Source organism: Rubripirellula lacrimiformis, from assembly GCF_007741535.1.
In the GTDB taxonomy this organism is placed as follows: Bacteria; Planctomycetota; Planctomycetia; order Pirellulales; family Pirellulaceae; genus Rubripirellula; species Rubripirellula lacrimiformis.
Map to the genome: position 1 here is coordinate 5,305,766 of NZ_CP036525.1, position 57,671 is coordinate 5,363,436.

The 57,671-nt window shown below is 57.2% G+C and carries 41 protein-coding genes (2 of these 41 running past the window's edge); 21 read left to right on the forward strand and 20 right to left on the reverse strand.

Going from position 1 to position 57,671, the window contains the following annotated elements; translation table 11 throughout:
• Nucleotides 1-776, forward strand: partial view of a DUF1559 domain-containing protein gene (locus tag K227x_RS18675; RefSeq protein ID WP_145171866.1) — the 3' portion only. 421 nt of this gene lie to the left of the window's left edge; only the last 776 of its 1,197 coding nucleotides appear in the window; the start codon falls outside the window, past its left edge; the stop codon is at nucleotides 774-776.
• 96 nt (nucleotides 777-872) lie between these two features.
• On the opposite strand, the gene K227x_RS30685 is transcribed toward K227x_RS18675, so the two are convergent.
• Complete coding sequence (locus tag K227x_RS30685) at nucleotides 873-1,046, reverse strand: hypothetical protein (protein ID WP_218933360.1); 174 nt, start codon at nucleotides 1,044-1,046, stop codon at nucleotides 873-875.
• 590 nt (nucleotides 1,047-1,636) lie between these two features.
• On the opposite strand from K227x_RS30685, the gene K227x_RS18680 reads away from it, so the two are divergent.
• Nucleotides 1,637-3,196: a sulfatase-like hydrolase/transferase gene (locus tag K227x_RS18680; protein ID WP_145171868.1), complete on the forward strand. Its 1,560-nt coding sequence runs from the start codon at nucleotides 1,637-1,639 to the stop codon at nucleotides 3,194-3,196.
• 4 nt (nucleotides 3,197-3,200) lie between these two features.
• Here the strand turns inward: K227x_RS18680 and K227x_RS18685 are convergent, their stop codons facing one another.
• Nucleotides 3,201-3,902, reverse strand: coding sequence for a GntR family transcriptional regulator (locus tag K227x_RS18685; RefSeq protein ID WP_145171870.1), 702 nt, complete (start codon nucleotides 3,900-3,902; stop codon nucleotides 3,201-3,203).
• Between the two features lie 117 nt (nucleotides 3,903-4,019).
• Here K227x_RS18685 and K227x_RS18690 point away from each other — a divergent pair, with 117 nt between their 5' ends.
• Genes K227x_RS18690 through K227x_RS18705 form a run of 4 tightly spaced genes read left to right on the forward strand, consistent with a single transcriptional unit; the run spans nucleotide 4,020 to nucleotide 9,927 of the window.
• Nucleotides 4,020-5,189, forward strand: a complete 1,170-nt coding sequence (locus K227x_RS18690) for a sialidase family protein (protein WP_145171872.1) — start codon at nucleotides 4,020-4,022, stop codon at nucleotides 5,187-5,189.
• The gene (locus K227x_RS18695; RefSeq protein WP_145171874.1) at nucleotides 5,173-6,117 is read left to right on the forward strand and encodes a dihydrodipicolinate synthase family protein; all 945 of its coding nucleotides are present in this window, start codon (nucleotides 5,173-5,175) and stop codon (nucleotides 6,115-6,117) included. Before K227x_RS18690 ends, K227x_RS18695 begins: the two co-directional genes overlap by 17 nt.
• Nucleotides 6,084-8,747, forward strand: a complete 2,664-nt coding sequence (locus tag K227x_RS18700; protein WP_145171876.1) for a sodium:solute symporter family transporter — start codon at nucleotides 6,084-6,086, stop codon at nucleotides 8,745-8,747. Before K227x_RS18695 ends, K227x_RS18700 begins: the two co-directional genes overlap by 34 nt.
• 4 nt (nucleotides 8,748-8,751) lie before the next feature.
• Nucleotides 8,752-9,927 (forward strand): AGE family epimerase/isomerase, encoded by a 1,176-nt coding sequence (locus tag K227x_RS18705; protein ID WP_145178105.1) that lies wholly within the window; start codon nucleotides 8,752-8,754, stop codon nucleotides 9,925-9,927.
• A gap of 21 nt (nucleotides 9,928-9,948) precedes the next feature.
• Here K227x_RS18705 and K227x_RS18710 read toward each other — a convergent pair whose 3' ends face one another.
• Nucleotides 9,949-10,818, reverse strand: a complete 870-nt coding sequence (locus K227x_RS18710; protein WP_145171878.1) for an AraC family transcriptional regulator — start codon at nucleotides 10,816-10,818, stop codon at nucleotides 9,949-9,951.
• 229 nt (nucleotides 10,819-11,047) lie between these two features.
• On the opposite strand from K227x_RS18710, the gene K227x_RS18715 reads away from it, so the two are divergent.
• The 3 genes from K227x_RS18715 to K227x_RS18725 are packed head-to-tail and all read left to right on the forward strand — an operon-like array spanning nucleotide 11,048 to nucleotide 14,106.
• On the forward strand, nucleotides 11,048-11,857 hold the full coding sequence (locus K227x_RS18715; RefSeq protein WP_246145919.1) for a PIG-L deacetylase family protein: 810 nt from the start codon (nucleotides 11,048-11,050) through the stop codon (nucleotides 11,855-11,857).
• Nucleotides 11,857-12,717, forward strand: a complete 861-nt coding sequence (gene nagB / locus K227x_RS18720; protein ID WP_145171880.1) for a glucosamine-6-phosphate deaminase — start codon at nucleotides 11,857-11,859, stop codon at nucleotides 12,715-12,717. The genes K227x_RS18715 and nagB overlap by 1 nt, the downstream gene beginning before the upstream one ends.
• Before the next feature lie 54 nt (nucleotides 12,718-12,771).
• Entirely contained in the window at nucleotides 12,772-14,106 is a 1,335-nt protein-coding gene (locus K227x_RS18725; RefSeq protein WP_145171882.1) for a Gfo/Idh/MocA family protein, read from the forward strand.
• A 62-nt stretch (nucleotides 14,107-14,168) separates the two neighbouring features.
• Here the strand turns inward: K227x_RS18725 and K227x_RS30690 are convergent, their stop codons facing one another.
• The 3 genes from K227x_RS30690 to K227x_RS30700 all read right to left on the reverse strand — a co-directional run bounded on the left by K227x_RS30690 (nucleotide 14,169) and on the right by K227x_RS30700 (nucleotide 15,407).
• Entirely contained in the window at nucleotides 14,169-14,540 is a 372-nt protein-coding gene (locus tag K227x_RS30690) for a hypothetical protein (RefSeq protein ID WP_218933361.1), read from the reverse strand.
• 72 nt (nucleotides 14,541-14,612) lie between these two features.
• Nucleotides 14,613-14,942, reverse strand: a complete 330-nt coding sequence (locus K227x_RS30695) for a prolyl oligopeptidase family serine peptidase (RefSeq protein ID WP_315854359.1) — start codon at nucleotides 14,940-14,942, stop codon at nucleotides 14,613-14,615.
• A gap of 36 nt (nucleotides 14,943-14,978) precedes the next feature.
• Entirely contained in the window at nucleotides 14,979-15,407 is a 429-nt protein-coding gene (locus K227x_RS30700) for a hypothetical protein (RefSeq protein WP_218933363.1), read from the reverse strand.
• Nucleotides 15,408-15,757: 350 nt separating this feature from the next.
• Between K227x_RS30700 and K227x_RS18735 the strand changes: the two genes are divergently transcribed.
• From K227x_RS18735 to K227x_RS18760, 6 genes are all read left to right on the forward strand, one after another.
• Nucleotides 15,758-16,840, forward strand: a complete 1,083-nt coding sequence (locus K227x_RS18735) for an NADH:flavin oxidoreductase/NADH oxidase (protein ID WP_145171884.1) — start codon at nucleotides 15,758-15,760, stop codon at nucleotides 16,838-16,840.
• Nucleotides 16,841-16,920: 80 nt separating this feature from the next.
• Nucleotides 16,921-17,913, forward strand: a complete 993-nt coding sequence (locus K227x_RS18740) for an MDR family oxidoreductase (protein ID WP_145171885.1) — start codon at nucleotides 16,921-16,923, stop codon at nucleotides 17,911-17,913.
• A 170-nt stretch (nucleotides 17,914-18,083) separates the two neighbouring features.
• Nucleotides 18,084-20,450 (forward strand): PSD1 and planctomycete cytochrome C domain-containing protein, encoded by a 2,367-nt coding sequence (locus K227x_RS18745; protein ID WP_145171887.1) that lies wholly within the window; start codon nucleotides 18,084-18,086, stop codon nucleotides 20,448-20,450.
• A 9-nt stretch (nucleotides 20,451-20,459) separates the two neighbouring features.
• The gene (locus K227x_RS18750) at nucleotides 20,460-21,854 is read left to right on the forward strand and encodes a DUF1501 domain-containing protein (RefSeq protein ID WP_246145920.1); all 1,395 of its coding nucleotides are present in this window, start codon (nucleotides 20,460-20,462) and stop codon (nucleotides 21,852-21,854) included.
• An 84-nt stretch (nucleotides 21,855-21,938) separates the two neighbouring features.
• Nucleotides 21,939-23,198 carry a sialidase family protein gene (locus tag K227x_RS18755; protein ID WP_218933364.1) on the forward strand — a complete coding sequence of 420 codons (1,260 nt, stop codon included), beginning with the start codon at nucleotides 21,939-21,941 and terminating at the stop codon, nucleotides 23,196-23,198.
• Between the two features lie 225 nt (nucleotides 23,199-23,423).
• The gene (locus K227x_RS18760; RefSeq protein ID WP_145171889.1) at nucleotides 23,424-25,586 is read left to right on the forward strand and encodes an SGNH/GDSL hydrolase family protein; all 2,163 of its coding nucleotides are present in this window, start codon (nucleotides 23,424-23,426) and stop codon (nucleotides 25,584-25,586) included.
• Nucleotides 25,587-25,624: 38 nt separating this feature from the next.
• Here K227x_RS18760 and K227x_RS18765 read toward each other — a convergent pair whose 3' ends face one another.
• From K227x_RS18765 to K227x_RS18780, 4 genes are all read right to left on the reverse strand, one after another.
• Nucleotides 25,625-27,013, reverse strand: coding sequence for a neutral/alkaline non-lysosomal ceramidase N-terminal domain-containing protein (locus K227x_RS18765; protein WP_145171891.1), 1,389 nt, complete (start codon nucleotides 27,011-27,013; stop codon nucleotides 25,625-25,627).
• Between the two features lie 52 nt (nucleotides 27,014-27,065).
• Entirely contained in the window at nucleotides 27,066-28,232 is a 1,167-nt protein-coding gene (locus tag K227x_RS18770) for an alpha/beta hydrolase (RefSeq protein WP_145171893.1), read from the reverse strand.
• A 57-nt stretch (nucleotides 28,233-28,289) separates the two neighbouring features.
• Complete coding sequence (locus tag K227x_RS18775) at nucleotides 28,290-29,408, reverse strand: prenyltransferase/squalene oxidase repeat-containing protein (protein WP_246145921.1); 1,119 nt, start codon at nucleotides 29,406-29,408, stop codon at nucleotides 28,290-28,292.
• A gap of 114 nt (nucleotides 29,409-29,522) precedes the next feature.
• The gene (locus K227x_RS18780) at nucleotides 29,523-30,818 is read right to left on the reverse strand and encodes a sialidase family protein (RefSeq protein ID WP_145171895.1); all 1,296 of its coding nucleotides are present in this window, start codon (nucleotides 30,816-30,818) and stop codon (nucleotides 29,523-29,525) included.
• Between the two features lie 803 nt (nucleotides 30,819-31,621).
• Here K227x_RS18780 and K227x_RS18785 point away from each other — a divergent pair.
• The gene (locus K227x_RS18785) at nucleotides 31,622-32,914 is read left to right on the forward strand and encodes an outer membrane protein assembly factor BamB family protein (RefSeq protein WP_145178114.1); all 1,293 of its coding nucleotides are present in this window, start codon (nucleotides 31,622-31,624) and stop codon (nucleotides 32,912-32,914) included.
• A 24-nt stretch (nucleotides 32,915-32,938) separates the two neighbouring features.
• Here K227x_RS18785 and K227x_RS18790 read toward each other — a convergent pair whose 3' ends face one another.
• On the reverse strand, nucleotides 32,939-34,660 hold the full coding sequence (locus tag K227x_RS18790; protein ID WP_145171897.1) for a DUF5060 domain-containing protein: 1,722 nt from the start codon (nucleotides 34,658-34,660) through the stop codon (nucleotides 32,939-32,941).
• 360 nt (nucleotides 34,661-35,020) lie between these two features.
• The gene (locus tag K227x_RS18795) at nucleotides 35,021-36,532 is read right to left on the reverse strand and encodes a polysaccharide lyase (protein WP_246145923.1); all 1,512 of its coding nucleotides are present in this window, start codon (nucleotides 36,530-36,532) and stop codon (nucleotides 35,021-35,023) included.
• A 231-nt stretch (nucleotides 36,533-36,763) separates the two neighbouring features.
• Here K227x_RS18795 and K227x_RS18800 point away from each other — a divergent pair, with 231 nt between their 5' ends.
• The 3 genes from K227x_RS18800 to K227x_RS18810 all read left to right on the forward strand — a co-directional run bounded on the left by K227x_RS18800 (nucleotide 36,764) and on the right by K227x_RS18810 (nucleotide 43,075).
• Entirely contained in the window at nucleotides 36,764-39,772 is a 3,009-nt protein-coding gene (locus K227x_RS18800) for a DUF7133 domain-containing protein (RefSeq protein WP_218933365.1), read from the forward strand.
• Between the two features lie 941 nt (nucleotides 39,773-40,713).
• A complete protein-coding gene (locus tag K227x_RS18805) occupies nucleotides 40,714-41,364 on the forward strand; it encodes an ECF-type sigma factor (protein WP_145171900.1) in 651 nt (216 codons plus the stop codon).
• A complete protein-coding gene (locus K227x_RS18810) occupies nucleotides 41,312-43,075 on the forward strand; it encodes a serine/threonine-protein kinase (protein WP_246145924.1) in 1,764 nt (587 codons plus the stop codon). The genes K227x_RS18805 and K227x_RS18810 overlap by 53 nt, the downstream gene beginning before the upstream one ends.
• 93 nt (nucleotides 43,076-43,168) lie before the next feature.
• On the opposite strand, the gene K227x_RS18815 is transcribed toward K227x_RS18810, so the two are convergent.
• The 7 genes from K227x_RS18815 to K227x_RS18845 form a co-directional block, all read right to left on the reverse strand.
• Nucleotides 43,169-43,726: a PH domain-containing protein gene (locus K227x_RS18815; protein WP_145171902.1), complete on the reverse strand. Its 558-nt coding sequence runs from the start codon at nucleotides 43,724-43,726 to the stop codon at nucleotides 43,169-43,171.
• A 241-nt stretch (nucleotides 43,727-43,967) separates the two neighbouring features.
• Nucleotides 43,968-45,404 carry a sodium:solute symporter family protein gene (locus K227x_RS18820; RefSeq protein WP_145171904.1) on the reverse strand — a complete coding sequence of 479 codons (1,437 nt, stop codon included), beginning with the start codon at nucleotides 45,402-45,404 and terminating at the stop codon, nucleotides 43,968-43,970.
• A complete protein-coding gene (locus K227x_RS18825) occupies nucleotides 45,401-46,468 on the reverse strand; it encodes a dipeptidase (protein ID WP_145171906.1) in 1,068 nt (355 codons plus the stop codon). The genes K227x_RS18820 and K227x_RS18825 overlap by 4 nt, the downstream gene beginning before the upstream one ends.
• Nucleotides 46,469-46,601: 133 nt before the next feature.
• Nucleotides 46,602-47,486 (reverse strand): hypothetical protein, encoded by an 885-nt coding sequence (locus tag K227x_RS18830; protein WP_145171908.1) that lies wholly within the window; start codon nucleotides 47,484-47,486, stop codon nucleotides 46,602-46,604.
• 128 nt (nucleotides 47,487-47,614) lie between these two features.
• On the reverse strand, nucleotides 47,615-48,958 hold the full coding sequence (locus tag K227x_RS18835; RefSeq protein ID WP_246145925.1) for a DUF1501 domain-containing protein: 1,344 nt from the start codon (nucleotides 48,956-48,958) through the stop codon (nucleotides 47,615-47,617).
• A 9-nt stretch (nucleotides 48,959-48,967) separates the two neighbouring features.
• The gene (locus tag K227x_RS18840; RefSeq protein WP_145171910.1) at nucleotides 48,968-51,904 is read right to left on the reverse strand and encodes a DUF1553 domain-containing protein; all 2,937 of its coding nucleotides are present in this window, start codon (nucleotides 51,902-51,904) and stop codon (nucleotides 48,968-48,970) included.
• A 359-nt stretch (nucleotides 51,905-52,263) separates the two neighbouring features.
• Nucleotides 52,264-52,680 carry a CBS domain-containing protein gene (locus tag K227x_RS18845; protein ID WP_218933366.1) on the reverse strand — a complete coding sequence of 139 codons (417 nt, stop codon included), beginning with the start codon at nucleotides 52,678-52,680 and terminating at the stop codon, nucleotides 52,264-52,266.
• A gap of 556 nt (nucleotides 52,681-53,236) precedes the next feature.
• On the opposite strand from K227x_RS18845, the gene K227x_RS18850 reads away from it, so the two are divergent.
• Nucleotides 53,237-55,156 carry an OPT family oligopeptide transporter gene (locus K227x_RS18850; RefSeq protein WP_145171914.1) on the forward strand — a complete coding sequence of 640 codons (1,920 nt, stop codon included), beginning with the start codon at nucleotides 53,237-53,239 and terminating at the stop codon, nucleotides 55,154-55,156.
• A 347-nt stretch (nucleotides 55,157-55,503) separates the two neighbouring features.
• Here the strand turns inward: K227x_RS18850 and K227x_RS18855 are convergent, their stop codons facing one another.
• On the reverse strand, nucleotides 55,504-55,992 hold the full coding sequence (locus K227x_RS18855; protein WP_145171916.1) for a hypothetical protein: 489 nt from the start codon (nucleotides 55,990-55,992) through the stop codon (nucleotides 55,504-55,506).
• 391 nt (nucleotides 55,993-56,383) lie between these two features.
• Between K227x_RS18855 and K227x_RS18860 the strand changes: the two genes are divergently transcribed.
• Nucleotides 56,384-57,671: the 5' portion of a CRTAC1 family protein gene (locus tag K227x_RS18860; RefSeq protein ID WP_145171918.1), read on the forward strand. Its footprint extends 974 nt past the window's final position; 1,288 of the gene's 2,262 nt are visible here — the first part of the coding sequence; its start codon is at nucleotides 56,384-56,386; the stop codon falls past the right edge of the window.

Genomic DNA, 57,671 nt, shown 5'->3' on the forward strand with positions numbered 1-57,671 from the left:
CACCGTGGACGACGACCTATTCGCCATGGATGACGGACCTGCCCATGCTCCGCTGCCCAAGTGACCCCGGGGTCGGCGGTGGAACGTTGGGACGGACCAACTATGGTGTTTGCCTTGGCGATGCGACCCACCGCGTGGACACGGGGATCATCAACTTCACCAACAATCAGTGGTCCAACGGCATCGAAGCCGATGCCATGGGATCCAACCGCGGCATGTTCATCAATCGCCGATATACGGGTTTTCGTGATGTTTTGGATGGTTTGTCCAACACCATCATGGCTGCGGAAATGACCACCGACCTGGGCGATCGAGACACCCGCACCGCACCGCGGAACTCTGCCGACTGGACCGCGATGCATGGCGGGACACTGCCTTGCACCAGTTCGATCGACCCGGAACGACCACAGTTCTGGTTGTCAGCAGCGACAAACGTTTTGGCGGGCAACCAAACCCGTGGCGCACGTTGGGCTGACGGTGCCCCCATCTACACGAGCTTCGTAACGATCCTGGCACCCAATTCACCGGTCTGCTTGGGCGGTGCCGATTCTAGTTCAGGTGAGATCAGTGCTTCCAGCCGCCACCAGGGTGGCGTTCACGTCATCATGGGCGACGGTGCTGTGAAATTTGTGACTGACAGTATTGAAGCTGGCGACAAAAATTCGCCCAAGGTTCGATATGGTACTGGATACCCCCAACCAGGATCCGCTAGCCCATTCGGCTTGTGGGGTGCACTGGGAACTCGCGCTGCAAAAGAAACAGTAGGCGAGTTCTAGGTTTTCCCCCTGAATCCACCGCACGGTGGATGTGGATGTCCATAAAAAAACAACCTCGAACCGGTCAACGGCTCGAGGTTGTTTCGTTAGTAAACATTACTTGGCTTCTTCGTAGTTACCCATGGCTGCCTCGTCGGCGGCAACTTGTGCGTCATAGGCGTCGATTGCAGCCTGGTCAGCACTTTCCATGATATTGGTAGAATCCGACGACCCGCATCCAACAACAGCAAGCATCAACAACAAAGATGCAAGGCAAAACAAACGACTCATAAAGAAACCTTTCGTTTCAAAAACAGTGATCAGCTAGCCAATCATTTGGCTCTCATGTGAATCTAGACAATGAACCCCTATTTGGCGACCTCGGCTGATCGTTTTTGCTTATATATTTGTTCGCGAGTCACCCGACCGGCAGCACGCGGCAACCAGGATGGCAGGTTTCCTTCAATGCCAGTGGGAAATGTCAACCGCGAACCCTGATTCACCAAGAATCGCCATCAAGCTTTTTGGTCGTTGATCGACCGAGTTTGATCGACGAAGCAACGAGCGATCAATAAATGTCGTTTCTTCCTTCCCCCGCTCTCTAATCTCTCTCCCCCGCAAACCGCTGCGCCGCGGGGGCGAGATGACTTTCATCGCGAAACGGATGGATCGCTCGTTGCTAAACGCATCGACGTCTGGCATCGAGGCAAGGCGACGTTGGGGACCACGGATCGGCTACAATTTAGTCCCCCGAATCGCTCACGCGGGCACTCCAGCGGCGGTCATGCTGCGACCGGGGGGGAAGCCTCTGGACGCATGGACGCAGTCGATCGATTGCTGCCGCCGTCCACCCCATCGCCCTTTCCTCGATTGGATCGAACATGGTTCAGATCACGTCCCTTTTTCCTGTGGCCAAACACCGTGCAAAATGGGTTCGCCGGATTGCCGGGCGAAAGCTTCACCAAGCGGCATCGATCGCAATTCTGGCCATCGTCTGGTTGCAACTGTGCGTTCCGATCCGAACCACCACAGCCGCGCAGCCCAACGTGGTTGTCATCGTCGCCGACGACTTGGGCTGGAACGCGGTGGGCTACCACAACGCAGATGTCCAAACACCCCACTTGGATCAACTTTGCCGTGAAGGCATCGAACTAGACAATTTCTATGTATCGCCAATGTGTAGCCCCACACGTGCGGGGCTGCTGACCGGTCGGTATCCGATCCGATTCGGAATGGCACGCGCAGTGGTTCCACCATGGCGAGACTTTGGGCTGCCGACCGACGAAGCCACATTGGCCGATGCCCTGGGGCAAGCTGGCTACCAGCGCCGCGGCGCGTTCGGCAAATGGCACTTGGGCCATGCACGAAAAAAGTGGCTTCCACTGCAACGTGGTTTCACCCACTTCACCGGATGCTTCAACGGAGCGATTGACTATTTCACGCTTCAGCGTGACGGCGAATTGGACTGGCACCACGGCAACGATTCAGCTCCCGCTGGGACCGTTACCGACCAAACCTATGCCACCACGCAGATCGGTGACGCCGCCACCCAATTCATTCGCGAATCGGCGGAACTGGAATCGCCCTTCTTTTGCTACGTCCCCTTCAACGCGCCGCACTCGCCATTCCAGGCACCGGACGACGCGGTCGATCAATATCGCCACATCAAGAACCAGAATAAACGCGTCTACTATGCCATGATCACGCAGATGGACAAACAGATCGGTCGCATTCTGAAAACCATTGACGATGTCGGGGTGCGCAACAACACCATGGTTTGGTTCCTAAGCGACAATGGTGGCGTCGGATCGATCCCGGGCAACAACCGGCCGCTGCACGGATCGAAGCTGACCACGTTTGAAGGCGGAGTTCGAGCGGTTGCGTGCGTGCGTTTCCCCGCACGCTATCCCGGTGGGCGAAAGATATCGCAGCGAACGGCTTTCATCGATGTGATGCCCACAGTGATCGCGGCAGCAGACCCGATCGCCCCAAGCACGATCGCAGCAGATCGGTTCAACGACAAAACGCTGGACGGGATTGACCTGAATCCCATCTTCGCAGGCACTGCCAAACATCTGCCGGCACGCGACCTGTATTTCTATCACGGCCAATCGGGTGAAGACAAAGAGCCGATCGCAGCGATCTCCCCACCATGGAAACTTGTCGTCGTCGGCCCCAACATCGCTGGCACCAATATCGCTGGCACCGCCGCCGACGCGATCGCCTCTTCATCCGAACACCAGATCTCGCTTTTCCATATCGACGACGATCCCAACGAAACCGTCAACGTTGCTGACCAGAACCCCGCAGTCGTGCGATCGATCCTGAACCGGATGGTGACATTCCGTGGTCTACAGCCGACTCATTCAATCCCTCGCTACTCGGACGACAAACAGGGATTCACGCCGCCGGATCGGTGGAGTGTGTTTCGCGAAGACTGAAATTTCAGGATCCCGGTCGGCGCTTGCGCGCCAGATAGCCGAGTACCGTTTTGCGTCCCTGTTGAATCTGATCGCTCATCAACTGTCTGGCCCGCGCCGATGCACGCTCCCGCAGCGCATCGACCAACTGCATCTTGGATTTGCAGGTGCGTGCCGCCAAATCGGCGGTCAGCAGTCTGGGGTCATTGCGTTGACATTCAAACACGGCACTGATCGCTCGATTCTCCCGCACAACTTTAGCCAACAACGGATTGCGTGACGCATCGATCAGCAGTTCATGAAAATGCTGCTCGTTGTCCATCCATTCGTTCAGCTGGCGTTTGTTGCTATACCCGTTTCGGCTGCCGGCGATCGCATCGGCCGTCTGACGAATCTGTTGCAGGATGTAATCGAACTCTTGCAGTTCATCTTCGGTGACATGCCGGGCCGCCTCTGCCGCGGCGCAGCTTTCCAGCGCATCCCGCAAGACATACAGGTTGTCCAAATCTTGCCGACTGATGTCGCGTGCAAAGGCACCCGATCCGGGCACATGATCCACCAATCCTTCGCTTGCCAATCGGTTGATCGCCTCGCGCACGGGAATCACACTGACGCCGATCTCGGCCGCCAAGGTGCGATTGACCAGCCGCTTGCCGGGCGGAAGTTGACCGCTGGCCAGCATCTGGCGAATGTGATCGTAAGATTTTTCGGCGAGACTCTGGGTCACGTGATTTTTCTCGGCTGAATTGCGATGCACTGACTAGCAGATCGACAGTGCGTCAGGTTATACCATGTTATAACACGGTTCAAGATTCGTTCCTCACCGCCCGAAAGCAGCGTTGAAATGCAACTTCGCTTGATCATTGGTTTTTCCTTTGCCGTCGCCGCATGCCAGTCACCTTGGGGGATGGCCCGTTGCCAGGTGCAAGCCGCCCAGCCGTCGCCCGCAGCCGAGCTGGTCGACGTCTTTGTCCCGGTCCAGGATGGTTACCCGGCCATTCGAATTCCCGCCTTGGTGACCGCTAAGGACGGCACGCTGTTGGCGTTTGCCGAAGGCCGCCAAGGTGGCGACCATTCCGAAAATGACATCGTCCTGAAACGTTCGACCGACGGCGGAGCCACCTGGGGCAAGTTGCAGATCGTCCATGAACAAGGAACGCTGGCCCTGAACAACCCTCAGGCGGTGGTGTTGGATTCGGGACGGATCATCTTGATGTACCAACGCAGTAAACTGGGGGAACGCAATGCCGCTACTGGCTTCGGCCCGGACGCCTATTTTACGTTCACGCAAACCAGCGACGACCACGGCCTGACCTGGTCGGAACCAGTCGACGTATCGGTCCAGGTTAAACGCGGCAAAGTTGTCACCAGTGTGTCGTCCGGCCCCGGCATCGGCATCGTGCTGCAACAGGGCAAACATCGCGGCCGCATCGTCATGCCTTTTAACCAGGGTCCTTATGGCGATTGGCGAGTCTACGCGGTGTACAGCGACGACGATGGAATCACATGGCAAATGGGCGACGTTGCCGATGGCGACGGGAAGGGACACGGCAACGAGGTCCAAATGGTCGAACTGGCCGATGGTCGTTTGATGTTGAACGCGCGTACCCAGGGTGCCGGCGGAACGAAACATCGCAAGATCGCGCATAGCGAAGATGGCGGTCAAACTTGGTCGCCGCTAAAAACCGATTCGACCTTGATCGGACCGGTCTGTCAGGCATCGATCCTTCGCTATTCCTGGCCCGATTCGGGAACCAGCGTGATCCTGTTTGCAAATCCAGCCTCGCACACAGGACGCGAAAATGGCCTGCTTCGCGTTAGCAAAGACGAAGGACAAACATGGTCCGACGTGCAAACCATTTACCCGGGCGCGTTCGCCTATTGCTGTCTGACCAAAATGACGGACGGCCGCGTGGGCGTGTTGTTCGAACGTGATGGTTACCGCACCATCAGCTTTACTGCCATTCGTCTACCGAATCAAAACCCGAGTACCCAACATGACCCAGCAGAATAGCGTCCATCGGCTACAAGGCCTGATCGCAGCGACCTACACACCGATGAACCGTGACGGGAGCCTGAATTTGGCGGTCGTTCCGGAAATGGTCCAGCACCTGATCCGCGATGGCGTATCGGGGATCTACGTTTGCGGCAGCACCGGCGAGGGGATGTCGCTGACAAGCGATGAACGTCGCCAAGTCGCACAGTCGTACGTGACTGCTGTCGATGGTCGACTGCCGGTGATCGTGCAGGTCGGGCACAACAGTCTTGCCGAAGCGAAACAACTGGCTGCCCACGCAAGCGAGATTGGTGCGGACATTGTCTCGGCGACTTGCCCCTCGTACTTCAAAGTTTCCGACGTTCCCACGTTGGTCGATTGCATGGCGGACTTGGCTTCGGCTGCTGCCGACCTGCCGTTCTATTACTACCACATCCCGATCCTGACCGGATCGACGATCCAAATGGCCGACTTTTTGGAACACGCGGCCGACCGGATCCCCAACCTAGCGGGACTGAAATACACCGATACGAAGCTGTTCGAATTCCAACACTGTCTGGAACTCGCCGACCGCAAGTTCGACGTCGTTTGGGGCTGTGACGAGATGCTGTTGGGCGCGATCGCCACGGGTGCCGAAGCGGCGATTGGCAGCACCTACAACATCGCGGCACCGGTTTACCAACACGTGATCGATGCGGTTGCGGCGGGTGATCTGCCGAGGGCCCGCCGATGGCAAGCGAGATCGATCGACATGATTCGCACCATGGGACGGTACCCTTTCCATTCGGCGATGAAGGCGGTCTTGGCGATACGTGGACTTGATTTTGGTGGCTGCCGATTGCCTCAGGGCCGCCTGTCGCAATCGGAGACCGAAACGCTGCAACGCGAACTCGACGCGATCGGATTCTTCGAATGGTCCAGCCCCCAATCGTCGGCGGATTCATGATCGCTCGGATCCTTGGTTCCCTCTGCATTGTCCTGTTGTTTGCAGGATCGCCGACATTCGCCACCGACCAGACGTTGTTGTCGTGGAACGCACTGCCCGACCTACCGGACGACCTAGGCGTGGCCGGCCCGTTTGCAGGAGTCCACAACGATGGGTTGATCGTTGCGGGCGGAGCAAACTTTCCCAGGCCTGTTTGGGAAAGCGACAAAGTTTGGCGCGACCGCATCCATGTGCTGACCCGAACCGGTGGCGACTACGTTTGGAAAGACGGTGGCACGCTGCACCGGCCCATCGCCTACGGTGCCGCCGTGTCGGTACCCGATGGACTGAACGTTCCCGCCGGTGTCGTCTGCATGGGCGGAAACGATTCGTCCCGTACGTTTGACGACGTGTTCCGGCTGACCTGGAATCCTGAAACCGGATCGATCGACCAAGAATCGCTGCCATCCCTGCCGCAGCCCTGCGCGTTCGGCGCGGCCACATTGATCGGAACGACGATCTATCTGGCGGGCGGCCAGAGCGGCCCGTCGCTTGAATCAGCAATGTCAAACTTCTGGTCGTTGGACCTGTCGCGGCAAGCCACCCCCGAACAATTTCAGTGGGAAGCACTGCCCCCTTGGCCGGGACCTCCACGTGCACTGAACCTGACGGTTCACCAGCACAACGGCTATGACGAATGCGTGTACGTGATCGGCGGCCGAAATCAGCAAGGTGACGACGTCCAGTTTCTGAGCGACACCTGGGAATTCAATCCCAGTTCAAACACTTGGCGAACGCGCCGCGACGCACCACGTTGCATCATGGCGGGAACCGCAATCGGAGTCGGGCAAAGCCACGTTTTTGTGCTCGGCGGTGCGGACGGGTCACTGTTCCACCAGACCGACCGACTGCGAGACAAGCATCCTGGATTCCCTCACAAAACGTTGGCGTACCATACGATCACCGACACCTGGACCGAAGCTGGGCCCAGTCCGGCCAATCACGTCACCACCATCGCAGTTCCCTGGGGCGATTCCATCATCGTGCCATCGGGGGAAATTCGTCCGCGAGTTCGATCGCCGAAAGTCTTTCGCGTCACCGTGAACCGGGCGGTCCCGAGCTTTGGGATGATCAACTACATCGTGCTGTTTTCCTATCTGCTGTCGATGGTCGGCGTTGGAGTCTACTTTGCCAAAAAGAACAAGAGCACCGACGACTATTTCCGCGGCGGCAGCCGGATCCCATGGTGGGCAGCCGGATGCAGCATCTTTGCCACCATGCTTAGCTCGCTGACGTTCACGGGCATCCCGTCGAAGTCTTACGCGCAAGACTGGGTGTACGTGGTCGGCAACTTCACGATCCCTTTGGTTGCGATCGTCGCCGTCTATGTCGCGCTTCCGTTCTTTCGACGAATCGACGCAACCAGTGCCTACGAGTACCTGGAAAAACGGTTCAACCGATCCGTCCGACGCTTCGGCAGCGCCAGCTTCACGCTGTTCCATGTCTTCCGGATGGCGGTGGTGATGTCGTTGACCGGGCTTGCGATGGCCATCGCAACGCCACTGACGCCCACTCAATCGGTACTGTTGATGGGCGTCCTTAGCATTGCGTATTGCACGTTGGGCGGCGTCGAAGCAGTGATCTGGACCGATACGATTCAGACGATCGTGCTGTTTGGGGGCGGCATCTTGGCGTTGATTCTGTTGGTGGCCGGGACCGATGGTGGTTTCACTGGATTCCTATCCGCCGCCCATGCGTCCGATAAGTTTGACATGGCCAACCTACACCTCAGTCCGACCAACGCACAGATTGGATTGTGGGTCATCATTGTAGGTGCGATTGGCCAAAACCTATCCTCCTATACCGCCGACCAAGCGGTTGTGCAGCGATACATGACCACGGCCAACCAACGACTGGCCGCCCGATCGATATGGACAAACGCGGTGCTTTCGGTGCCCGCGAGTTTACTATTCTTTGCTATCGGCACGGCTCTGTTTGCGTTCTACCAATCGCATCCTGAGAAACTGGATGCGACGATCACGACGGACCAAGTGTTCCCGTTGTTCATCGCTCGGGAGATGCCAATCGGGGTCGCAGGTCTGATTGTTGCAGGCGTCTTTGCCGCGGCTCAATCGACGGTTTCGACCAGCATGAATTCCACCGCTACCGCGATCGTGACGGACTTTTTGCGACCATGGAATGTGTGCCGATCCGACCAGGGCTATCTGCGGTACGCGCGTGGATTGACGCTGTTGATGGGAGTCCTAGGGACGCTATTGGGGCTGGTATTCGTCGACCCCAGCATCAAATCGTTGTTCGACACATTCTTAGTCGTCATCGGTTTATTCATGGGCGTCTTGGGCGGCCTGTTCATCTTGGGCGGAACCACGACGCGTGCCAACGCGGCCGGTGCCATGACCGGGGCGATGGTCGGCGCCGCGACCATGTTCGGACTTTGGAAGTTCACCGCCGTCAACGGATACCTTTACACATCGTGCGGAATCACCACCTGTTTTGTGGTGGGATATCTGGCCAGCCTGGCTTTCGCACCACCCGCTGGAGACCTCGCCGGATTGACCATTCATACGTTGCCGAAGGTCGGACAGGATGACACACCATCGCGTAAAGCGAGCCTGGAAATACAAAGCTGAAATCATGGACGAACTTCGCCGCAACCAGCTCATCGCGACCTACCGCGATGGTTTGCTGAACGACACGCTGCCGTTCTGGATCACGCACAGCGTTGACCGCCAGCATGGCGGCTTCATGACCAGCCTGAACCGCGACGGCACCGTGATCGACACCGACAAGTCCGTTTGGCAGCAGGGCAGATTCACCTGGCTGCTAGGCGAACTTTACAACAACGTCGAACAACGCGACGAGTGGTTGGAACTGGCCAAGCACGGCGCCGAATTCTTGGACCAACACTGCTTCGATCCTAGCGACGGGCGGATGTGGTTCCATCTAGCCCGCGATGGAAGTCCCATTCGAAAGCGGCGGTACGCTTTCTCGGAAAGCTTCGCCGCGATTGCTTACGGTGAACTTGCCAAAGCGACCGGAGAGGACCGATACGCCGAAAGAGCGCAGCAGACGTTTCAACGATTCATCGACCACAACCTGAATCCGCAGGGCACGCAGTCCAAATACACCGCCACGCGGCCTACACGCGACATGGGTTTCCCGATGATCACCATCGTCACCGCTCAGCAGCTGCGCGGTTCCATTGAACTGGCTAACGCCGATGAATGGATCGATCGCAGCATCGACGACATTCGCCAGCATCACATCAAACCAGACATCCAGTGCGTGATGGAGACAGTGCAAGCCGACGGCGGGTTGCTAGACCATTTCGACGGGCGAACGCTGAACCCGGGCCACGCTATCGAATGCGCTTGGTTCATCATGCAAGAAGGAAAAATCCGCGGCGATCAAGGGTTGATCCAAACCGGATGCCAGATGCTGGATTGGATGTGGCAGCGTGGTTGGGACCAAGAACACGGCGGTCTGCTGTACTTCGTCGATGTCAACGGATTGCCGGTCCAAGAGTACTGGCACGATATGAAATTTTGGTGGCCCCAGTGCGAAGCGATCATCGCCACCCTGCTTGCTTTCCAATTGACCGGCGATCCCAAGTACGCGGACTGGCATCGCCAAATCCACGAATGGGCACATGACCATTTCCCCGATCCACAGCATGGTGAATGGTTCGGCTATCTGCACCGTGACGGCAGCGTCAGTTCCCAACTGAAGGGCAATCGATGGAAGGGCCCCTTCCATATGCCCCGGATGCAAATGACGTGTTGGCAGATGCTATCCGAGCAATCGCCATAGACGGTCGCCGGGCCCCCAACTTCAGACCGCGATTCGAATTCGTTGACGGTAGTCGCGGGGCGTCATGGTCCGGTGCTGGCGAAAGCGACGGTTGAAATTGGATAGGTTCACGTATCCGGATTGCTGGCTGATCGACAAAATCGAATCGTCGGTATCGATTAGCAAGCGACAGGCGAATCCGATTCGCAGTTCGTTGATGTAGGCAGATAACGTTCGGCCGGTCGATTGCTTGAAGAACCGACTGAACGCCGACGGGTTCATGCCCGCCAACGCCGCAAGATCACCGTGCGACAATTCGGGATCTGTCAAACGTTCGGCAATGCGGTCGCAGATCACCTGGATCCGTGTCTCGACTTCTTCGCTTTCCGTGGCACGATAGTACGGCGTGGCCAACGACACAGCGTCTTGGCACTGCGACAACTGGTGCAGGATCGTTAGCAGTTCGATCATCCGCACCGCGCCGACCTGGTCGACCAAACCGTGCATGCGAGCACCAATCGACTTTGCCATCTGGGCCGGAAACCAAAGACCGCGACCGGCGCGCTGCAAAAGTGTCGACACATCCGACATCTCGCCGGTGCGAAAGAAATCGGGGCCCAAAAATTCAGGATGAAACTGCAATACGATGGCCGAGTGCAGATCGTATGTCTGCCCGCGAAATTCGTCCGATGCCCAGGTGTGGGGAAGCTGTGAACCGAGCAGCACCAAGTCGAAATCGGCATAGCTGCCAATGTGATCCCCCACCACTCGCGAACCCGCCCCGGACGGTATGTAGGTCAGCTCGATTTCCGGGTGCCGGTGCCATTTCACAGGCGAACGCAGCGTGGATCGATCGAAACACCGAAAGGACTCTCCCGCAGACAGCAGCAACTTTTCATATGACGCCTTCATCGCTGTACCTACCACCCATTGGACTTAGACAGGTCGACATGTCCGCCCCGAAAAAGGGTCCCCGGGGGGGAACCGATGGGCCGTTATCAACCACCCCCCAGACTAAAACACACCCTTTGCGCACACAAAGTACCACAAATGGCAACCAGTGATGGGGACATCCATCTGAAATGCAATCAGAATCTGGCCATGCAGGCGGACGTCTACCCCTTTCCACCGGGAACCAACCATGACCACATCCAAGCCCACTAGCGACCGCAAGGTGGCACTCGCGTTCATGGCCCACCCCGACGATGCCGAGATCACCTGCGCGGGCACACTGATCCGACTGGCTCGATTAGGCTGGACGGTGCACATCGCCACCACCACAGGCGGTGACTGCGGTGCACTCTCAGGCAAGCCGGAAGACGTCGCACGCATGCGGTTCGACGAGGGTACAGCTGCGGCAAAGTTGATGGGTGCCACCTTTCATTGCCTGAATGAACCGGACGGACGATTGGTTTACGATCGCACATCGCTGCAGAAGTCGATCGATCTGTTCCGCCAAATCGCACCCACGTTGGTGATCACGATGCCAATGTCGGACTACCACGCCGACCACGAAGTCACCGGCCAGCTCGGCCGTGCGGCAAGCTTTGTGTACGCGGCACCAAACGCATCGAAGTTGGATTTGGTCGACGGGTCTCAGGTACCGCACCTTTACTACTGCGACGGGCACGGCGGCGAAGACCGATTGGGCAACCCGATTTCGCCCACCACCTACGTCGAAGTCACTGAGCAAATGGACCTAAAAACAGAAATGTTGGCCTGCCATGCCAGTCAACGCGAGTGGTTACGTTCTCACAACGGCATCGACAATTACCTGTCGGCGATGCGTGACTACAACCTACGGCGCGGCAGCGACATCGGCGTGACAGCCGCAGAGTCATTCGTGCAACACCGTGGTCATGGCCATCCACACCACGACCTGCTATCCGAATTGTTCCCAACGGCCCAATCACAACCGGCCACACCGAAATCACTATCGGAGACTCTCTGATGAACAAGCGTGTTTCCGCCCCTAGCACTGATCACAACCAGTCCGTTACCGATCAAAAATCTGTCGTGTCGCCCACGAGTGGAAATGGAATTGCAATCCAGATTTTCCCCGATTCAGATCTGGCCAGTCGAGCGGCCGCGGACGAAATCGCCGCATTGATCCGCAGTCGCGCCAGCGAACAGCGATGTTGCGTGTTGGGTTTGGCGACGGGATCCACACCGGTACGCGTCTACCAGGAACTCGTGCGGCAACACCAAGACGAAGGGCTATCGCTAGAAAACGTCATCACGTTCAATTTGGACGAATACCTTCCCATGGCCCCCGACGCACAGCAAAGCTATGTGCGTTTCATGCAGCAGAACCTGTTCAACCACGTGGACATCCCCGCACAGAACATCCACATCCCTGATGGCACGATTGCGACGGAGGACGTTCCGAACTACTGCCGCGATTATGAAGACAGAATCATTCGTGCCGGTGGAATCGACCTGCAACTATTGGGCATTGGCCGAACCGGTCACATTGGATTCAACGAACCGGGATCGACGGCCGATTCCATCACACGGATGGTCACCCTGGATCCCGTGACACGCGCCGATGCAGCCAACGACTTTGGCGGTATCGAAAAGGTTCCATCGCATGCGATCACGATGGGAGTCCGAACGATCTTGCAGTCTCGCCGCATCCGATTGCTGGCCTTTGGCGATCACAAAGCGTCGATCGTTCAGCGGACCATCGAAGGCGAGGTATCCACCGACATCCCAGCCACCTATTTGCAATCGCACTCCGATGTCCAATTCTTGCTGGATCCGGATGCCGCTGCGTTGACCAGCCCCACCGCTTTTGCCAACGAACTTTAATCAGATCAACACGATCCTAGCCGCCTGTTTTCCCAACCGAGAAGTGAGATCAAGATGAAAGACAAGTCACGCGACCAACACGGTTCCAACAGCGTCACTAGCCGGCGAGACGTATTGCGCCACGGTGCATCACTGACGGCTGCTGTCGCGGTCGGCGCCCATGGCAGCCGAATGGTCCACGCAGAAACGCCCAGTGCTGACCCGAATCGCACCATCAACATTGGCATCGTCGGTGCAGGCGGCCGCGGCACCGGCGCCGTCAACGATTCGCTGACGATCAATGAAAACGTCCGACTGGTCGCGATCGCGGATTTGGATCAAGCCAACGCCGAGCGGCTTCGCAAGGGAATGCAGACCCGGCACGGCGAAAAGGTCGACGTCAAAGACGATCGGATTCACACCGGACTGGACGGATACAAAGCCATCTTGGATGCGCCAGACATTGATGTCGTCTACCTGACCACGTCCCCCGGATTTCGCCCATCGCATATCGCCGAAGCGGTCAGCGCGGGCAAACACGTCTTTGCTGAAAAACCATCCTGTGTCGATCCAGCCGGCTATCGCGTCTGCACCGCGGCTCATGACCAAGCCGTCAAAAATGGAACGGCGATCGTCACCGGGACTCAGTACCGACGTCAGATCAACTATGTCGAAGCGGTGCGCAACATCCACGACGGAATGATCGGCGACATCATCGGTGCGACCACACGATACTGTTCCGGCGGCATCTGGTACAAAAACCGAGCCGAAGGCGTCAGCGATACTCAGTATCAACTGAACAACTGGATGCACTTCATTTGGTTGTCCGGTGACCAGATCACCGAACAAGCGGTTCACAACATCGACCTGATGAATTGGGTGATGGGCGCACCGCCCGAATCCGCCTATGGATCCGGTGGACGCTTCACACGTCCGGAAGACAGCGAGATGTGGGACAGCATGTCGATTGACTACATGTACCCCGGCGATCGTCCGGTATCGTTCATGTGCCGCCAAATCCCGGGATCCAAGGGCGACAACGGCAGCACGATCCGTGGCACCAAGGGGACCGCGATCATTGGATCGGGCAGCAGTGGGTCCCAAATCCTGGATCGCGATGGAAAAGAAATCTGGAAACTCGGCGGCAGCATCGCGGATGCCTACCGCCAAGAACACAAGGACCTGATGGATTCGATTCGTGCCGGCAAACCCATCGTCGAACTGCGGGAAACAGCGAACAGTTCCTTGACCGCCGTGTTAGGACGAATGGCAGCCTACACCGGCCAGAAAGTCACCTGGGATTTCGCGACCAAGGAATCCACCTTGGACCTGTTCCCCGAATCGATTGATTGGGACGGCGAACGCCCAGCCCCAGCCTACGCAATCCCAGGCAAGACCAAACTCGCCTAGCACTGGGTTCCTGCCAAGTTCAGGTTCCTAGTCTGGGAGCCTAGGCTACGTTATCGCGGCCCTCAGCGGACCGCTTCATATTCGCAGCTGGCGGTTAGCCCATCACTGTGCACGTTGACGAACCACGCTGTGGTTCCCGGCGGCAACGGTACGGCGACATGCCAACTATCTCCCTGACGCGTCAGCATCGCTGGCGTCTGAGTCCATTGGCGGCTTCCGGTGATTCCCGAATCCGTCGTCGAAACCAAGACTGCGTCACGGAGCATTTTCGACGACGAAAACGACACAACGACATCGTCGCCCGTCCGGATCGCCTTGGTGGGGCGACACCACGGACCACCGTCACGCACCACACTTTCGGCGAACGCGTAGCTGTCCGGCGGGTTCCAACCGGCCCCATGGCCGTGACGCATTCCGGGGATCAGCGACACCATCGCAACACCCGAAACCGCGCGGTAACAATCGGCCTGTTTGTCCAGCGGAAAATGCTGGTCGCCCGGCCATGATTACCACAGCGATGGCATACTGGCCTTGTCCATGCGAACCATCGGGTCCCAAACCTGTTGATAGATTGGATTGTCCCCCAACGCGCGGCCATACTGGTTACCAGCGTCCGACAGACTTCCGCAACCATAGGTCGGGATTGCAAATGCGAATCGATTGTCGATTCCCATGACCGTGCTGGTGATGATCCCGCCCCAGGAGATGCCCATCACGCCCACCCGATCGGCATCGACTTCGGGAAGCGAACGCAACAACGAATTGGCCAGCACGGTATCGGCAACGGCATGGTACATCCACTGATCAGCGATTGGCTGGTCGCTATCGGCATAGATTCCGTTTCGCCGAGGTCCCGGCCATGCATGGCGTTTTCACTGCTTGGTGCTGCTATCGCGCTGGTCCGTCTGTCCTTCGACCGCGATGCTGATGGCGGCAAATCCATTCTCGTTCCACTTCTGGACCCATTCCTTGAATGCGGATCCTCCACCGCCGTGAACCAGCACGACGCCCGGAACCTTTCCTTCACTTCCCGTGGCCTGCTCGGCTCCCTTTCCGTGCCCCGCTTCCTTGATCTGCCCCGCTTCCTTGATCTGCTCGGGCGTTGGCATTCCGATCCAAGCGAACACGCGAGTCGTTTTTCCCTGATAGGGCAACGCATCGTAGTAGATGGCACGCAACGGCGGACTCTGTTCGAATCCTTCGGCGACACGATATTGGGGTGCGTCGACGAGTTGCCCCAGCAATTCAACCTGATCACGAAGCGACTCGAAATCCTCAGCAAGCAAAGTTTGATGGTGCACGACCATCGAAACTGCTATCCACGCCCCAATGATCAAACCACGAATCATTCCACACACTCGTTCTGCTTGCAAAAATGGATGTGACTTGGTCCCTGGCCAGCGGATCGACGACCGCACCAGGGTTGACCGAAGTGTAAAACTACCAACACTGGACCGTCACCGCTTTGGCACGCGATTCGCTGCCGGGTGGGCAACGGACGATCCCCCTTTGCAGATCCGCCGTTTCCCAGTCGGATCGCGACTGGGCCCGACTTGGGCCCGACTGACCGTCAAGCAGTGTACGCTGTCGGCAGATCGCAAAGACGGCCATCGATGCTGTCCCGCTATTTTCAACAAGAACACGAAACGATATGAAACCAAACCTTTTCCAATCGTACACGCTGAAAGACATCACTCTGCGAAATCGGATCGCGGTGTCACCGATGTGTCAGTATTCATCCGATGATGGATTCCCCAACGATTGGCACCTCGTGCACCTGGGGTCGCGTGCGGTCGGCGGCGCAGGTTTGGTGGTTGTGGAAGCGACGGCGGTTTCCCCCGAAGGTCGGATCAGCCCACAGGACAGTGGCATCTATACCGACCAGCACGTCGAACCGTTTGCGAAGATCAATCGCTTCATGACGCAACACGGGTCCGTCCCAGGAATCCAGCTGGCCCACGCCGGTCGCAAGGCGAGCGCCAGCAAGCCCTGGGAAGGGGACCATCACATTGGTCCTGACGAAGGCGGATGGGCCACGATCGCTCCGACGGCCGAGGCGTTCGGCAGTAACTTGCCGAAGGTGCCAAAGGAAATGAGTATCGATGACATCCACCGCGTGAAACAGAACTTTGTCGACGCCGCACGCCGTTCGCTGGATGCTGGTTTCCAGTGGCTGCAGATTCACTTTGCCCATGGATACTTGGCACACGAGTTCTATTCGCCGCTGTCCAACAAGCGAACCGACCAGTACGGCGGCAGCTTCGACAATCGAATCCGATTCTTGATGGAAACGTTCGCTGGAGTCCGCGAGGTTTGGCCCGAGCGACTTCCATTGACGGTCCGACTGTCGGTCACCGATTGGATCGACGGCGGTGTCACGATCGACGAATCGATCGAGCTGACCCGGCGATTGAAATCCGCTGGACTTGATCTGTTGGACGTCAGCCATGGTTTTGTGACCCCCGACATCTCCAGCGTCCCCTGGGGTGCCGGCATGATGCTTCCTCACGCCGGACGCATTCGCACAGAAGCGGACATCCCGACAACCACTAGCTGGTTGATCACCGACCCGGTCCAAGCCGAAACGGCGATCCACAACGGCCAAGTCGATGTCGTTTCCTTGGGCCGTGAAATGTTACGAGACCCATATTGGCCGTACCACGCGGCCAAACAACTTGGCGTCGAGGATCGATCCGGTATCCTTCCCGATCAGTACGCCCGAGCGGTCCAGTAGCCAAAACCCTCGGTGGCGATCTTGCGGCAACATGCCAAGCGATCCGACGCCCATTCAGTATCTCCAACATGAACGAAGCGATGACATTCAACGCACTGGTAATCGAGAAGACTGGCGAATCAGAAGTTGCCGCGTCCATGGAATCATTGACCGTCGATCAGCTTCCCGCAGGCAATGTCACCGTGGCGATCGATTACACGACCGTCAACTTCAAAGACGGTTTGTGCATGCAGTCGCGCAGTCCTCTGGTCCGCAACTACCCGCACGTTGCCGGGATCGATTTCGCCGGTACGGTCGAGGCATCGGACGACTCTCGCTACAAACCGGGCGACAAAGTCATCCTGACCGGTTGGAATGTCGGCGAATCGCATTGGGGTGGCTTTTCACAGAAGGCTCGCGTCGATGCCGACTGGTTGGTTCCGCTGCCCGATGGTCTGACCACACGCCAAGCGATGGCAGTCGGCACAGCGGGCGTCGCAGCCATTTTGGCTGTGATCGCTTTGGAAAAACATGGCCTGAAACCTGACCACGGCGAAGTGCTGGTCACGGGAGCAGCCGGTGGGGTGGGTTCCATCGCGACGGCTGTGCTGGGGAATCTCGGCTATCAAGTCGCTGCGGTGACTGGCCGACCAGAGGCCGCCGACTACCTGACGTCTTTGGGTGCGACTCGAATCGTCCCACGCAGTGAAATCGATACGGTATCCAAACGGCCGATGGAATCAGCGACCTGGGCCGGCTGCGTCGATGCCGTGGGCGGCGAAATGCTGGCTCGCGTGCTGGGCCAGATGAAGTACGGCGGATCGGTCGCTGCGGTTGGACTGGCCGGCGGTTCGTCGCTGCCCACCACCGTGATTCCATTCTTGCTACGCGGAGTCAACTTGCTGGGAATCGACAGTGTTCTGCAACCGTTCCCGAATCGACTGGAAGCATGGCAACGTATCGCAGCGGATTTGCCGCTGGCGAAATTGGACGCCATGATCCAGCCGGCAACGCTGGCGGACGTCCCCAGGCTGACCACCGATATCCTTCAAGGCAAAATCAAAGGCCGAGTCGTGGTCGACGTGAACTCATGATTTCGGCATTTGGCAGCGAAGGGGGCGAACAACCAATCGCATGTCCAGGCCCAACCGGCCCGGCCACCGGTTCGAAATGAAACCGTTTGTAAGTTCGTGTTGCGGTGGTTGAAATACCATAGAATGTTGGTCCCTCCCCAACACTCCCGCCCCAACCTGCCTTTTCGCCCATGGTTCGCTGCTTCCCGCCGCCGCTGATCGGCATGCTCGTGTTCGTAGTCGTCTCGGCTGCTTGCCAGCGTGAATCGCCGGCGGACGAAACCGAGTACTTCGAGCGCAAGATTCGTCCGCTGCTCAGCGAACACTGTTACTCGTGTCATTCATCCGATGCCGAAACAATCCACGGTGGCTTGCTGCTGGATTCTGCCGCGGGGATCCAACGTGGTGGCGACAGCGGGGAACTGCTGAATTCGGATACGCCGGGCGGCAGCTTGCTGATCGATTCGATCCTTTATGACGGCGACATCCAGATGCCGCCGGAAGGAAAACTTTCGGACCGCGACATTGCGGAACTGAAACGCTGGGTCGACGCAGGAGCCCACTTTCCCGAATCGGTCGATCAACCCGCGCTTGCCAGCGGTGAAGTCGACTACGCCGAGGGTAAAAAGTTCTGGTCTTTCCAACCGGTGCAGCGTCATCCGCTGCCAGAGATCCAGCACCAACAGTGGCCGCAAACGCGATTGGATCACTTCGTGTTGGCGCCGATCGAGCAAGAAGGATTGACGCCATCGCCGCCGGCGGATCGTGCAACGTTGATCCGACGACTTAGCTTTGACCTGATCGGTATGCCGCCCACGCCGCAACAGGTTCGTGACTTTGTCGCCGATGACGATCCCGACGCGTACCGGCGGCTGGTCGATTCGCTGTTGGAATCGCCCCAGTACGGCGAACACTGGGCCCGGTGGTGGTTGGACATGGCACGCTATACCGACCGAACCGCCAGCTGGCTCTATCAAAACGGTCAACCACACTTGTATCGCGATTGGGTCGTCGATGCGATGAACCAAGACATGGCCTACGACGAATTCATTCGTCGACAACTGGCCACCGATTTGATGCCGCAAACCGGTCCCGAAGATCTTTCGGCGCTCGGCTTTGTCAGTCTCAGTCCCACCTATTGGAAAGAGCTGAAGCTACCGTGCGAAATCATCAACGTGATCGTCGCGGACGAATGGGAAGAACGTGTCGATGCCGTCTCGCGGACCTTCATGGGACTGACAGTCGCCTGTGCTCGATGCCATGATCACAAGTTCGATCCGATCAGCACGGAAGATTACTACGCGATCGCCGGTATCTTCGCCAGTTGTCGACAAATCGAACGTCCACTGGTATCGGAAGAACAGTACCAACCCGTGCGGATCGCAAAAGCACAGGTCGCCAAAATCCAGACCGAGATAGCGAAGCTAAAAAAGGAAAAGCCGCAACCCAAAGCGAAGCTTGACGAACTGGCCGCCAAAGTCAAGGAAATCGAAACCACGACCGCACTGTACGACACACCGCTGGCCCCCGCCCTATCGGAGGAATCGATGTTGGTGGTTCGCGCCGGGAAAACGCCACAAGAGGGCACACGGATCGAGTACCAGGCGGAACCTCGTGATCTGCCCGCCTACATCCGGGGAAATCCCAATCGTCCGGGGCCGATCGTTCCGCGTCGATTCTTGAAGGTGCTATCCGACGATCCACAACCGTATCGCGATGGTAGCGGGCGACTGGAACTGGCAGAATCCTTGACCACCGAAGCTGCGTCTTTGACGGCTCGCGTGATCGTGAATCGAATCTGGCTGGCACACTTTGGGCAGGGCATCGTCAGCACGCCCAGCAACTTTGGCAATCAAGGTAGCCCACCGACGCACCCGCAGTTGCTGGATGATCTGGCCGCCCGATTCATCGCAGACGGATGGTCGATCAAACGCTTGCACCGCGAAATCCTGCTCTCGGCAACGTGGCAGCAATCCTCCGCATCGGCAGATGACTCGTCGACGGATCCCGACAACCAATGGCTGTCCCGGATGAACCGCCGTCGCATCACGTTCGAGCAATGGCGGGATGCGATGCTGCTGGCCAGTGATCGACTGGATAAAAAGATGGGGGGCGATTCGGTGGATGTCGACGCCCCAAACAATCACCGCCGGACGCTGTACGCCACGATTCATCGCCGCGACATGTCGCCAACCTTGATGGTCCACGACTTCCCGGATCCGACTCAGCACAGTCCACAGCGAGTTCCGACCGTCACCGCCCTGCAAGGACTCTACGCGCTCAACGGACCACTCCTGTTAAGCCAGTCGCAGGCCGTGGTTTCGCGGCTTTCGCAACAAGCATCGGGCGTCGGTGACCGCCACCAAATCAAGACACTGTACTGGTGGCTCTTTTCGCGTGAACCGAGCGACCGCGAGATCGAAATGGGACTCGCGTTTCTGGGCACTTCGTCACCGATCGCAAATGCCCATGACGAGCCCAGCGAAACCCGTTCGTCGCGTTGGCAGCAGTACGCCCACGTCCTGCTCGCGTCCAACGAATTCCTCTTTGTCGATTAAGGCAGACCGATGACACGAAACAATCCTGGTCCAGCGTCGTTTGACCGACGACAGATGCTGCGTCAATTCGGTGGTGGCATCGGAGCGATGGGTGCTGCCAGCATGATGCCAAGCAACGCGATCGCGGCGGCGACGGGAACTTCTCCGATCGGCCCGCACTTTCCAGCCAAGGCCAAGCGAGTCATCCACCTGTTCATGAATGGTGGTCCCTACCAAGGCGACTTGTTCGATCCTAAACCGCTGTTGGAAAAGTATGCGGGAACAAAGCCCTCCGGGGCTGACTTGCTGACCGAACGACCCACTGGCGGACTGCTGCCGTCGCCATTTAAGTTCCGGCCACGCGGCGAAAGCGGCGTGCAGGTCAGTGACCTGCTGCCGCACATCAGTCAGCACATCGACGACATTTGCGTGCTGAAATCACTGCACGCGGACAATCCCAATCATGGGCCCGCACTGCTGCAGATGAACAACGGCACGATCATCCCAACGCGACCCAGCATGGGCGCTTGGTTCTTGTACGGTTTGGGCAGCGAGAATGCGAACCTTCCCGGCTACGTCGTTCTGTGTCCTGGCAGACCCGTCCGGTTCTCGATCCTATGGAACAGTGCCTTCCTGCCGTCCGAGCACCAAGGCACCTACATCAATCATTCAACGATCCAGCCCGACAAGATGTTGCCGCATCTAAGCAACACAAAATGGGACGATCAGACCCAACGGGATCAACTGGATCTGTTGCGACAAATCAACGCGGAACATATCGCTAGCCGTGCCGGCGATTCCGTCCTGCGAGCTCGCAATGAATCGATGCAAACGGCCTATCGGATGCAGTTTGCGGCCAGCGAGGCATTCGACGTCACCAGAGAAACCAAACTGTCCAAAGACGCGTACGGTCCGGGACATTTTGCCAACGGCTGCTTGCTGGCACGCAGGTTGGTGGAACGCGGCGTGCGATTCGTCCAGGTCTATTACGGAAACGGACAACCGTGGGACACACACAGTGGGCACGACGAGACGGTCCCGAAGCTGTGCAAAAACATCGACCAACCGATCGCCGCTCTGATTTCGGATCTGAAAGAACGCGGACTCCTTGATGACACTTTGATCGTCTGGGGCGGCGAATTTGGTCGCACGCCAACGTCGGAGAACGGTAACGGCCGTGACCATAACCACCACGGATTCAGCATGTGGATGGCCGGTGGCGGGGTCAAAGGCGGGACCAGCTACGGTGAAACCGATGACTTCGGATTCAAATCCGTCGTCGACAAAGTCCACGTGCACGACCTTCATGCCACGATTCTGCACCTGCTTGGACTGGATCACCAACGGCTGACCTACCGACATGCCGGTCGTGACTTTCGATTAACCGATGTCTACGGGCGAGTCGTCCACGACATCATTGCGTAGGTCTTCTCGGGGCCCCTTGCCCAGCGATGATGACATTCAATCTGCCTACGGTTTCACTCTCTAAGAATGCTCCAAACCACAACGATGAACAACCCAACCACTATCCGCGATTGGATTCGTTCGGCAGGATTTCTGGTACTGACATGCGTCCTGACGTTGCCGTTTTCGTCCGCCCGCGGCGATAACCCGCTGATCGCTTCGATTTCCAAAGAAACCCTGTGGCAGAACCGCGACGGCAGCGGACGCACTTGGTTCCACCCGCGCGCTTGCATGGTTCCCGGTCCACACGGCAAACCGATGATCCTGATGACGATCCAGGAAATCGGTGGTTCCGATTACTTTGGCCCTGTTCATTGGACAACGTCCGGGGACGATGGAAAAACGTGGACTCAGCCGCAGCCCATCGCCGCGCTCGATCGCGATCCAGTTCCGGGACGATCGGACGACCTGAAAGCAGCCGTTTGTGATGTGACTCCACAGTACCATCCGCCCACCCAATCCGTCCTGGCCGTTGGCCAAGTCGTGTTCTACAAGGGCAAGTACTTTGCCCGCAAAGAACAGCTTCCTCGCTTCCCCGTCTACGTGACGCGTAACAGCGACGGAGAATGGTCGACTCGCAAGACTCTGCAGTGGGACGATCCGCGTGGTGGCCACATCTATTCCAACAACTGCGGCCAACGGGTTGTACTGCCCAACGGCGACGTCCAATTGGCGTTCACCTTTGGCCCTGAAGATGAACACAGAATGGTGGCGGGTGTCCAGGCAACGTTCGACGGCAACCAGTTGAAGATTCGCGATGTCGGCCCGGCGCTTCACAACCCACAGGGACGTGGACTGCTGGAACCCAGCGTCACGGAGTTCGACGGCAAGTTCTGGATGACGATGCGAGCCGAAGACAACAACGGCTACGTAAGCGTCAGCGACGACGGTCTGCAGTGGGAACCGAAACAATCCTGGGTCTGGGACGACGGCACGCCGGTCACCATGTCGACCACCCAACAACACTGGCTTACCCATAGCGATGGATTGTTTCTGGTCTATACACGACAAGACGAATCCAACGCCAATGTGCTGCGTTGGCGTTCGCCGCTGTGGGTCGCCCGCGTCGACACCGAAAAACGGTGCCTGATCCGATCCACCGAACAAACCGTTCTCGCATTGGTGGGCGATGGTATCGATGAACCGAACAAAGTAGCCCTGATGGGCAACTTTCACGTGACCAACATCAGCCCCGATGAATCAATCGTCACCGTCGGTGAATGGATGCCGCGTGACGGTTACCGAGGCGACGTGCTGCTAGCCCGAATTCGCTGGGCGAAACCCAATCGATTGCCATTGTGGTAAGGCATCCACCAAACTTTCGGTGACCCCCAATTCCAATGTTAGCCGTTTGGGCGACCGCGGTCTGCTGATTGAGTGAGCCGTGATCGCGTGAGCGGCCGGGAATTGCCCCTGGCCTCACGGCCAGCGGCGCACCAGTGCCATTTTAAAGTCAGATCAAACAACTTGTCGCTTCGCCCCCTACGCAAACATTTCCCCGACGCTACCAAGCTTTAGGTACTCCCCCCCATGATTCGCACCGTTTCGCTACTGCTGCTATTTGTTTGCGTGTCGCCGGTTTGGGCGCAGTCGGACCAAACTGAACTGCAGCTGACCCTTCCGCCGCAGGTATACGCTGTCGCCGGGCTGCCGACCAGCATCTATTTCGATAACGTTGTTTTGACTCAGTCGCCCCAGGATTATCGATTCGAGGTGACGTGTGACGTCGGCAGCACAGAAGATCGCCGCTGGACAGTGACCCCAACGAATCAAGACGCTGGCGACCATCCGCTGCAGGTGTCCGTCTATACCGCTGACGACAAATTGGTGGAATCGAAATCCAGCGTCCTAGGAGTGACCGCGGACCGCGCCCACCCCACGGAACCGCCGATGCAGCTATTGATCATCGGCGACTCACTGACGCACGCAACCCAGTATCCCAACGAGATCGCTAGGCTGCTGACGCCCAACCACCCCTGGAAAATGCTGGGCACTCACCTAACGACATCCGCCAAACCGGGCGTCGCACACGAGGGATTTGGCGGCTGGACCTGGTCTAGTTTTACATCCAAGTATGAACCGAACCCCGATGGATCCGTCCAGAAACGCAGTAGCCCGTTTGTCTTTTTGAACGACGATTCGGAACCGGAACTGGATGTCGATCGCTACTTTGCCGAAGACGGCCACGACCAACTGCCTACGCACGTCGTGATCATGCTGGGCATCAATGATTGTTTTCACGCACCATCGGACAACGACGCCGCAATCGATGCGACGATCGACAGGATGTTTTCGCACGCGGACCGACTGCTGGCAGCCATCCAAAGTGCCGCTCCGAAGGCGGATGTTGGCCTATGCCTGACAACGCCGCCCAATGCTCGCCAGGAAGCGTTCCAAGCCAACTACCAAGATCGTTACACACGATGGGGATGGAAACGGATTCAGCATCGCTTGGTTCAACGTCAAATGCAGTACGTGGCGGCAAAATCAGACTCGAAGATTCACATCGTGCCCACGCAGTTGAATCTAGATCCCGTCGATGGATATCCCCACAACAATGGCGTCCATCCCAACAGCACCGGCTACAAACAAATCGGTGCAGCCATTCATGCGTGGCTGTGCCAGCAATTGGAACGCGCGACTTGGGCCTACTCGGCTGATCCATTGCGTCCTTTTTGGACAGGTGACTCCGTCGAGCAAGAACCCGTGCTATTTTTGCAGGACGCGGATTCGGACTTGGCACGCGGTTCCCTGCTATTCCCGATCCAGGAAATCGTTTCGGTGCAAAGTTCCTCGGGCGACATCACCTACGAAAACGAGACCGATTACCGGTTCACCCCAGGCAGCCGCGAAATCACCATTCCCGCCGGATCGCGCATCGTGACGACATCTCCCGCAGAGCTCCGGCGACCGGCAAAATCGCAAAGATTCCAACTGACTCACCGTGACGGAAACGGGGAAATCATGTTTGGCGCCAAGTTGGAATACCACCAACTGCAAACCAATGTCACGTACAAAACGGCGACGAAAAACTGGGACCTCGCAATGCCAACCTTCGACGCCGGCGCTCTCCCAACCACGATCAAGAAACTACGAGATGGCGACGAACTATCGGTCGTGCTGCTCGGCGACAGCATCTCCACCGGATGCAATTCATCGGGATGGGGTCACGGTGCACCGTATCAACCGCCGTACCAGGACCTATTGGTCGATCATTTGCAGGCTCATTACGACACCAAGGTGAACCTGACCAATCTATCCGTTGGCGGGCAGTCGACCCCGTGGGGAATCACGATGATCGACCAGGTTGTAAGTCATCACCCCGACCTCGTGATTTTGGCTTTCGGAATGAACGATTCGGCCGGCCGATCGGCAACCGAGTTCCGTCAGAATACCGAGGCCATGATCCAAAAAACGCGAGACGCTTTCCCGAACTCGGAATTCATCTTGATCGCAACCATGCTCGGCAATCGCGACTGGACCCGTCTGAACCATGACGTCTTTCCCGAGTACCGTGATCAGTTGGCACAGCTTTGCGAACCCGGGATCGCGTTGGCGGATATGACCAGCGTGTGGAGCGAATTCATGAAGCGAAAGAAGGATTCGGATCTAACCGGAAACGGCGTCAATCATCCCAACGATTTTGGCCATCGCGTCTACGCTCAGGTGCTCTCCACGCTACTGGTCGAATAGGACCGTACCGCGATTGGCCTTGCGATCCTCGCACCTTTTCACGGATCAATCTTGGTTTTCGATATCGATCCGACCTGCCGATGCACTTCGTCAACGATCACTCGTTCGACATCGGGTGCCCAGGCAGCGGGAAGCCCATAGTAGACCATCGCTCCGCCGCCTTCGTATCCGCCTTCCCCCAGCACGCGACGTGATGGGATGTAGGCCATCACATCGTTGGCATAGCCGGCCACCCAAGTCTGCTTTCCCGATAGTTCGCTTTTGAGGCGATTGGCGTAGTCGACGACCACCTCGCCGCCGAGTGCCACGAACTGGACATCATCACCGATCGACCAAACGCCCACCGGATAGGGATACGTTGGACTCAGCGGAACGCCACGATCGATCTGTTCCAACAACATCTTCGCACGTGACACCTCGTAACGATTCGTCGACCTGCTGTTACGCACGATCTCATCGCGGTCCGGTAGTTCGCCCAGTGGCAAATCAATCTCGGTGTACGTCTTGTTCAGCGATCCAGTCACGTCCTGCATTTTGGTCGTCATCAGCACAGCATCCACCGCGGACGCCAATCGCCGACCATAGTGCCTTGCCAACTCGGTCGTTCGCCGTGGCAAAGGGTTCTGATCCGCACCACAACCCGCAAAGAACATCGCCACACAATCGGAATGGGCCTCTTCCAATTCGATCTGTGCAAACCCGGGATAGTCCCCCGACCACTGATACAAACTCAGAGTGGTCGCGTGACAGGCATAGCCAAATAGCACTGCGGTCAACTTTTTATCCAAATTGCGAACCGCCAACACAGGCACGTCATGGTCTTGCGGCCCCTTTAGCTTCTGTTGGGATCGCAAATTTGGAACATCGCCCTCTGCGTTTTCACGCCGGTTCGTCGCGAACGTTGCCGTGCCACTGCCCCATGTCAGATGGCTGGGCTGCAAATTTCCGATTGCCTGGCCAACAACGTCGACAACATCCTCGTGAAATGTGTCGGTCCATTCCGCGATGCTTGTTTGATGCTGTTGGTTCAGCTGCAGATAGTGCAGCGGAGCAAGACCGCCCATCACGACCGGGCCGGAATGCGTATGCGAACAGCAGATGACGACCTGGTCTCGTGTTAGCCCGTAACGCTCGTTCAGCGAGACACAGATTGCACTGGAAAGTTTGCGGTCGATGCCGACCAAATCCACCGTAATGATCACACCGCGACTGCCATCATGGTCTTCCAACACCAACGCTTTTGCCCACAAATCAGTCAGCTTTCCGTCGGCCGGTGCCGTACGACTGGCGTAACCCGCCATCCATACCGGTTGGTCCGGTGTGATGCACACCTTCGCCGCGCCGGACTTCCAAAGCGGTTCGTTGGCAGAACCTGGACAGCACAGCACAACCAGCCAGGCGGCTGCCAAAAAGATTCGTCGATTCATCGTTCACCTATCGTGGAAAGCGGGGCCCACAGAGTGCGTTGGCGGCTTGAAGTCACTGGTTTGACAGTTCGAACCTGGTGGGTTCGTGCTGCAGAACACGATCGATCACGGCGTAGGTTTTGAATCGAACCTCGGTCGGAAAATCGTGTTCGCAGTCCGGAGTCAAAAGGATCAATTCGTCGGGGGCATCCAACAACGAATAGATTGTAGCAGCGACAGGAACCGCTTTGCGAACGCCATCGACATCGAAGTTCGAATCGCGAATTGGCGACGCCGATACGAAAGTACGCGGAGCCAAAGCTGCGATCAATTCATAGAAATCGAACGGTACTTTGTCGGGATCCAATTGGAAATCGTCTCGCAGCCGAGGCATGTACCGATCGCTGGCCCAGCCTTTGATCTTGCCGTCGTAATAGTCATGAAATGGGCACCATCCGCAACTGGACACCACCACTTTAATTCGCTGGTCAAACACCCCCAGAAAAATCGCGTTGTGCCCGCCAAGCGAATGGCCAATGGCCCCGATGCGATCGGAATCAACGAATGGCAGCATCGAAAGAAAATCGACACAGCGCCGATGGTTCCAGATTCCTTTCATCGTGCCCGATTCGAAACCGTCGCTAGTGAAGTCATAGTCGGTATACTCGCCAAATGACGGATAGTCCGGAGCGATCACCACGTAGCCGCGCCGAGCCAATTCGATTGCGTATTGACGGCCCGGACGGCGACCTTCCCCCGCCACGATTCGCTTCCCCTCTGCACCGGTGGGATGCAGTGCGACGACAGCAGCCAATTTGTTCGATGTGATCGCATTCATCCAATCGCTGGCATCCACCCGATCGGCAACTGAACCGGGAAGATACAGGTCCAACGGCAAACGATCCGAATCATCCACCGCGATTCGCAGTGTTAGCCGCCGCACGTCACCCAATCGGACGTCCTCGGTAACTTCGGTCTCAAAAGCCGACGGAGTGTCCGCGGGCGGAATCGGCCCCATCGCCAATTCCGCGCCGGCGATGATCTGTCGGCGCCGCAACCACCAGTCCGCAGCCGATTGGATCGGCTGCACCTTGCCATCATCCGCGATGTACTTCGAAAGATCCGAGTGTTGAACAACGTCCGGCCTCGGCAACGGGTCTTCGGCATATGCGCAGCGAATCGTTGCCGCGGACAGACCAGCTAGAACAATCGTGCCGACACAAAACGTTCGAACGAACATCACACTATTTCCAATAGAAAGAAAACACGAGCAACTCGATATTCGGGATCGTCGCTGTTAAGGCGAATCGAAGGGCCAACCCGGCAACTCGCCACAGCTTTGCAGGGCAAGAATTGCGAACGCAGTGCCCGTGTTGGAGATCAAGTTTCCGGCATCGTTGACAGGCGAACGCGTGAACCACTTTCCGCTTTCACGCTGGTTCGACAGCAACCACTGAATACCTTTTTGCAACCGCGGATCGTTTGCGGCAACGCCCAATTCGCGGCTGATCACGATCACCAGACCGGTGCCGTACGCATCACTTGTTTGCGTGTCCAATGGCTCGCCATCGTCACGCTGGAGCCCCTTCCAATCGGTCAGGAACCCAGCGGTCGACCAGCCGCCGTCCGCAAGCTGGATCGCGAAAAGCTCATTTAGCGTCCTGGCCCGTTCATCATCGGTCGCAATGCCTTCGATGCGTTTCGAGCACCACGCGATCATCGCCCGGTGATGCAGCGATTTGGGCGGGTTGTTCTTCAGATAGCCACGCAGCCTGGCCAGCCCCGCCTGGGCGACGTCCGTTTCAGCATAGCCGTCCGGAGCGACTCCAACGGCAAGTGCTGCCAGTGTGACGCCGTAGTGATCGTCAATCTCCATCGGTGCATAATCACAGTGCGGCCACTTCCATCCACCATCTGACCGCTGCACGGTCCACAACAAGTCCAAGACGTCCCGAGTCACGGGGTTCAACTGCCCGGTCGTCTGCATGTCATGGAACGTCAGACCGGCTGCGACAACGATCGGCCAGAACCCTTGGTTTTCCGTTGGCCCCTTCGTTTTCCACCGTACCGTTCGGTACTGTTCAAAGAACTCACGAACCTCGCCCGAATCCCTTTGCACGCCCGCCAATGCAGGACGCGCAAACATGTATGGCATGTTCGTGTGACAAGTCACACACTTCTTTTCCTTCTGCCACGTCAACGAGGACCGATCCAGGTAGATGGCAGCCCGCTTGGCCGAAAACGTTGCGGCCAATGGTTCGTCCCCACGGATCGAATCACGTTCTGCGGGAACGGAGTCAAACGTGACAATGTCATCTTGCGCGTGCGCGTCCGGCAATCTGCCGAAAACACTCGCCACGACGACGACACAGGCGGCGATTCGACAAGCGTTTTGCTTGATCAGTGGAATATCCATGAAGAATCGGTGGTTCACGCGAACAGGACAGGTGGAATGTCGAAGACAAAGGATCGGACATGCAAGTGGGACAGGCTTCCAGTCGCTGAAATTAGCCACTGCATTCCGCAACGACTAGCGAGGTTTCGGCTTGATATACAGGACTTCGCCACGCTCGATCCAGCCTTTCCGCAGGTCGACGCGAAACCATCCGTCACTGTTCTTTTGGTGGAATCGGATGCCACTGCGTTGGCCAAATTCATCCAAGTCGTACTGTGCCCACGTCTTTCCCATATCGGGCGAAAAGATGATCCCTGTCGCGTAGGGCGAAGCCGGTGCGTAGTGTGCGGATAGAATCACACCGTCTTCGATGATCATGTTGGCCGATTCGTACTGGGGGTTGAACAGCTGTTCGTGCTTCGTCGGGTCCGTTAAGTCCGCCGGGTCACAACGAAAGATGCCACGATCGTGAGGCATCGTTCCATTCGTGCCGTTGGCATCAGCGGCCCAATACAGTTGCCCATCCACGAAGTTGATTCCACCTGATTTGAACCGTGAATTAGAATTCACCGAAACCAGCACTTTCCAATCCCATAAATCATTCTGCGCATCGAAAGTTCCCCGCAGCCAATGGCATTCCTGACGATTGTTGCCGTCGGAATCGGTCCGATCGTGGTCCCCCGTGCACGCGTAGAATGCGTTTTCGGCGGGGTTGTAAGCGACACAGTGAATGTGCCGACAAACGACAGGATTGTCCGGGTTGCCCAGCAGATCGCTCGGCCCGGCACCTGGCTGCTGGAACGTTGGGCTCTGACCGAACGAATACGCAATTTTGACGGTCTGGCCGCTATCGGTGGAATAGTAAATATTGACCGGCACAGCCCCGCCCAGAACGTTGCAATAGTTCCCCCACACCAACATTTCCTTTCCGCCGACGTCCCACGTGTGGACACCATCAAGCGAATGGAAGTACCAGCCCGGATTCGCTGGATCGATCGGCTGATGCGGAAGATAGTCGCTGCCGTCGATGTCCTGGACAACGATCTGTTTGTAAGTGCCCAGGTTGTCGGTACTGAGAAACAGTCGCGTTCGCGTTGCGAAAAGGATGTTTCCGTTCTTCAAGATGCAACTGAACGTGATGTTGTCCGCATCGCGAAAGATCGCGTCATGCGGCCAGGTCTTCCCGTTGTCTTCCGACAGATACACCTTGCCCAGCCCAAAACCGAACGCTTTGTTGTCTCGCTGCGAATCGATGTAGGGACCATCCGGAGCCAATCGATACCAAAAATGGTCCGTCGATGGTGAATCGGTTTCATCTGCCCAACAGTGGTCCTTCCCCGTCAGCAGCATTCCACCGCTGGCCGCCGACGCAATCAATAGCCGCCGACGGGTCATTGAAACGGAAGCTTCGAAGTCTAATCGCTTAGTCATGGAGTACTCGTCTGTGTTAGCTGACAACGGCATCGTCATCCAAAACGATCGTGCCTAAAAAACGCGGCCTCAATCACGGGCGGGATGGTCCCTTGGCATCGGTTTCCAGCCTGTCATTTCTTCACGCACACTGGAAGCCGAAGCGACGGATTCAATGGCTGGTCCCAATCCGGACACCGCGTATCCAGCCATGATCGTTGCACATTGTAAGCGGCACGCTGCACCGAAGGTTGTCACTGACTGCGTCCCGGAATCTTTTCTAAAACGAAACCGCACATATTCTGTCTACGGTGAAACGGAGCTTCATCCGGTAGCGTGACACTGCCAACGATGAATCCGCCTCAGTCGACCGCCGCGTCGCCCCAATGCGAAATTCAGATTTGCCAGATCGCCGAGTCCCGAGGTTCGCGGATCGTCGTGTTCTGTGCCGTCAGCACGAGACAGCTCAAACCGTCTGGACGGTTTCGAGTAGCGGAACTTGGTCAACGGTTTGCCAATTCAATGAGCCGATAGGCGATAGCCTCGGTTACGTCACCCAAAAACCGGGGCCGATCGCCCAAACGGCGCAAGTTCAGATTCGAAACTGGACTAGATCGGCTACCCGTCGCGGGCCGTCGACTCAGCAGGCTCTGCGGGCCAGGACAGGGAACCGTTTGCCAGCGGCGATTCAACAGAGGCGATTCAACAGGGGCGGAGTTCGGTTATCATAGAACGTCCGCCAACTTTGCTTGTTCAGGTCAGCGAATCTGATGCGTTGGCAACGTTTGATTCCGCTTCACGTCAACTTTTGCGTTGAACCTTTCATGACCAATCCCGATTCAGGCAGCTCTGTCCTTCGTCTTCTCACGACTTCGGCATTCATCGCCACCTTCGGTTTTTCGACCCTTTCCGTCGCAGCCGAAACCTGGACTGAATTCCGCGGCCCAACGGCAAACGGAATCGCCAGCGCCGAGTCAAGCGTGCCGACCGAATGGTCGCCTGAGAAGAACGTTGCCTTTCGCACTCCCTTGCCAGGTCAAGGCTGGTCATCCCCCGTCATCGCCGATGGTCGGATCTATCTGTCCGCGGCCATCCCCCAAACGGAAACCGCCGATTCGAACGAGACCCAGTACGATCTGTCGTTGATCATCCTGGATGCGAACAGCGGCGACCTGTTGAAGACGGTGCCGCTGATGGAACAGACTGCCGAGAAGAGTCACAGGATCCATAAGAAGAATTCGCACGCCAGCCCGACGCCGATCGTTGACGGGGATCGCGTCTTCGTTCACTTCGGTTACCAAGGGACCGCATGCGTTGATCGCGATGGCAACCTGATTTGGACCAATCGCGATCTGTTTTTCAAACCCGTTCATGGCAACGGCGGCACACCCGTCTTAGTGGATGGCAAGTTGATTTTCACATGCGATGGCGCCACCGATCCCAAAGTGGTCGCCCTGGACGCGAAAACCGGCAAACTTGCTTGGGAAGTCCGGCGTCCCAACGATGCGAAGAAGAAGTTCTCGTTCTGTACGCCGTCGTTGATCACCGTCGATGGAAAGAAGCAGGTCATCGCGCCGGGAAGCGACTCCGTTTTGGCGATTGACCCCGCAAACGGAAACGTGATTTGGCAATTGCTTTACTCGGGATACTCCGTCATCCCCAAACCCATCTACCACAACGGCCTGGTCTTTCTGTCGACAAGCTACGATACCCCCAGCATGCTGGCGATCGATCCTACGGGCCGCGGCGATGTCACCAGCACTCACTTGAAATGGTCGATCAATAAGAATGTCCCTCACACGGCGTCCATGCTCGCCCACGAAGGACTGATCTACTCGGTCAGCGACGGCGGGATCGCGATGTGCGTCGACGCTGAAACAGGCGAGGTCATTTACAAAAAGCGTGTCGGCGGCGGATTCTCCGCCTCTCCCATCCTGGTCGACAACAAAATCTACTACACCAACGAATCGGGCGTGACGACCGTCATCGCGATCGGCCGTCAGTACAAAGTGCTAGCGGAAAATGATCTCGGCGAACGAACGCTCGCATCCGCTGCCGTCGATGGAAACGCACTGATCATGCGAACCGCCGACGCCATCTACCGCATCGAAGAATAGCTTTGGCAACGATTCGGGTGATTTTCAATCTTTCCGTCGAATCCGGTATCCCCAATTCCGCGACGAGTCGGGGACGCTGGGCCAATGCAGTTCGCCGGCATCATTGGTCGTCAGAGTGATCGCGTCCTGCCACCCACCCGTTTCGACATGCCACCACTGAAAGACGTAGTCGACATTGGGCAGCAGACCTTTGACGAAGGTCGACGGGAATCCCTTCGTTGCAAGTCCTAATGCGAAGCTTTGGTCGTGGGCAGAAACTGCCAGGGCATGCATGTCGCCATGACTGTCGCCAAGATGAGTGTCCGATGCTGGCTTCAAGTCGCGATAGTCGTGCCCCGCGTCCAGCATGAAGTCCTTCAAGTGCTTCATCGCAAAGGACTTCCATCTGGTTAGCGCGTGCGTCTGCTGTCGCTCATCCGCCGGAATCGGGTGTTTCTTATCGATCCAAAACGCGACTCCGCCAAAATAGGCGTCACCCCAGGCATGCCCAGCGAAGCCTCCGTTGAGAACGGATCCATACATTTGAAATTGGGCCATCTCGGTAGGATCAAGGCCATCGACTTCACCAACCGGAACCGATGGGTAGTAGGGTTCGACGTTCATCGCGGGCAGCGGCCGCGGATCGCGATACATCTCTCGCAACCACACATACATTCGCTCGTCACGATACTTGTTGCTGACATTGTGTAAATCCAACAGTGCCGGATCGTCCTTTGCCCACGTCTGCAAACTGCTTCCATAAGCCATCGCCGTGCGAGGTTGACCGTAGGGAAGTTGCCCCGTGCCGTTCTTGGATTTCAGATAGGCATGCGCATTTTCAACAAGCGGCAACCAGTCCGGGTAGACGCGATCGACCGTATCCCAATGCAGCCAACTGTAGATCATGTTGTAGCAACCATAGCGGGCGATCAGGTATCGCGTGTAATTCGTGAACGCGTCCTTCTGATCCGAGCTCTTTCGCGGCCATATTTCATGCCGTCTGACCGACTCGAACAACGGAACGAATCCGTTGTCGAACAAGTACTTCATCTTCTTGTCCGTTTCCTGCCAATAGGCAGGATGAATGCGTGTGTAATCGGCTTTGTCGGAAACGATTTCGAAAGGGGTAAGATCCGTTTCAGAAACCTTTTGCCCGCGCACCTCCCTCGCCCAGACACCCTCTGCCGACATCGTGGTATCGGTGGGATAGCTGGCGATCACATTGACGCCGTTGAACCCCTGTCGCTTCCGTTCCGAGAAGTAGTCCTGAAAGGAAGTCCCTGCGATGCCTGCGGTGTCCCAAGGAAAGATTTTCGTAAACGCGACCCAGACCGTGTCGCCGGTAAAGAAGAACGGGGTCCCATCGGCATACTGCAAGGTCGTGCCATGAGTGCGAATGAAACCGCGTCGGTTCGGGTTCGCGTCCTTTTGCATTTCGGTCGTTGCTGTCGCGACAAAGGTTCCGCTCTTATTGTCCAATCCTAAATCGTTCGTGGCTGCCCCGGTCGACCAAGACCATTTCCCCGCGGAGGTTGCCACCAGGCGGACGCGAAACACATCCTCGCCATCCCAAAATGCGGGCACCAAATAGCTCTCACCGCTCGGCCCGGAAAGCGTCACCCACAGGTCCACATCAAGGTACGGGTTGCTGTAACTCCCTGCCGCATTCAAGCTCACTTCGTTGACCTCCATCACCTCCACCGCGTCTACACGCCAAGCGATCAAGCAAAGGAACAGGCAGAGAGCGATTCGAGAGTTCTTCATCATGGAAAATGCGTAATGGTTTATGGAACGACGAATATGGGTCGAAAGACATCTAAACGGAAATCGTATTCATGCAAAAACGCAGCCTCAGTTCACGTACGGCTGCATGCGACGAAGAGACGCCGAATCAATCACTGTCGCAATGATTTTCATTCTTTCCGTTCGTAGTAAAGGCGACAGCCGGCGTCCATTGGCTTCGTCAGGTCCGATTGTTCCCGCCCCATTCCAGCTGAAGAGAGCGGCCAGCTTACAACCGCCTCGGAGAGCCGAAAGCATCATGCCGGTGGTCTCGGCCACCGGATTTGGCATCCCCCCATGATCGTATCGTTGTCGTTCGGGAACGCGTTTCGCGCCGCGGGGATATCACTGCTGCGCAGACATGGGGCCGATGTACTTGTTCGCGATGACGACGTTGTCGATGAAGATGTGTTGGTCGTAGGGCGATGGGGTCGTGCCGCCGTGGTAGAGGTTCATCCATACTTGCTCGATTCGCAACTTGTCGGTTGAACGAAAACGTACGTCCGTCTTATCGAACGCCAGATGACCATCGACCCAGGCTCGCAAGACTCCATCTTTTTTGCCGGGCGTGTTCAATCGACAGTACTGTTCGATGGCGTACCACCGATTCGTGGCCAGGTATCCGCGGTAACCTTGGCTCCACACCCAATTCGTTCCATAGGTGCCATCCATGTCGACGTGATAGCAGTAGAACCCAATCGGTGTTCTTCCGGCCAATGGGTTTCCAGCCGGGACGGTCTTCCGGAACAAACCGCGAGCCGACCAACCGTCCGTGCCGTTCACCTTTCGTCCGCCCCAGCCCGCTCGGCCATACGTCCCGCTGATCCCGGGCAGCTTGCCACCTTGGACGGTTTGATTCCAGTCATCCGCCAGACGCAGATAGTAACGAAAGTAAACCTCTTCGGGCTCGCTGCCGATCTGTTCATCAAACTTATAGATCGTGTTCAGCGCGGTCAGACCACCTTTGGCGATTCGGCTACGCATCGCTTTCCCGTCGATCGGCTGAAACTCTTCGAATCGAGTGTCGACATCCACCGTATCGACGTTGTCCTTGGGGCCGGCAACCGTCCATTCGCTCTGCCAGTCGACGCGTTCGAAACCAGTCGCAAAAATCACATCTGGATCGTCCGCGATACCGCGATCGTTCTGGTACTTTGCCGCGATCCCCATCACAGGCGATGCCGGCGGTCCTTGATCCCCCTGTCGACAGCGGAAAACGCCAACGTTGGCTGAACGATATTGGTGAGTCGATTGCAGAATCAACGAGGCGCCGGAAATCTCACCAACGCTGGCTGCTTGATCCAGGTCGAACCGAATCAAAAGGTTTTCCGACGCGGCGGAAACACGCAGCTCGTCCGCTTGCCCCTGACAGCGGTACGTCGACTCGGTCAAGTAGGTATCTGACACGGGATCCAGACGGACGGTCCCCGCTTCACCGGTCAGTTCCAACTTGGGACGCAGCGCCGCGTCTGGATTCTCGCGACTACCGAACACGATTCGGCCACCGTCATCGGTGCCCCGCAGAAAGAACCCCTGATTGGGCTGACTTCCATCGGACCACTCTTTCACCAGCGAAGTGACATCCCAGCGAACGGGTTTGCGAGTGTCGTTATCATCGATCTTTGTGACCACATAAGCGGCATCCCCCTGCGGAGCGTCGTTTGCATCCCGCCAATCGCCCATGAAATGTTTCCATGGCAGGATCGCACCCAAGTTGTAATGATCCCGATTGGCTCCATCATTATGCTGCGTCGCACCTTCTGCCCAATCCGACTGTTCGCCCCTTACCGGACAAACCAAGGCGGGGCCTGCCGCGACGAAAACAAAGACCAGCATGACAAAGGGGGAAGGCTTCATGGGACTTCGGTAGGCTTACGAGGATGTGACGGCAAAACGGGAAGAAGGCTTCCAGGCTGTTTGTTCGCCCCAACAGGCTGGAAGCCTATTCTACGGTACCAGGTCACCTTTGATTTGGACGCCCGGACAATTGTTTACAATGGATGCCTCGACATCCCACCTGCCATCGGACTGAAACCTCGACTTTCCGATCCAGCCAACGCCTTTGAAATCTTCAACGAGTCCCCGCTGATGCGCAATCCAAATTCTCCCAGCACGACTGCGTGGCTTGGGACCTTATTGTTCGCTGGCCTTTGCGTCGGCTTCAGTCCTGTGATGGCGGATCAACCGCAGTTCGCGTCACTTGTTCCGGGCATCGACATTCGGCCATTGCCAGTGGATCTGACGAACATCAATAGCGTTGAATACGGACCAGATGGTCGGCTGTTTGCTGCGGGCTACGATGGCCGTGTGCACGTGTTGACGGATACCGATGGCGATGGGTTGGAAGACAAATCGGAAGTCTTCTGGTCCAAGGCAGGAGATTTGTTGACACCGGTTGGGATCTTGCCAACCGCCGATGGCGTGTACGTCGCGGCCCGTGGCAAGATCGCATTGCTAAAGGACACCGATGGCGACGGGAAAGCCGATGTCAGCGAGGCGGTGGTCACCGGTTGGACCAGCGAATCGCACAACGGCGATACACGGAATGACGCGGCGGGGATCGCGATCGACGATGACGGCAACCTGTACTTTAGCCTCGGTTGCATGTCCTATAACAAGGCCTGGCAGCTGGATGCGAAGGGAAAGTCGCAATACGACCTGGCCAGCGAACGAGGCACGATTTTGAAAGTTTCGGCCGACCGCAAACATCGACAGATCCTGGCCACGGGAATGCGTTTTGTCATTGGACTCGACTTCAACGAACACGGTGACCTTTTCGCGACCGACCAAGAAGGTGACACCTGGTTCCCCGGTGGCAATCCACGCGACGAATTGCTGCACGTCCTGCCCGGCCGGCACTACGGTTTTCCGTTCCGACATGCCGAGTATCTGCCCGACGTGGTCGACGAACCATCCGTTGTCGACTTCTCGCCGCAGCACCAATCGACCTGCGGATTTCGATTCAACTTGCCTACGCCGAAACGAAAAGCGTTCGGCCCAGATCACTGGAACGGCAACGCAATCGTCACAGGATTCTCACGCGGGAAACTCTGGCGAGCACCGCTGGCGAAAACTCGCGCCGGGTACGTCGGGAAGCAGATTCAATTCGCCGCGTTCGAGTCGCTGTTGACGGACGTTGCCGTATCGCCAAATGGCGACTTGTTGGTGACCGGTCACAGCGGGCGTCCTGATTGGGGTGCCGGGCCAGCAGCGAAGGGCAATCTGTACAAGATCACCTTTGACCGCACCGCTCCCCAAAGCGTCGCAGCATGGCCGGCCAGCCCGGTCGAAGTCAAAGTCGCCTTCGATCGTCCAGTTGACGAAAAACAACTCCAAAAGGCGGAGATCGAATATGGTGAGTTTGTTTGGGAGGGGGACCGACATGAATGGATTTGGCCGGGATACGAAGTGGTCAAAGCTGCGAAGGCGTCCCCCCGTCGCGCTCTAGCGGTTGGCAGCCCACGCATATCGGCCGATGGCAGGACGGTCACTTTTCCCACAGCGGCGCACCCGCAACGTGTGCGTTACGGGATCACCTTGCCGGGCGTGACAGCGAGAGCGGGCAGCACGCGTGAACCTGAAACGATCGAGCTGTCGTACGACCTTGGTGGTGTTCGCGGCGAGTGGACTCGCGAAGGCGATGACAAGCCCACGTGGAAGGGCTGGCTGCCTCACGTTGATCCGCAGGTCGTAAAAGCGATGACGGCTGGCTCGGCCGAACACGAGCAGTTGCTGCAGCTGCTCGGACAACCAGGACGTCTGGTGTTGCGATCCCAACTATTGCTGCCGGGTCAAAAGGTTGCCTTGCGTTTTCAATCCAGCGGCAAGTTCACCGTCAAGTGTGGCGAAAACGAAGTTGTTTCCAAGCCAGAAGGCCCGTCGCATGTTGCTGAGTTCACGGCCTCCGCAGCAGTCGACGCGAACTCTGCGGCGCCTTCTCGTGGAGATCGCCAGCAGGTGCTGCCCACTGAAACCAGGACACTGGAAATCAGCGTTCAAACCGGCGCCAGTGGTGAACCGTTATTGCTAGACGCCTCGTATCAGGCCGACTTTGATCGGCACGAAAGACCGCTGCGTCTGGAACATCTTTTCGTCCCTTGGGCACCGCCGATTCAACCTTCGCCGGAAGACGACGGAGTTGCACGACCGAGAGAGCAGATTGCTGGGGATCCATCGAAGGGCCGCGAGCTATTTTTCGGCTCCGAAGCCAACTGTGCCGCCTGCCACCAATTCCGAGGCAAGGGCGGCAAAGTCGCTGCAGACCTAACGGTGACCGTTTATCGAGACCCGGACGCGGTGATGCGTGACATTGTGCACCCAAGTGATTCGATCAATCCCGACTACGTCAGCTATACAATTTTGACGGATAGTGGCCGGGCGCTGACCGGTTTGTTCCAACAGGCGGACGAAAAGCAGATCACGCTGGTCGATAGCGCCGCCAAAACGCACACGATCTCGCGTGACGAAATCGAAGACATTCGTGCCAGCTCCGTATCGCTGATGCCAAACGGATTCGACAAACTTGGCAAAGCGAGTCTGCAGAACTTGGTTGCGTTTCTTTGCAGCGAAGACGTCGAAGCGAAAAAATCGGGGCTGCCCACCGGCGTGATCCAGCGTCAGTACTGGCAGGACGTGCCGGGCAGCGGAGTCAATGCACTGACAAAGCAAAAGTCGTATCCGGCACAACCCACCGGCAGCGAGCTGCTGACGCGATTCGAAGGGCCAGTGAACTGGAAGGACCACTACGGATCGCGAATTCGCGGCAACATCCATCCGCCACAAACCGGCGACTATGTATTCCGGCTTTCCGCTGACGATCACGCAGAACTGTGGCTCAGCACCAGCGATCAACCAAGCGACAAGAAACGCATCATCCAGCTGGACCGCTGGACGCCTTCACGAAACTGGGACAAGTATCCCGAACAAAAATCCAAACCGATTCGGCTCGAAGCGGGCAAGCGATACTACATCGAAGCACTGCATCACGAGGCCTCGGTCGACGACTGCCTGGCGGTCGGCTGGCAACTCCCGGACGGAAAACAAGAACTCCCAATTCCCGGCAAGCGACTGTCAACGGTTGACGAAAGTCAGCAGTAGCACGTCCAGCGCGGAGCAAGCATTCCCTAGGTTCGGGGCCGTTTTTCGTACGGGAATCCGTCAAGAGTTTCTCGATCGAGTGAGCCGTGATCGCGTCAGCGGCCGGGAATCTTATACTCTCTAGCGGTCTGTCGATTGATGGAGCCGCTGGGCGATCGCCCCGGTTTTCCAATGACGAAACCGGATTCAATCCAAAGTCTCAACGGTTTGTCGATCGAGTGAGCCGTGATCGCGTCAGCGGCCGGGAATCTCCCCAGGGCCCGTGGCCTCACGGCCAGCGGCTCACCATTGCCGATGGATGTGGGAACACCGAAAGTCTTGGCGACTTCCGCTACGAAATAGAGCAACACGGTCAACGGTCTGTCGTTTGATGGAGCCGCTGGGCGATCGCCCCGGTTTTCCAATGACGAAACCGGATTCAATCCAAAGTCTCAACGGTTTGTCGATCGAGTGAGCCGTGATCGCGTGAGCGGCCGGGAATCTTCCCAAACGCCCGTGGCCTCACGGCCAGCGGCTCACCACTGCCGGTGGATGTGGGATCACCGAAAGTCTTGGCGACTTCCGCTACGAAATAGAGCAACACGGTCAACGGTCTGTCGATCGATGGAGCCGCTGGGCGATCGCCCCGGTTTTCCAATGACGAAACCGGATTCAATCCAAAGTCTCAACGGTTTGTCGATCGAGTGAGCCGTGATCGCGTCAGCGGCCGGGAATCTCCCCAAACGCCCGTGGCCTCACGGCCAGCGGCTCACCATTGCCGATGGATGTGGGAACACCGAAAGTCTTGGCGACTTCCGCTACGAAATGATTCACAGTGGGAACACCGAAAGTCTTGGCGACTTCCGCTACGAAATGATTCACGGCGTTGGTAGCATGGGGCTGCGTCGGCGGCAACTTTCATTCCGCCGATTCGGTTACCGGACCTACGAGAAACCAACAGCATGTCGAACGACGCGAACATCAGCCACTGGATCGATCTGGTGAAGACCGGTGATTCGATTGCCGCGAACCGTATCTGGCAGCACTATTTCGATCGTCTGGTGCGCACCGTTCGAGCCCGATTGTATGGGCAGAACCGAGCGGTTTCGGACGAGGAAGATATCGTGTTGAGCGTCTTCGACAGTTTCTATCATGCAGCCGAAAACGGCCGGTTTCCGGACTTGTCCGATCGAGACGACTTGTGGCGATTGTTGCTGCGAATGTCGGCCAGAAAGGTTGTCGACAAGCGGCGACGCGACCAGCGGCAGCGGCGCGGTGGCGACGTCAACGTTCACTCATTGGATCAAACCGGGGACGCTGCCAACATCATCGAAGCAATTGGCGACGAGCCATCGCCGGAAATGGCCCTGATGATGCAAGAATCGATCGAACAGTTTTTTTCGCATTTAGGTGTCGGGCAGCTCGGCGAATTAGCGGGTGCTAAGTTAGAGGGGTATTCGAACGCGGAACTTGCCGAGCGTTTTGGATGCTCTGAACGGACGATCGAACGTCGTTTGCACCTGATTCGTGAAAAATGTCAGCAAGAATTGTTGGAAGACAATGAGCATCCGTCAGAAAAAACTAACGATCGAGGCGCTGGAACGGATCGATGATCTGTGTGCCGATTTCGAACAACGTTGGATTGCGAACGATCCACCGTCGATCGAATCGCTGCTGGCCCCAGACATCCCCGCCAACCAGCGTGACGCGTTGCTGGCCGAACTGATCCTGTTGGATCTGGACTATCGGCGGCGGCGGGGGGAAACCCCAAGCAAACAGGAATACATGGACCGTTTTCCCGACCAGGCCCAAGCCATCCACGACGCATGGAACGATGGCGGCAAGCCGACCGGCGCGTTCGTTCCGCCCAGTGTCCAGCAAATGGCTGATTTATTGCCGTCGCTGCAGATCATGGAGCTGATTGGCGCTGGCGGGATGGGCGCAGTCTACAAGGCCCGCCAGGAAGGACTCGATCGGATTGTCGCGGTCAAGATTCTGCCGCAGGAATTTGGTCACGATGTCAAGTTCGCACTCCGGTTCACCCGCGAAGCACGGACGCTGGCCAAACTGAACCATCCCAACATTGTCGCGCTGTACGAATTCGGCAACGTCGCCGACACGTACTATTTTCTGATGGAATACGTCGAAGGATCGACTCTGCGCGACCTGGTCAAGGGCGGCCAACTGGCTCCCCAACACGCGCTGGCGATCGTGCCCCATCTTTGCGATGCCCTGCAATACGCTCACGACAAAGGCGTAGTGCATCGTGACATCAAACCCGAAAACATCCTGATGTCCGTCGACGGCAATGTGAAGATCGCTGACTTCGGTCTATCGAGAATTCTGGGCAACGAAACCCAGCAGCAATCGCTGACCGCTACGCACCAAATCATGGGCACGCCGCGGTACATGGCACCGGAACAGATGGAAGGCACGCACAACGTGGATCATCGCGCCGACATCTATTCGCTAGGAGTCGTCATCTATGAAATGTTGACGGGCGAATTGCCCATCGGACGATTCGCAGCACCATCGACGAAAGTTCAAATCGATGTCCGATTGGACGACGTCGTCATGCGGACACTCGAAAAGGAACCGCAGCGGCGATACCAACGGGCCAGCGAAATCAAGTCGGATGTTCAGTCGATCACATCGACCGTGAATCCGGCTTACGCAGAGACGCAGGTTGCGGGCACTCCGCGCGATCCTGAACGGACACGACCGGTGTCTGTGGAACAACAGGAATTGGCCGGACGATTCCTGATCACACGACGGGAATTGATGGACCGAGTCAAACGGTCACTTCGCCCGCTGTTGGGCAAGCAGATCATTCAGATCTTGATTGGGGTCGCGATCATCATCCTGGGTGCACAATGTTGGGCAAGGAACACGCATGTCCCCCATCGTTTGTTCAGCGGAATCATTCTGCATGTGTACGGCGTCTTCTTGATCGGTTCCGCAGTGGCCATCTGCACTCGAATCAAACAAATCGACTACTCGAAACCAGTCGGCGAAATCCGCGACAATCTGGGGCGTCTGCAATCGGTCTACCTGGGTGTCGGGCCGGTCATCGGATTCCCGTGGTGGTTGCTGTGGATACCGGTCTGTGTCGCGATCGGTTTCGATCAGGTCATGCATCCCAACTCGCTGATCGCGTCGCTGGTGGTCGGAGCGGTCGGGTTGGCCGCTTCGATCTGGCTGTACTGGCGTGCTGTTCGATCGGGTAACGCGGCATCAGAATCGTGGAAAATGAAGCTGTCCGGTGGCAGTATCGCAGCCGCCTACCTAGCACTGGACGAAATCGAGAACGCTCAGATTCGCTGACGCATCGACAGACGCGATCAGCGCGACGTCAACCGAATTCTCGCCATCCTCGCCAACCGAACCGTTCATCCACAGCGATACTGACCGGGCGATTTACTCGGATCGGTTGGCTGCCAATCGCTGCTCGATCCGCTTCAGCACCTCAAGGATCTCACTCAACTCGCCACTGTCCGGCTTCAGGGTTGTCTCTTGGGATTCCAACCGATGGCCTTTCCGATCCTCCTCGCTGCCCACAACAAGATCCCGTTGTGCCAGCACCTTGTCTCGGAATTGCCGGCCATCGCGAATGCCAGACAACTGCAGAAGTGCCCCCTGGGCGGACTGGCCCGCCGTTTCGATCGTCAGTGCCTCGATGCCGAACAAACGCATGATGGGGCCCTGAGTCAGACCGAGATCGGTGATCCGATCTAGCGGCACCGTCTTCTCTCGCCGTGTCAAAATCCCTTTCGAAAACTTCAAATTCCGACTGGTCAGTTTGCAGTCATAACTGGCCAGATACCGCCGCGTCACCAAGCTGCCGAACACCAACCAAAACGGTAGCAGCACGATCCCAAAGATGGTAATCACGCAAAGGATGGCGCCGCTCAACAGCCAATAGTGTGTCACTGCGGGATTAAACTCTGCGTCCCAAATGATCTTTTCGTCTGCCATCGCTGTTCGATTCGTTTTTAGAGTTTGCGGCTTTACGGAGCATTCGTCGCGGATCCCGTGATCTTGCCAAAAGTCGGCGACGAAACCTGAACTTCGCCCGCCTTTTGACTTCCTGATTGGCCTCTCGCATCGCCCAACGTTGCCCCAACAGTCGATTTTTCGGCAGGGACCTATGCAAAGCCTCCATTTTGACCGTAAACCGTCACGCTGTCGTGAACCGAATGGTGACGTGCCAAGTCGGCTAGCAGGAACTGCTTTCGCGTTGGCTTTGCAGAAGCGCCAAGGCCTGATCGTGGCTCAACCGGTCTTGCGGCGTTAACAGTGCGGTGGCGATGCCCAGCGTGACCGAGACCACTACGGCGGGAATCACAGACCCGCCCCAATATGCGGAAAGGGCTGCATCAAACTTGAAGTACAACGCTGTGCCGAATGCGCCGGTCAAAGAAGCGATCGCGCCCCATGCGTTGTATCGATTCCAAAGTCGCCCCAACAATCCCGTCACCGCCATGCCGGTGACGAACAGTGCGATCATGTCTTTGATGTAATCAAGAATCGTGTCAGCACTGAGCGCCAAACCGAGTGCAATGCAGGTTGTCAGAATCAACGCGATTCGCGAATACAACACCGACCGGTTCTCTGGCGGCATGCGTCCAAACGCGATTGGATACAGATCGCGAATCACCGTCGTGACGCCGGCGAATGCGTCCGAACTAGCACTGGACATGCTGGCCGATAGCCCGGCAAGCAAGGTGATGATTCCCAGCCATAGCGGCAACATGCTGAGCGCCATCGATGGGAACGCCAAGTCAGACCCGGCCAAATCCGGCATCCCTTTGTAGGCGGCCATGCCAATGATCGCAGGCAGGATCGCGAAGCAAAGATACAGAACTCCCGACCAAACGAACGCTTTGCGGATGCCAGTGGACGAACTGCCAGAATAGATCCGTTGCCGAAAAGCCGGCGTGCCCAAGACGCCAATCGCAATCGCCAGAATCAACGACGCGGCGTGCAGGTGCGTGGTCTGTGACGCAGCCGCCAGTGTCGCGTTGACCTGTTCCAACCCCGAAAACCCGCCCACGTATTGAAACGAAAAGATCGCCGTCCCAACGAAACCGATGAACAACACCACCGCTTGAATGGTGTCCGTCCAAACGACGGCAAGGTAGCCACCAATGACTGAATATGCAGCGAAGCCCATCGCAATCATCACCTTGGCCAGGCTGGGATCGATTCCCGTTACAAACTGCAAATAGTACCCGCCACCGACGATGTGAGCCCCCAACCACCCGACACAGGCCAGAAACGTGAACACGGCGACGAGGTTAGAAACGATCCGATCGGCGCCGACGTACGACGACAATTCTTCGGCCATCGTCATGAATCGGTATTGCCGCACCGGTGCAAAGATCCAAGCCAGCAATAGGATCCCAATCGCACCCCCGATCCCGAACAGCATCCCCATCCATCCGGCTTGGTAGCCCTTGCCGACCGCCCCCATCGACGAACCTGTGCCGACCATGGTGGCGATTGTCGTGCCGAGTGTTAGAAAGAACGGAACGCGGCGTCCACCGAGCAAAAATTCATCGCCCTTGGATTGCTTTCGCGTCACCCACCAGCCAACAAAGATCATTGCCAAAACGTAGATGGCAAAGCATGTCAAAAAGAGTTTTGGACTCATGTTTTGGGCAGCGATCGAGTGCAATGGTCTACAAAATTCCGATGCGTGATGGCATCGATGTCAGCGTCACTGTAACCCCGATCGGAAAGCAACTGACCGACCTTGACGAGATCGGCGATCGTGTCCAGATCCTGCGGAGTTTGTTCGGTCCCGTAGCCACCGTCCAAATCCGTCCCGATCCCGACGTGCCGCGTATCGCCGAGCAACTGACAAAAATGGTCGATGTGATCCACCATGTGACGCAGCGATACGCTGGAACTGGCAGGCGTGGTGCTGCCGCGTACCCAACCGGGCACCATCATCCAAGCATCCAATGCGACTCCGATCACAGCATCACGCTGTGCCAGAGCACGAACCTGCTGGTCGCTCAGTTGGCGCGGGTCATCCACCAGTGTTCGGCTGTTGTGGTGACTGGCCCACACGGGTCCATCGAACAGATCCAGAGCACCGACGAACGATTCGTCGCATAGATGAGTAACGTCAAGGATCATTCCCAGTTGATCCATCTTGCGAATCAATGACTGACCGTCGGGCGACAGCGGCCCGTTTTGGTCGTGCCCTAGTGCGTATCGGCCGATACCGTAGTGTGCTGGCCCAAGAGCTCGCAGCCCGTAGGCGTACGCGGTTTCCAAATCATCAAGCGTGCGAATTGAATCGGCACCTTCCAAGCTAAGGATGTAGCCGATCGGCGTTTGTGTTGAATCCGCCTTCCATTGTTGCAAGTGATCCGTCAGTTCGTGGGCGGTTCGAATTTGTCGCAATTGCCCGTCGTCTTCCATGGCGCGGTACCACGCCAATTGCCCCTGTGTCATGGCCCATGCCTGGGCCGGCGAATTCCACGAAGCAACCGGGCCCGCTGGTTTCATGCAGCCACCAAGTTGGGTCGCAACGCAAACCGCAATATCCGCTTGCCGCATCTCCGGAAAGCAAACGGTGCCAGCCCCGCGTCCCTTCAAGTCACCCATCCCGAGCTCGGATTTGCGAATCGCGGAAACCGACTGTCGCAAGTCGCGGTTGTACTCCATCGCGTTCAAGCTGAGGTCAAGGTGCGCATCGAAGATCATGGAACTTCCTTGTAGAGCGTCGGTCAGTTTTCGGCGTAGTCACGCCAATGCAATCGTAGAATAGGTTTCCGGCTTGTTTGCCTAAACACAGGATGGAAGCCTATTCTACGGCAACAGTCCGCCACGGATGGCTTCACGATTCGTCATCGTAACCAGCCTCGAGGTACAGTTTGGCGGCTTCACGATAGGGCGGGTCCCAGCCGATTTCTTGCAGCAGATCTCGTCGCTTCTTGAGGTACCACTTCGGCTGGATCGATCGCCGATTTGCTTCTAGCAACTCGAGTGCAAGACCCTTGTTGCCGGACCGCCGAAACATCCGATCCTGCAACAGAATAAACTCAGCACGGTCCCCATGCGTTTGCTGCGTCAACCGATCGTAAACAGCGAGAAGTCGTTTCTGATAGCGATCCGTATCGACAATCGGCCATCCTTCCCGAACGACGGGCAATTCACGATACGCAAGCGCTCGTCCCAACCGGTATCGGGTGTACGCGAGCACCCAAGACGTAGGCGTCGCGAGCGTTTTCGAATCATCCGCAAGCTGGGCAGCGAGATCTGTTTCGAGTTTGGACGCTATTCGAATGGTCGTCCGTAAGTTGTCTTTCCGTGCATCGTCAGAATCGACATCCAGCAAACGCGTCTGCGAATCAACCATCTGCCGCCAAGCAGACAGATCGACGCCCGCTGGCCGTGTCAAATCCTGCAACAATGGCTCCGGAACCAGTTCCGATTCGTCTGGTGCATCTGCGGGCGCCGAAGGCATTTGCCCCGGTTCCCATCGACGAAGCCAAGATCCTCTCGCCTCGTATTCCAGACGCTCGTCTTTCGAGTTGGCATGTTGAACCTTTGTGGCAATCGTTTCGATTTGCCGGCTTCGCCAAAGTGCCGCATCGACATCACATGGATCTGCCGCAGTGGCACCCGACGTCAGCAACGTCATGACCAGCAACGTCATCCATAGTCGTCCAGGAAGTCCAAAGCGATCACTCAGTCGTGGTTCAGCGAAACATCCGGCCATGCCATGATCCATGCAGCGGGGGAAAAAAACGGTATTGGGATTCGCCAAAATTATCTGGCGCCGCACAGAGCGACTCTTGCCAAAGTCCAAGACAACAGGCATCGTGCCGTTGGCAGAAACGAGCTTGGTCATGCAAACAATTCAGACACGACCTTGGCATCTTCGGGGCCGGTCAACCGGTGATCGCGACCTTCGTGGTGGAACGTCAGTTGGTCGTGCTGCAGACCGACCAAGTTCAAAATCGTGGCGTGTAGATCGCGAAAGTGGACTTTGCCTTCCACCGCGCGGGCCCCCGTTTCATCGGTACGTCCATGCACGTATCCGGGTTTCACTCCACCGCCTGCCATCCAAAACGTAAACCCACGAGCGTTATGTCCCGTTTCGTTTTTGCCGTCGCCAGGCGTCAATCCGGGACGTCCAAATTCACCTCCCCACACGACCAGGGTGTCATCCAGCAGACCGCGTGCGGCGAGATCTTCCAGCAACGCGGCGATCGGTGCGTCGGTTGTCTCGCAATTCGCCTTCAAATCACGTCGGTGATCTTTATGTTGATCCCAGCTGCCGTGATTGACTTCGATAAACCGAACTCCCGCTTCCGCGAAACGACGGGCCAGCAAACATTGCCGACCAAAATCGGTCGGTCGGCAAGTGCCCACCGAAAGCTTTTTCCCAACCCGATATCGCTGCAGGGTTCGCTCGGTTTCATTGGACAGGTCCAACAGTTCTGGCGCCATCGATTGCATGCGGAACGCCAACTCCATCGTCTCGATCACGCCTTCCAGTTTGGCATCGCCCGATCGATCAGCCAGGTGGTTGCGGTTCATCGATTGAATGAAATCGAGTTGTTCGCGTTTCGCTGACGGCGGCAAATGATCGCTGGCGATGTTGCGAATCGTCGCCAGCGACATGTTCTCGCCATTCAAACCGATCGGCGTGCCAGCGAACGACGAAGGCAAAAACTCACTCGAATAAACCGAGTGTTTCGCCGCATTGAGACTGATGAAACCCGGAAGGTTCTCGTTCTCTGAACCGAGACCGTAATTGATCCAGGCCCCCATGCTCGGGCGCTTGCGCAGTTTCTCGCCGGTGTGAAGTTGCAGGAACGATTGAGCGTGATTGCCGGTGTCAGCATGCATGCCGTTGATCACGCATAGACGATCAGCGTGTTTCGCAGTTTCCGGCATCAACTCCGAAACCCACAACCCGCTGCGTCCATGACGTTTGAAATCAACCACGGATCCAGCGTGTGGCTTCTTACCGACCTGCGGTTTGTAGTCAAACGTATCGAGTTGCGCCGGACCACCACTCATGCACAGAAAGATGACTCGTTTAGCGCGTGGCGTTACCGAGTCTGCCGCAGCAACCCGCTGTCCGCTCAGCGCTTGCATCGCCAGGAATCCGAACCCGCACGATGCGGACTGCAGCATCGCTCGCCTGGACGGCTTTGTCATCTCGAGAGTGTGGTTCGTCATCGGCCTGATTTAATCGATATAGCGGAATTCGTTGCAAGACAATAACGCTTGGCAAAGGCTAGCCCAAGACATTTCCCGACGCTGGTGCGCGTCGACGACGGCGGGCTTCAGCTGATCGTCCATCGCTTGGATGTGTTTCAATGCACGCTGCTGTTCATCTACGGTCGGACTGCGCCGCAGCACACTGCGGAATGCCTTCGTGACACGAGCGGCGTCACTGACGGCTTCGCGATGCACGCCCCCCACAAGTGCAACAGCCAACGCATTCGACTGGGCAACCAGAAAGGGGCTGTTCAACAGATACAGCGACTGCGTCGGCAGCGTCGTCTCGTTGCGCTGACCCGCGATGGAAACTGCGTCGGGCAAATCAAACGCAGCCAGCTCCGGCGGCGGCGCGTGCCGCAACATGCACAGATAGATACTGCGATGATTGCTGTCACGATGCAGAGTCGTCGCGTTGCCTGCTGGCTGATTGATCAGCGCGACGACCTTCTCGACTGACGAACCCTGTCCAGGATTCAGGTCGATCTGACCGCTCGCTTGCAGCATGCTATCACGAAGCGATTCGGCATCCAGACGCCGTCGATTGTGTCGTGCTAACAGACGATTTGCCGGATACGCTTCGAAGACCCGTTGGCTGACCTCGCTATCCAATTGGTACGTGCGACTCAGGACGATGTCCCGGATCAACTGCTTGACCGACCAACCATCGGCAAAACGATTCGCCAGATGGTCCAGCAAATCGGGATGGGTTGGCCGGGCGCCGAACAGCCCAAAGTCGTCTGGTGTGGCGACAATTCCTTGACCAAACAGGTGCAGCCAGATGCGGTTGACCATCACTCGCGCGGTTTGAGGATGGTCACGGTGAGTGAGCCAAGCGGCGAGTTCCCGACGGCCGCTTTCATTGGCGCCAACCGAATACTCGGCAGCAGCAAACTCCGCCGTATCCTGTCCGTCGCTCAGTCGACGATAGGCGGTCAGAAAACCACGTGGAACCACCGCCCCCTTTTTCGCGCCACCGTTGATGTGAATTTGGCAGTCCGCAGGTTTCGCTTTGTCTCGGGCTCCCATTGCCAAGACAACCGGCTGTGGATCGGCGCCACGCGGTTGTCCCGAGGCCGAATGCAATCGATGGGCTTCGTCGTCCGTCAACGATCGCTCGAAGATCGCGCACTCGGCCAGGTTCCCGACCAGCGGAGCGAACTTGTCACTTCGGTTGGCCAGACAGTAACCGGTCGAATCTGCGAACGTGACGGGTATCTCGTCATCAATCTCCGGTTTCAGCTGACCGTTCAGAAAAACCTTCACACGATTCTGACTGCGAATCATCACCACGTGATTCCACGTTTCCGGAGCGATGACGGTCGTGCCGGCGATCGATGTCTTTCCTATTTTTCCGTTGGAGACAAACAGCTTGCCGGATCTCGACGGATCATGCTTGCCGCCGATGCCAAGGTGATCGCCCGGTAATTGTTTGTCATCCAGCTTCGCACGTGAAAACAAGTACGCGGTGATCGGCCGGTCCAGATTACCGGTTTCGTTCTTGAACCAAAACGCAACGGAATAGGAATCATTGGCGGTGGTCAAGGATCCGCGTAAATCCGCGTTCTTCACTCGCATATGGTCTTGCGTTGAATACGCCACGTCACCGACGACTGTCAAGTCACGGGGCGGCACATCCAGTTTCGCGTGCAGCAGTGGACGTAGCTGGTCGATCGATTCCGAATAGTTTGCAGGGAAATCGGTACTGGCCTTGATGGGCCCATCCCGCAGCGACTCGTCCCAAGTCGATTTCAACTCATGCAACGGAGTCGGCGGCGCCGTCAATTTCTCATTGGCAGCCAACCCGTACAGAGTTTCCGTGCTGGTAAAGATGCCGGCCAACGCATAATAGTCTGCCGTCGGAATCGGATCATGTTTGTGGTCGTGGCATCGGGCACAGGCGACGCTGACGCCCATCACCGTTGTACAAACCGTGTTGATTTGATCGTCAACAACGTCCATCGGGAACAGGTTGTTCATCGCCGCGGCAGGCTTGGCGCCGACGGCCAGGAACCCGGTGGCGACAAGTTGCCGGTTTCGTTGATCGGCCGATTCGGCGGGAAGCAGGTCGCCGGCAATTTGTTCGGTGATGAAGCGATCGTACGGGACGTCACGATTGATCGCGTCGATGACATAGTCACGGTACCGCCACGCATGCGGAAAGGATGCGTTTCGCCCCAGTCCGTCGTCGCCGTTGGATTCGGCATAGCGGGCGACGTCCAACCAGTGACGTCCCCACCGTTCGCCAAACTGTGGCGACGCCAACAGTCGATCGACGATCCGCTGGACCGCCTTTGGCTGATCGATCTGGCAATCGGCGACAAACTTTTCGATCTCTTCTGCGATCGGCTGCAAACCAACCAGGTCCACGTACAGTCGTCGAACGAACGTCGCCGGATCCGCGTCACGTGCCGGCGCGACTTCGGCAGCCTCGATCCGAGCCAACACGAACTGATCCAATGGATCGCGTGGCCAGCTGGCATCGTCGACCTTTGGCACGGGAACGTCGCGTCGCGGCAGGAATGACCACAGTGCCTGTCGATCGTAAAGTGCGTCACGGTCCATCGGCGCGGCACCGGCCTGCCCCGCTGGTTCGTTTGACTTGGGAAATTGGCCGCCGCGTTGGACCCAACGGACAAAATCATTGACGATCGCTTCATTCAATGGATCGTCGGGCGGCATTTCGACGTCGTGATAACGAATCGCTTGAATGATCAAACTTTCGTCAGGCTTCGCTGCAACCAGTGCAGGCCCCGAATGCCCTCCCTGCGAGATTCCTTCGGGACTATCCAGCAGCAAGTTCCCGCCAATGGATTCCGCACCCGCCGAATGGCAATCGTAACAACGCTCGACCAACACTGGCCGAATCTTGCTCTCGAAGAACGCCAAATCCTGAGCCGACATGGGTTCCCCATGGGCGACGGTTCCGTTTGCGAACAGCAAGCACGCAAAGCAGACGAACAGAGAACGAGCGAGTCGACGGACGATGGTCTTGGCGGGGGCTGGGGTGGGCTAACAGGCGGGACGAAAGATTGTCAGGCATCCGCAGCAACGATGCAAGCAAATTCTCGCTCCGCTGCAAACGACAATCTCCGCTCTGCGTTTTCACCCCGTCGTGGGATTCGCCAGAATTCCCGTCCGCTGCAAGCGAAGGGACGTTTGGCAAAGTCCACTACGAAGAACGTCGCGGCTTGGTGGCCGGAACCTCGCGGGGCGCTACGACAGCGCCCATCACGTTTCCAATTCTCCCGATCCGCTGTGGCTTACAGCTCCGAGAGGAACTGCAGCAGGTCGGTAGAGGTGACGATGCCAACGAGCTTATCGCCGTCCACGATTGGCAAGGCGTGGAATCGGTGCGTCACCAACAGCCGAGCCGCCTCGCGGATCGAACCGGTCACAGGCAGGGAGACGGGGTTTCGGTTCATCACGCCAGGGATATCGAAGGTGTGGTCCAAAATGGCATCGAGTTCCTTGCCGTCCTGGTTTCCAAATTCACCAAACGAGATCCGCATCAGATCGTTCGAGCTGATGATGCCGACCAACTTTTCGCCGCTGACGACAGGAACGTGGTGAAGATCTCCGCTTTCAAAGATCTCTCGAAGCTTCGAAACGGGTTCATGATCGTGGATCGTTACCAACTCGGTCGACATCACTCGGGTGACAGGTTCATTCTTCTTCATTCGAATCGGTTTTCGCTCTAGAGATCTACAAAACTGCGGGCGCTTGTTCGTCAAGCACATCCATCCATTGCTTCATCGCAATTGGTATACCGAGCGGTCGAGCCGAACCGACCGTGCCATCCGCGACGTGTTCCCCGAACCGAACCACAACGCTCTTTTCCCTTTCTTTCCCCACCATCGCCTCTTCATCCGTTCCGCTCGCAGCGTGCACATTGGCTTCCCGGGCACGCCTCCGCTCACTCAAAATTTGGCCGCTTCACCAATGGAGAAGGCACCATCAGCACCTACTGTGTGCAGATGGTCTCGATCACGTGTGCTGGTGGGCACAGCCGCGAAATGACAGGCCGAATACTTTCACGACTCCGGCCGTTCCACCGCGACAACCACAGACGGAATACGGACACGGCCGTTCGCGTCATTCGCGGTTGTCACATTGGAAGCTGCCCCGATCCGCCAACTCGACCCTTATTGCAAGGATCGCTAGTGGCATCACAATGATCGGCAGCACATTCGCTTTGCCGTTTTCTACGCCATCCCTCTGCCTTGGATTTGACGCATGTCCAACAATTTTTCCGAGGATCCAGCCGAGCCCGCTTCGAAATCAACGGCGGAGATCACGGTTCGGGTGGTGGTGCTGGGGCTAGTTTTGTCGGTCGTGATGGGAGCCGCCAATGTTTACGTCGGGCTGAAAGCGGGGATGACCGTTTCGGCATCGATTCCAGCCGCGGTCATGGCGATGCTGTTGTTCCGATTGTTCTTTAAGAATTCAACCATCCTTGAAGCGAACCAAGTTCAAACCTGTGCTTCGGCGGGCGAGTCCTTAGCGGCGGGCATTATCTTTACGATGCCCGCCATGATTCTGGTCGGGTATTGGACCGAATTCGATTACTGGACCGTGACGCTCGTTGCCTTCACCGGCGGCCTGCTGGGAATCCTGTTCATGATTCCTATGCGGAAGGTGTTCGTGGTCGACAACGACGAATTGAAATACCCAGAGGGAGTTGCCTGCGCGGCGGTGCTCCACGCGGGTGCATCGGACGAGGAAGACGGAGCCGGAACCAGCCTGATCGTCGGTGGCGTGCTGGGTGGTGTGGTGAAGGTCCTGGGCGGATTCTTGGGACTGATCAGTGGCAGTTTGGAAACCGCCGGAATTGCCAGTTCCAGGATCTTCTATTTCGGTGGCGACCTTTCGCCGATGTTGATCGCCGTCGGATTCATCGTTCGGCTGAACGTGGCGATCTTGGTGTTTATCGGTGGCGTGATGGCTTGGTTGATCGGGATTCCGCTGCTGGGCGGTGCGTTGACCGGCGAAGGCGCCGACAGCGCCGTCGATCAAGCATATGGCATCTGGAGTAGTCAGCTTCGCTACGTTGGCGTGGGGGCCATGGTCGTGGGCGGTTTCAGCGCACTGAACGCTGTGCGGCACGGGTTGGTGGCTGCCATCGCACACCTATGGCACGGCATGACCGGCGATCAAGATGGGATGCAAAAGGACACAGAACGCGACATCCCCGCGTGGGCCATCGTGACACTGGGGGTGCTATGCATCCTGCTGCTGGCAATGATGAACTATTGGTTCACTCACAACGCGGGGATCACGCTACTATCGACCATCATCATGTTGGTGATGGGTTTCTTTTTCACTGCGGTCGCCAGCTACATCGTTGGCTTGGTAGGCAATTCAAACAGTCCGGTTTCGGGCATGACCATCACGGCCGTGCTGGTCGCCGGGGCGTTGCTGTACTTGGCAAATTACACCGGCATGGACGGGATGGTCGCGACGCTTGGCATCGCGGCAGTCGTATGTTGCGTCGCCTGCACCAGTGGCGATGTTTGCAATGACTTGAAAACGGGATCCCTGGTCGGTGCCTCCCCTTTCCGACAGCAGATGATGCAGATCGCTGGCGTGTCCGTGGCGGCATTGGTCATGGCGCCGGTTTTAACGCTACTGCACGAACACGGTGGCGGCATCGGAAGCAAGGAACTCTCGGCGCCCCAGGCCGGGTTGTTTGCGAGCCTCGCCAAAGGGTTTGCGGGCGAGGGCGAACTACCATGGAAGATGATTGGAATCGGCGCCGGATTGGGATTCGTAATCCTGTTGATCGACGAAGCCCTGAAACGCAGTGAAGCAAAATTCCGAGCTCACCTGATGCCGATCGCGGTCGGCATGTATTTGCCATTCGGTTTGGCAACGCCAATCTTGATCGGTGGCCTGATCGCTTGGTTCTACTCGAAAGGCAAACCGGAAAAAGAGCACGATGCTGTCCTACACCGCGGCGTCCTGTTCTCATCAGGCGTCATTGCGGGCGAGGCCCTGACCGCGGTCGGCATCGCGGGATTGGCGGCGATCGGAATCCAATCGCTGAACCTCGGCCTTTCAACGGGGATCGTGACAGGGCTCTCTTGCCTGGTAGCGGTATTGATCGTGATCGCTTTCGTTGTCATGTCAAAACCACTCCCTAAGAACACTCCATAGCACGGTCGGGAAAGGGGAAACCACGAATCACACCAATGACACGAATAAGCAACGATCGAAAAGTAGCGGACGAAGCAACGAGCGAACCGCTCCCCACAAAACTGGTCTCCAGCAACGAACGTCAGCTTGTCCACGCATTCCGCTACGCTCCGTTCGTAGTACCGGCTGCAGCCGGCCTCTCCTCGCTCGCTGCGATCCGATACCCCGCCCCCAGGCCTCCTAAAGGCGGTACTACAAACGGCGCCAGTCCAGTGCGCCACCTCTGGCGGTTGACTTGCCGGTGACCAACAGAGAGCACCGAGTCTCGTCGCTGCAAGCGGATCAGAGCGGCGGACAAGCTCTCTCACTTACTTGAATCGAAAGGCATTTTCCGGCAAACGGATGGTGGGGTTTGCGGTTGCCAATGCGGCGTACAGCTTCACGCGATCGTAGTGATAGTTTTGCGTAATCGGGATCTGTTGACCCGACTGCATGTACATCATGATCTTCGTGTGATCGCTTTGAATCTGGTGAGTTTGACGGATTTCGACGATTTCACTGACCGGAACCGTAAACGAAGTACTCTCGAAAAGCGGATCGATCATTTCAAAGCGTTCACGGCTGACCGCCATCCGGAAGGTCCCGTTTCGAAACCAGAAAAAGATGGCCGCTATCAAGAGGAAAAGTTCAACCGCTGGAACAGCGATGTTCAACCAATAGAAGAATTGCTCGCTTGCTTCGGTGGGCTCGATGAATTGACGGGCAACCAGATACATCACCAGCAAGACTGCCATGTTGATCAGCAGCGTGATGGCAGTCCGCCGCTGCCTTCTTTCGTAGAGATAAAGTTCGGACACGCGGGCAATCTACGTGGGTTGGGATGGCGTTTCGAGCAGAAGATCAATCGACATCGAGTCTGCCTGAAAAGAGACTCAGTGGCAACCCGTTTGCAGCATCCACGACAGTCATGGACGCCAGTTCAAATCGCCTATTCCCTTGTCGAAAAAGCGACATCTGGCAACGTTCAAGATTTCAGTCCAGGTATTCCTCGTCCTTGTATCCGCAGCGACAGCGAGCACGTAAAATTATTCCGAAAGGGCAGACAGCCGACCGACGAGTCGCGTCCCCATTCCCGCCCAAATGCGGATCGAGTCACCATGCCCATTCCTACCGCTGCGGGAAACTCCATTGATTCCGTGCACGTTTGTCAGATGAGCCTCTTTTTGTCACTTTGGTAAGTCAATTTCGATGGCATCTCTCGCACAAAGACTGTCCCTCGCCGTCCTGGCGATCTCGCAACTGCTGAGCGGTGTCGGCTGCCAACCGACGTCCAACGTTGCGCCGCAGGATCAAGCCGAAGGGGAACCGACCTCGGTCGCGGCAACCGGTGCCGAGACGGACTCGCACCAACGGATGATCCAAAAACTACGCGACGTTGACTCGTTCATGAAACAGCACAGTGCGATCCTGAGTGACGGCACGCTGAATCAACTCACCGCCAAGGTGGTGGAAGCAAAGTCACGCGGAGACTTAGCAAGCTTTATCGCCCTGCAAGTCACGATCGGACAGCACCATACGAACATGGGACGAGGTGATGAAGCGCTCGTCTTTCTGCAACAAGCCATCTCGTTGCTACCAGTAATGCGTCGATCGAACATGGACTACATGCCACCATCCGAGGAGTCGGATCTTTACGTGCTTGCCGCTATAGCGGCGATTCGCAAAGCCGAGAACGAAAACTGTGTGGTTTGCCAGGACGGGCAAAGTTGCCTGTTCCCAATCTCCGGCAAGGGCATCCACGAAGAACGTGCGGGCTCTGAACTTGCCACCCAATTTCTCCGCCGCGCTCTGGAACTCAATGCATCCAATTTGCGAGCGATCTGGTTTTTGAATATCGCGGCGATGACGCTTGGTGAGTATCCCGATTCGGTCCCGCCGCAGTACCGATTGCCTCCAGAGCGTATCCATTCCAGTGTCCCGTTTCCGAAATTCACAAACGTCGCGGTAGACCTGGGTATCGATACCATGTCGCTTGCTGGCGGCGCGGTGGTTGACGACTTCGATGGCGACGACTTGCTGGACATCATCGTTTCCAATTGGGATACCGCTGGAAATCTCGAGTTTTTCCGGAACCTAGGCGACGGCAAATTTGAACGCATGACCGAACCCGCCAACTTGCTTGGGATCGTTGGTGGATTGAACTTGAACCACGCCGATTTTGATAACGATGGTGACTTGGATTTGTTCGTCATGCGAGGCGGTTGGCTCGGCGCTCTTGGCAAAGTCCCCAATTCGTTATTGCAGAACGATGGCAACGGTGTGTTCCGCGACGTGACCTTCGACGTCGGTCTAGCGGATCAATTCTTTCCGACACAAACCTCCGCCTGGGCCGACTACGACAACGATGGTGACCTGGATCTATACCTTGGAAACGAGGCATTTTCGAACCAGTTGTTTGAAAACGACGACGGGCATTTCCGGGATGTGGCGCGCGCCGCTGGCGTCGATGATGCGTCGATGACCAAAGGGGTCACTT

Bases quoted from the DNA above. Each gene is read 5' to 3' on its own strand.
- K227x_RS30685 (WP_218933360.1), bottom strand. From the start codon at position 1,046: ATGAGTCGTTTGTTTTGCCTTGCATCTTTGTTGTTGATGCTTGCTGTT.
- K227x_RS18680 (WP_145171868.1), top strand. From the start codon at position 1,637: ATGGTTCAGATCACGTCCCTTTTTCCTGTGGCCAAACACCGTGCAAAA.
- K227x_RS18690 (WP_145171872.1), top strand. From the start codon at position 4,020: ATGCAACTTCGCTTGATCATTGGTTTTTCCTTTGCCGTCGCCGCATGC.
- K227x_RS18695 (WP_145171874.1), top strand. From the start codon at position 5,173: ATGACCCAGCAGAATAGCGTCCATCGGCTACAAGGCCTGATCGCAGCG.
- K227x_RS18700 (WP_145171876.1), top strand. From the start codon at position 6,084: ATGGTCCAGCCCCCAATCGTCGGCGGATTCATGATCGCTCGGATCCTT.
- K227x_RS18705 (WP_145178105.1), top strand. From the start codon at position 8,752: ATGGACGAACTTCGCCGCAACCAGCTCATCGCGACCTACCGCGATGGT.
- K227x_RS18710 (WP_145171878.1), bottom strand. From the start codon at position 10,818: ATGAAGGCGTCATATGAAAAGTTGCTGCTGTCTGCGGGAGAGTCCTTT.
- K227x_RS18715 (WP_246145919.1), top strand. From the start codon at position 11,048: ATGACCACATCCAAGCCCACTAGCGACCGCAAGGTGGCACTCGCGTTC.
- nagB (WP_145171880.1), top strand. From the start codon at position 11,857: ATGAACAAGCGTGTTTCCGCCCCTAGCACTGATCACAACCAGTCCGTT.
- K227x_RS18725 (WP_145171882.1), top strand. From the start codon at position 12,772: ATGAAAGACAAGTCACGCGACCAACACGGTTCCAACAGCGTCACTAGC.
- K227x_RS30690 (WP_218933361.1), bottom strand. From the start codon at position 14,540: ATGGTGTCGCTGATCCCCGGAATGCGTCACGGCCATGGGGCCGGTTGG.
- K227x_RS18735 (WP_145171884.1), top strand. From the start codon at position 15,758: ATGAAACCAAACCTTTTCCAATCGTACACGCTGAAAGACATCACTCTG.
- K227x_RS18740 (WP_145171885.1), top strand. From the start codon at position 16,921: ATGACATTCAACGCACTGGTAATCGAGAAGACTGGCGAATCAGAAGTT.
- K227x_RS18745 (WP_145171887.1), top strand. From the start codon at position 18,084: ATGGTTCGCTGCTTCCCGCCGCCGCTGATCGGCATGCTCGTGTTCGTA.
- K227x_RS18750 (WP_246145920.1), top strand. From the start codon at position 20,460: ATGACACGAAACAATCCTGGTCCAGCGTCGTTTGACCGACGACAGATG.
- K227x_RS18755 (WP_218933364.1), top strand. From the start codon at position 21,939: ATGAACAACCCAACCACTATCCGCGATTGGATTCGTTCGGCAGGATTT.
- K227x_RS18760 (WP_145171889.1), top strand. From the start codon at position 23,424: ATGATTCGCACCGTTTCGCTACTGCTGCTATTTGTTTGCGTGTCGCCG.
- K227x_RS18765 (WP_145171891.1), bottom strand. From the start codon at position 27,013: ATGAATCGACGAATCTTTTTGGCAGCCGCCTGGCTGGTTGTGCTGTGC.
- K227x_RS18770 (WP_145171893.1), bottom strand. From the start codon at position 28,232: ATGTTCGTTCGAACGTTTTGTGTCGGCACGATTGTTCTAGCTGGTCTG.
- K227x_RS18775 (WP_246145921.1), bottom strand. From the start codon at position 29,408: ATGGATATTCCACTGATCAAGCAAAACGCTTGTCGAATCGCCGCCTGT.
- K227x_RS18780 (WP_145171895.1), bottom strand. From the start codon at position 30,818: ATGACTAAGCGATTAGACTTCGAAGCTTCCGTTTCAATGACCCGTCGG.
- K227x_RS18785 (WP_145178114.1), top strand. From the start codon at position 31,622: ATGACCAATCCCGATTCAGGCAGCTCTGTCCTTCGTCTTCTCACGACT.
- K227x_RS18790 (WP_145171897.1), bottom strand. From the start codon at position 34,660: ATGATGAAGAACTCTCGAATCGCTCTCTGCCTGTTCCTTTGCTTGATC.
- K227x_RS18795 (WP_246145923.1), bottom strand. From the start codon at position 36,532: ATGAAGCCTTCCCCCTTTGTCATGCTGGTCTTTGTTTTCGTCGCGGCA.
- K227x_RS18800 (WP_218933365.1), top strand. From the start codon at position 36,764: ATGCGCAATCCAAATTCTCCCAGCACGACTGCGTGGCTTGGGACCTTA.
- K227x_RS18805 (WP_145171900.1), top strand. From the start codon at position 40,714: ATGTCGAACGACGCGAACATCAGCCACTGGATCGATCTGGTGAAGACC.
- K227x_RS18810 (WP_246145924.1), top strand. From the start codon at position 41,312: ATGAGCATCCGTCAGAAAAAACTAACGATCGAGGCGCTGGAACGGATC.
- K227x_RS18815 (WP_145171902.1), bottom strand. From the start codon at position 43,726: ATGGCAGACGAAAAGATCATTTGGGACGCAGAGTTTAATCCCGCAGTG.
- K227x_RS18820 (WP_145171904.1), bottom strand. From the start codon at position 45,404: ATGAGTCCAAAACTCTTTTTGACATGCTTTGCCATCTACGTTTTGGCA.
- K227x_RS18825 (WP_145171906.1), bottom strand. From the start codon at position 46,468: ATGATCTTCGATGCGCACCTTGACCTCAGCTTGAACGCGATGGAGTAC.
- K227x_RS18830 (WP_145171908.1), bottom strand. From the start codon at position 47,486: ATGGCCGGATGTTTCGCTGAACCACGACTGAGTGATCGCTTTGGACTT.
- K227x_RS18835 (WP_246145925.1), bottom strand. From the start codon at position 48,958: ATGACGAACCACACTCTCGAGATGACAAAGCCGTCCAGGCGAGCGATG.
- K227x_RS18840 (WP_145171910.1), bottom strand. From the start codon at position 51,904: ATGTCGGCTCAGGATTTGGCGTTCTTCGAGAGCAAGATTCGGCCAGTG.
- K227x_RS18845 (WP_218933366.1), bottom strand. From the start codon at position 52,680: ATGAAGAAGAATGAACCTGTCACCCGAGTGATGTCGACCGAGTTGGTA.
- K227x_RS18850 (WP_145171914.1), top strand. From the start codon at position 53,237: ATGTCCAACAATTTTTCCGAGGATCCAGCCGAGCCCGCTTCGAAATCA.